The following is a 57,671-nucleotide window of genomic DNA, read 5'->3' as shown; positions in this document are numbered from 1 at the left end:
CTTTATCGAAAAAGAAATACTTTAGAACTGCAAAAAGAATAATAAAGTTAATTATAGTGGCTATAAGGGTACTAGGGTTTATTTCCATTAACATATATTATTTCCTCCCTTCTGGAGCCCTAAAACACTATTTTACTCCAACGAATATTAAAAGGATTGAAACTAATAAACCATAAATAGCAGTTGCTTCTGCGAAAGCTGATCCAAGCATTAATGCAGTAGTGATCTTACCACTTGCTTCTGGTTGTCTTGATATTCCTTCTACAGCTTTAGCTGTTGCATTTCCTATTCCAATAGCAGCTCCTATACCTACTAATACAGCTATAGCTGCTCCTAATGCTCTCATTGATATTTCCATAATAAAATCCTCCTTTATAATAAAACAAAATAATAATTATATAATTGATAAATTAATATAATACTTAATTAAAATTTAATGTTCTGCATGCCCTGAATGTTCTGCTATCATTTTAATATTAATCATGGTTAACATTACAAAAATTACTGTTTGAATACCACCATCAAAAATATCAAAATACGCATGTAAAGGTACAGGTATTCCTATTTGCGCTATAAAACCTATATGATGCAGTGCTTCATAACATAATTCTACTAAGAATGTAGCTGCAAGTATATTACCAAATAATCTTAGTGCTAATGATACAGGAAGCATTATTCTTTCTAGTATATTTATTGGTGTAATTATAGCAAGGGGGAATGTATATCCTCCAAAATAACTTTTTAAACCATACTTTCGAATTGTATAAAACTGTACCATATAAAAAGTTATTAAAGCTAAAGCTACTGTTACACTAAAGTTTTTAGTAGGTACAGGTAGCCCTATTAATCCGGTAAAATTCATGAATAATAAGAATACTCCTAAACTTCCTATAAAAGGAATAATGTCTAAAAATTCTTCTCCCATATTTGCTGTAACTACATTTTTTAGCATAGTGTATATATATTCCACTACAGCTTGTTTTTTATTAGGTCTAAGCTTCATATTCCTTGTAGCCCATATAGCAATAAGAGCTATTAAAACAATAGTTATCCACTGCATTACCACTTCAGGAACTATTTCAATTTTTATAGGTCCAATAGCATAAGACCACATCGGTTCTAGTGGTTCCACCTAATCACTTCCTTTCCCTATTCTTATCGAATAGAATACAATAAAAATAAAATGTGATAAATATCCTATAAGATATGCCATTAGTTGTATTAAGTTATTTAAAAATGGCAATGCTATAATAATGATAGTAGCTATTCTTATAATATAACTAAATGCTAATAATGTTTTTTTATTGTTACTTAAAGAATATTCTAAAATTAATCCACTAGCTATTGTATTTAATAATGATATCATTAACCCTAGAAGAAATATAAGTGCCACTTTTAAATCAATCAGAAGAGATACTATAAGTACAAAAATGAATCCTGCTATTAAATCATATTTTACCAACTTAAATATTAACCTATTCATTTCTCTACTCATTTTATCCTCACCCCTAACTAACTCTTGTTATTATAGTACTCTGAAAACATTAATGAAAATCTTATTTTAATTCATTTAACTCATTTAATCTTTATATTTGATTGTTAAATGAATCTATATTCATTTTACTTAAGTAACTTCACTTTTTTTTCCATTCTCTGCACATACGTATATATTAAAGGAATATTATTCATTTTTCAGAATTTTTATAATATCTTTGAAATAGATTTTTGTCAATGATATCATTTTCATACGAATTTTCCACTTAATATTTTTTCATATTTTTCCTTTTAAATGATTTATTCAAGATTTCATAACTTTTTTTAATATCAAACTATCTATTATTATTTTTAAAAATGAATAAACATTTATTTGATTATTCATTTTTTTGTTTTTTATATTATTTTTTTCTAAATTTTTTTATAAATTTTCATAAATTGCATTTTTTTCTTCAAAGTAACTAATTTATAAGTTTCTAATAATATTATTTCTGGCTACATTGATTATTATATGAGTTCTTTATTAGTAAATCTACATTTTATTTAATATTTCCCTTCGTAATAATATTATTATCTATTAATATTATTATAATTCATTTAAATATAAAAACTCTTGATGGTATATCAAGAGTTTTTATATTTTTATTCAATTATTTTCTTTCAACTATAAGTGCTGTTCCCATTCCTCCACCTATACATAAAGTTGCTAAACCTTTTTTAGCATCTCTCTTTTGCATTTCGTGAAGTAATGTAACTAGTATTCTAGCACCAGATGCTCCAACTGGATGACCTAATGCTATAGCTCCTCCATTCACATTAACTTTGCTCATATCAAAGTTTAAATCTTTTGCTACAGCTAAACTTTGAGCTGCAAATGCTTCATTAGCTTCTATTAAATCTAAATCCTCTATTTTAATATTTGCTACTTCCAAAGCTTTTTTAGTCGCATGGAATGGACCATATCCCATTATTGATGGCTCTAATCCTCTTTGTCCATAAGAAACTATTTTGGCTAATGGAGTTATTCCTAATTCTTCAGCTTTCTCTGCACTCATTACTACAAATGCTGCTGCCCCATCATTTATTCCTGAAGCATTGGCAGCTGTTACAGTACCATCTTTTACAAATGCAGGTTTTAATTTAGCCATTCCTTCAAGTGTAGCACCAAACCTTGGGTATTCATCAGTATCAAATATTTTTGGCTCACCTTTTCTTTGAGGTATAACTACTGGAACTATCTCATCCTTAAATCTACCTTCTTTAATAGCAGCTTCAGCTTTTAACTGAGAATTTAAAGCAAATTTATCTTGTTCCTCTCTTGATAAATTCCATTCCTTGGCTATATTTTCAGCTGTTACCCCCATATGATAATTATTGAAAGCATCCCATAGAGCATCATTAATCATGGAATCTACCATTTTCCCATCACCCATTCTTTGACCCCATCTTGATGTTTTTAATAAATAAGGCGCCTGAGACATATTCTCCATTCCACCAGCAACAACTATATCTACATCTCCAGATTTTATCATTTGAGCAGCTAAGGCAACTGTCCTTAATCCTGAACCACACACCTTATTTATTGTCATAGCTGGAACTTCTACTGGTAAACCTGCTTTTACTGCAGCCTGTCTCGCTACATTTTGTCCAAGCCCAGCTTGAATTACATTTCCCATTACTACTTCTTCCACTAATTCGCCTTTTATACCTGCTTTAGCTACTGCTTCTTTTATTACTAATGAACCTAGATCTACTGCTGACACATCTTTTAAAGCTCCTCCAAATGAACCAATAGCAGTTCTTACTGCACTTGCAATTACAACTTCTCTCATATTCCAAATCCCCCTCTATACAATCATCAGAATTGTCGAATTTGTTAAACAATTAACACAATTTAATTATACCACTTTATTCCTTTTAATCAACCACAAAATTTTATCTTTTTATTTATCTTAAAAACTCTTCTATTTCCACTGTTCTTATATTAAAGTGTTTTTCTATTATATCTGCAATTCTTTTGGATGCTAGACCATCACCATATGGATTTGCTGCTTTACTCATCTTTGTATATGCATCTTTGTTATTTATTAAATTATTAGCTTCTAGAACTATCTTATCTATATCGGTTCCGACTAATTTTACTGTACCATATTCAACAGCTTCTGGTCTTTCTGTTACATCTCTAAGAACTAACACTGGTTTTCCTAGGTGTGGAGCTTCCTCTTGTAGTCCACCAGAATCCGTCATTACCATAAAACATTTATTCATTAAATTATGCGTTTCTTTAGTATCTAATGGAGGTAATAAATGTACTCTTTTTTTATTTCCTAATTTACTATAAACAACATCTTTTACTACTGGATTTAAATGAACTAGATATATAAGTTCAACATCTTCATTTTCATCTACTATTTTATTCAGAGCTTCGCAGATATTATCTATTCCTTCTCCCCAATTTTCTCTTCTATGTGCAGTTATCATTATTACTTTTTTATTTTCAAAATCTATTTTATTTAATATATCATTTTCAAATATATAGTCTTCTTTTACAGTATGAAGCATTGCATCTATAACTGTATTTCCTGTTATATAAATATCAGATTCATTCACCCCTTCTCTTAAAAGGTTTGATTTTGAACTTTTAGTAGGAGCAAAATGTAAATCAGCTAAAGCTCCTGTAAGCTTTCTATTCATTTCTTCTGGAAATGGAAAATACTTATCAAATGTTCTAAGCCCAGCTTCTACATGCCCAACTTTTATTTGTTGATAAAAAGCTGCAAGAGCTCCTGAAAATGTAGTAGTAGTATCACCATGAACTAAAATCATATCTGGCTTTTCTTGTAAAAATATTTCTTCTAACCCTTCTAAAACTCTATTAGTTATTCCTGTTAGAGTTTGCTTATTCTTCATTATATTTAAGTCAAAATCTGGTTCTATATCAAAATAATCTAAAACTTGATCTAACATTTCTCTATGTTGAGCTGTTACACAAACCTTTGAATCAATTCCTTCTCTTTTCTCTAACTCTTTCACTAAAGGAGCCATTTTTATCGCCTCAGGCCTAGTACCAAATATAGTTATTATTTTTTTCTTATCCATTTTAGGTTCCTCCTAATTAAAATTAAAAATTAATTCTTTCACTACTATATAATTACTATTTCTAAATATTTAGGGCTTTATTCTAATTAATTCTACATTCTTTATAAGTGGAATGTTTATCTAATTATACACTTTTAAATATAAATAAACAAATAATACTATGCTTTATAAGATAATCCATAATTCCGCAAATAGAGGGTAGCTTATATATAAGCTACCCTCTATTTATTAAATTATTTTGTTCCAAATAATCTATCTCCTGCATCACCAAGACCAGGAACTATGTATCCATGTTCATTTAACTTTTCATCTATTCCAGCAACATATATGTCTACATCAGGATGAGCTTTTTGAACAAGTTCAATACCTTCTGGAGAGCTTATTAAGCACATAAGTCTTAAATTTTTAGCGCCTCTTTTCTTTAACATCGTTATAGCATCTGCTGCTGATCCTCCTGTAGCTAACATTGGATCTACTACTATTACGTCTCTCTCTGCTATATCTTGAGGTAGCTTACAGAAGTATTCTACTGGTTGAAGAGTTTCTTCATCTCTATATAATCCTACATGACCAACTTTAGCCGCTGGTATAAGCTTAAGCATACCATCTACCATACCAAGTCCAGCCCTTAATATAGGTACTATAGCCATTTTCTTACCTGATAACATCTTACATTTTGTTTTACAAATTGGAGTTTCTATTTCTACCTCCTCAGTGCTTAAATCTCTAGTTACTTCATAGGCCATAAGCATTGAAACTTCTTCTACTAATTCCCTGAAATCCTTTGAACCAGTGTCCTTACTTCTTATGAAAGCTAATTTGTGTAATATTAATGGGTGATCTATTTGTGTTACTTTACTCATTTATATTCCTCCTACAGCATTTTAATTTTTTATTGTTCATAATATTTTTTCTCTATCTCTGTTATTTTATCAATTCTATTTTGATGCCTTCCACCTTGGAACTCAGTATTTAAGAATGTTTTTACTATATCTAATGCTAAACCTGGTCCAACTACCCTTTGACCAAGAGTTAATATATTAGCATCATTGTGTTCTCTTGTTGCATGAGCACTAAAAGTATCAGAACATAATGCTGCCCTAACTCCAGGTACCTTGTTTGCTGCGATACCTATACCTATACCTGTTCCACATATTAAAATTCCAAAATCGAACTCTTTTGCTACTACCGCTTCTGCCACCGGTAATGCATAATCAGGATAATCACATGATTCAGTAGAGTTAGTACCAAAATCTTTTACTTCATATCCTTCTGTAATTAGATAATTTTTTATTTCTTCTTTTAAATCAACTCCACCATGATCTGAGCCTATTGCTATCTTCATAAGAATGTACCTCCTAACTATTGTAATTGTAAATTTTATATAATAAAAAAGGAAAGGTGTCCCCCTTCCCTCCCTAATTATACTTCTAATATATCAAAACCTGCTGCTTTATTTAATCTATTCATTATAGCAAGGCCTACTCCCTTTTCATCAAAAGCCTGACATAATATAATATCAACATTTAAATCATCACATTCTCTAAGTGATTCAAATAAATTTCTTGCTACATCATATAGATTTTTTTCACTTCCTAAAGAAATCACTTTACCTTTATTGAAACAACTACACAATTCATCTGTAGATAGTATTGCAACCTCTTTTTGATTTTCTATATAATTTTGTACTATTTCATTAATTTTTTCAATAGTTTTTTGCTTATTTCCCTTGATTATTTTTAATTTAGCCTTTGGAGCATAATGTCTGTACTTCATACCAGGCGCTTTAGGCTTCAAATTTTCATCTGGCTTTCCTTGTATTGCTTTGTCTATTTCTATCTCTTTACAAACCTCTTGTAGCATTTCTAACGTTATTCCGCCTGGTCTTAAAACCATAGGTGGATTAACTGTGCAATCTACTATTGTAGATTCAACCCCAACATTACTTTTTTCTCCACCAATTATATAATCTATTCTTCCATTTAAATCCTCAATACAACGCTCAACTTCTGTTGGACTAGGCCTTCCTGATATATTGGCTGATGGTGCCGCAATCGGACATCCAGATAATTCTATAAGCTTTAATGCTATATTATTGTTTGGCATCCTTACACCTATTGTATCTAGATTTGCACTAGTTCTATTTGGAATTATTTCTTTCTTATTTAAAATTATAGTCAATGGACCTGGCCAAAATCTATCAATAAGTCTTTGTGCTATTTCAGGAACTTCTTTGACTAAACCACTTATATCTTTCGAAGAAACATGTACTATTAATGGATTATCTTGGGGTCTACCTTTCGCATTAAATATTTTTTCTACAGCCTCATCATTTAACGCATTAGCGCCCAATCCATATACTGTCTCTGTTGGAAATGCAACAACCCCTCCATTATATATAATGTCAGCTGCTTCTTTTAAATATTTAATATCTTTATCAATATTTTTTATAATAGCTACCTTTGTTTCCAAAAGTTCTACCTTCCTTCTCTTTATATTTCTATTTGTTCTCTTGCTATTTTTATATTTTCTATAGCTGAAGATGTATAGGATGCTCTAACACAACTTTTATATATCTCATCTAATAAGTTATATTTTTTCAAGGCACCCTTTCTTATAACTTGAAAATAGTAATTTTCCTCTGGATTTATTCTTTTTACTTTTATGTATTCTTCTGCTGCTTCTGGATATCTCTTAATAAAAGCTTTTGTTACAGGTTTTAAATATTTATTTCTAAATCTAACAGTAGCTATTAATATAATATCCATGTCTTCCTTTGTTTTATCTGTATGTACAACTGCTACCTTATCACATAAAATAACTGATTCTTTTGAAAATAATCCACTGTTAAATTTAAGTTTATTATTATTGCAGTAAAATATTAATCTATGATAATTCAATTTATTTATACATGATATTACTATCAATCCTTCTATAGTCACTAAGTAAATCCATAAAAATATTTGTTTAATTTGTGCTAAGAAAGCTACTAAAGGAAGTATTGTAAATAGCATGAACATTAATATAAAGAATTGTCTTTGATGATTCTTTTCTTTTTTTAATGCTTTGTTTATTTTCATTCTTCCCACCTACTTTAAAAGCCCCACATTATAAAATGTAAGGCTTTTTTATTAAATAGCGTCTGTATTACCCATTTGTTTCATTTTTTCAGCTTGATCAGCAGTAATTAACGCATTAATCACTTCTTCTATATCACCATTTAAATATGATTCTAACTTATAAAGTGTTAATCCAATTCTATGATCTGTAACTCTTCCTTGAGGATAGTTATAAGTTCTTATTCTCTCACTTCTATCCCCTGAACCTACTTGGCTCTTTCTATCTTCTGCTATACCAGCATTTCTTTCTGCTTCTGCAGCTTCATATAATCTAGATCTTAAAACCTTCATAGCTTTTTCTTTATTCTTTAATTGTGATTTTTCATCTTGACATGCAACAACAACTCCTGTTGGTAAGTGTGTAATTCTTACTGCTGAATCTGTTGTATTAACGCACTGTCCTCCATTACCAGAAGATCTATAAACATCTATTCTTAAATCTTTTTCGTTTATTTCTATTTCAACATCATCAACTTCTGGTAAAACTGCTACCGTTGCTGTAGATGTATGAATTCTACCACTTGATTCTGTATCAGGAACTCTTTGTACTCTATGTACACCACTTTCATATTTTAGTTTAGAATATGCTCCTGATCCCTTAATCATAAATACTACTTCTTTAAATCCGCCAATATCAGTTTCATTAGCACTCATTAATTCAACTGACCATCTTTGTGTTTCTGCATATCTTGTATACATTCTAAATAAATTCGCTGCAAATAGAGCGGCTTCATCTCCACCTGCACCACCTCTTATTTCCACAAAAACGTTCTTATCGTCATTTGGATCTTTAGGTAATAAAAGAATTTGGATATGCTTTTCTAACTCTTCTTCTCTTGCCGTTAAGTCTGAGATTTCTTCTGAAAGCATTTCTCTCATTTCTTTATCACTTTCTTCTGCTAACATTTCTTTGTTAGCTGCTAAATCATCTATAACTGTTCTATATTCTCTATATGCAGTAACTATAACTTCTAAATCAGCATGTTCCTTACATAGCTTTCTCCATTCATTTTGGTTAGCCATTATTGAAGGATCTGATATCTTAACAGATAATTCATCGTATTTATTTTCTATAAAAGCCAATTTATCTAATAACATAAATATCACTCCGTACTATATTTTTTAATATCTCCATATTATATCACAAGAGATAGAAATTTATCAATATTTAAAGTATCCCAGCACAACTCTGTCTAACCCTGCCAAGTCTTTTACCAATTTTATATTGTAAAATCCAGCTTCTCTCATTAAATTACTAACTTCTTTCCCTTGATCATAACCAATTTCAAAAGCTAGTATTCCTTCATTATTTAATGTAGTTTTACTTTCCTCTATTATTCTTTTATAAAATACTAATCCATCATCTCCGCCATCTAGTGCTGTATGAGGCTCATATTTTTTTACATCATCCATTAAATTGCTTATTTCATCTGCTTTTATATATGGTGGGTTTGAAGCTATTATATCATACTTCTTCCCCTTACTTATTGGCTCCTTTAGTAAATCACTTTTTATAAATTTGACTCTATCCTCTAATCCATGCTTAATAATATTTTTTTTAGTTATTTTTTCTGGGGCTTCATAAAAATCAATTTCTTCTACATTTATTTTTTTTCTATAATTTGCAAGAGATATTCCAATTGCACCACTTCCAGAACATAAATCACAAACATTTAGTTCATCTTCTTCATTTATTACTGATAGCAATTCCTCAACTAATATCTCTGTATCTCCTCTTGGAATTAAGACGCCTTCTTCTACATTAAAATCTAATCCCATAAATTCTGTTTCGCCTAAAATATATTTTATAGGCATTTTATTTTTTCTTTTTTCAACTAATTCAAAATATTCCTTCTCATCTTTTATAGAAACATTCTTATCTCTATTTGTTATTATATACAACTTATCTTTTGCTAAAACAGTACCTAATAATAATTGAGCATCTAAAATATAGGTATCTATATTCACTTCTTTTAACTCTTTAGAAGCTATATCTAGCAATTCACCTATTGTTTTTTCTTTAGGTTTAAGACCTTCTGCTTTCATAAGAGCTGCAATAGCTACTTCTATTTGATCGTCATCTGGCTCCTTTGTTGTAAGCTCTTGAAGCTTTAATCCTGGGTATGCTATTACCTTCGATAATTTATTATTGCTTTTTCCAAGCCATTTAATTAACTCATATGTTATTCCTGATACAACTGGAATTAATAGTATTCTAAGCAATAGCCTTTGGAAAAATCCACCCCAACCGGTAAAGCTGAAAATTATAATACTGACAAACATAATTAAAAATAGGAAGTTAGTTCCACATCTTGGATGAAACCTACTAAATTTTTTTACGTTTTCTACTGTTAATTCCTCTTCCGCTTCATAACAAAATATTGATTTATGCTCTGCTCCATGATACTGAAAAACTCTGTAAATATCATCCATCTTACTTATGGAGTACATATAGATAAGTAAAATCGCAATTCTAATTATCGCTTCTATTAAATTTAAAGCTATAGCTGGAATATTTAAATAACTAAACAATGATGCAATTGCTGTAGGTAAAGCTACAAATAAACCTATAGCAATAGTAAATGATAAAAGCATAGTTGCTCCCATTATTAAATCATTGCTTTTCTCTCCGAATTTATTTTTTAGCCAAAGCTCAAATTTTGATTCACTTTCCTCTTCATCTTCAAAAAACTCTGCTGAATAATTCAAAGTGTTAATTCCTGTAATAAGGGAATCAACAAGTACAAATATTCCTCTAATAAATGGAATATTTAAAAACTTATATTTTTTTGTTATAGGAACTATTTTTTTAAAATCTATTTTTATTTCCTTATTGGGAGTTCTAACAGCTGTAGCTTGCCCCTTGCTTCCTCTCATCATGACTCCTTCAATAACTGCTTGGCCTCCAACTTCACATTTCCTCAATTTTACCACTCTTTCTATTTATAAATTATTCTTATATTTGAAATAGCAGTGTCCACATAGAGATTCATACTCAACATTGTCAACATTATCTATAGCTATTTGTTCGCCTTCAAAAACAAATCTATCGTTGATTTTTCTTCCATTCAACACAGCTTTTCTTCCACACTTACATATTGTTTTCATTTCCTCTATACTATGAGCAAGTAACAATAATCTTATACTTCCTTCAAATCCTTGCATTTTAAAGTCAGTTCTTAAACCATAGCATATTACAGGTATATCTAAAACAACTGCTATCTCAAATAATTGGTCTATTTGCTTTGATTTTAAAAATTGAACTTCATCCACTAATATGCAATCTATTTTTTTATTTTTTTCTTTATATTCTTCAACCTTTTCTAATATATTATCTTCATCATAAATAACTAAATCTACTTTTCTTTCAACACCTAATCTTGAAACTAATCTTTCTCCACCCTTTTTATCCGTAAAAGGTTTAATTAATGCAACATTCATTCCTCTTTCTTCATAGTTATAAGCAACCTGCATTAGATGTGTTGATTTTCCTGAATTCATAGCCCCATATCTAAAATATAATTTACTCATAATACGTCTCCTTTTCATTAGATATACTAAGATTATAGCATCTTATATAATAACTAATCAAAGATATTTTTATTATGTAATTCCTTGACTCAATAAAGCACCTATGATATACTCAAATGGTTATTTAAGTAGTCGAAAGAGGTGAAAAATATGAGAGAAGGCATACATCCAAAATACAACCACGAAGCTGTAGTTAAGTGTGCATGTGGAAATACTTTTACAACTGGTTCAGTTAAAGATGAACTAAAAGTAGAAATATGCTCTAAATGCCACCCATTCTTCACTGGTAAACAAAAAATTATTGATGTTGGCGGAAGAGTTGACAAATTCAATAAGAGATTTAATCTTAACAAATAGAAATTCTGGGAAAGACATAGTCTTTCCCATTTTTTCTTTTATTTCTTAATTTTATCTTAGAATTTTACTTTTTTATGTTTTACATCAATTTTTATAATATAATATAATTGTAATTATATTTAAATAAATATTTTTATTTAAATCTGAATTAACTATTTATCTTTACAGAATTAATATATAATTCAACTCGTAACTTAATTATATTATGTTATTTAGAAAAGTGAGTGTTATTTAATCATGAAAAAAATTTTAATATTAACAACTTCTACAGGGGAAGGTCATAATCAAGCTGCAAACTCAATATCTAGTTCATTCGAAAACTCTGGATATGAAGTTATACGCCATGATTTTTTAAAAAATAATAGTAAAATATTAACCAAGCTATTTATTAGTGGTTATGAAATATCAGCATCTTTTTTCCCAAAAACTTATGGATTAGCATATAAACTTACTGATACAGGTTTTACAAATAAACTTTTATCTCTTGTTTTTTGCTTTACTAAAAGAAAAATATCTAAACTAATTAATTCAATTAGTCCTGATATAATATTAGTTACACATCCATTTGCAGTAAATATAATGGGATCGCTTAAAAGAAAAGGCTTAAACAAACCTGTAATAGTTATAGTAACTGATTTTAAGGCTCATTCAACATATATAGATAAAAATATAGATGCTTATATTACTGCAAGCGAAAATACAAAAGAGGATTTAGCCAAAAGAGGAATAGATTCTAGAAGAATATTTACTTTTGGAATTCCTGTTAAAGATGAATTTTTAGAAAATAAATCTGATATAAAGGCAACTAAAAACGATGACTATTTCAATATTTTGCTGATGAGTGGTAGCATGGGGCTGAAAAATATTTCTTATGTTTTGAAAGAATTATTAAATAACTCAAATAAACTTAGAATCACAGTTGTATGCGGAAAAAATGAGAAATTAAGGGAAGACCTACTCAAAGAATATAAATATTCAATTAAAGATAAAAAACTTCATATACTTGGTTTCTCAAGAGATGTTGATTCTTTAATGGAATATTCAGATTTAATAATAAGTAAACCTGGTGGTCTTACAGTTACTGAAGCAATAACTAAAAATTTACCGTTATTAATTCCATTTGCCATACCAGGGCAGGAAACTCAAAATGTAGAGTTTTTAACCTCCAATGGATATGCTTTATATGTAGATAATCTTTTAGAGTTAAATTTTGCAATAGATAATTTAATTTCTAATCCAAAGGAATTAGAAAAAATGCGTTACAAATTATCTAAGTTATCCTCTTGTTATTCAAAGGAAAAAATAGTAAATTTAGCTGATAAATTAATATTTAAATAAAAAATGTGTATAAGGTATTACCCTATACACATTTTTTCTTCAGATTATTTTTTCTCTATTTCACTTTTACTAAATATATTTATGAATTCCTTGTTATTTTTAGTTTTTGTAAGCATATTTATTAATTTTTCAGTCACATTTTCTATGTTTCCATCTCTATACATAACTCTTCTAATTGAATATGCAACTTCCTTCTCTTCATCTGATAAAATTAAATCTTCTTTTCTAGTTCCAGATTTGTATATATCAATTGCTGGGAATATTCTTCTTTCTTGAAGCTTTCTATCTAGATGAACTTCCATATTCCCAGTTCCCTTAAATTCTTCAAATATCATATCGTCCATTCTAGAACCAGTATCAATTAAGGCTGTTGCAAGTATAGTTAAACTTCCACCCTCTTCGATATTTCTAGCTGCCCCAAAGAATTTTTTAGGCATTATTAAAGCACCTGGATCTAATCCGCCAGATAATGTTCTCCCTGTTGGAGTAATCGTTAAATTATATGCTCTAGAAAGTCTAGTTAAACTATCTAGTAATATAACTACATCTTTTCCTTGTTCAACCATTCTTTTGGCTCTTTCTAATACCATTTGAGATACCTTTGCATGGTTTTGAGGTTCTTCATCAAAAGTTGAATATATAACATCACCATTTATTGATCTCTTCATATCCGTTACTTCTTCTGGCCTCTCATCTATAAGTAGAACTATAAGTTTAACTTCCGGATAATTTTTAGATATATTTTGGGCAACCTTTTTTAATAAAGTTGTTTTACCTGCCTTAGGAGGCGCAACTATTATCCCTCTTTGCCCCTTACCTATAGGACAAATTATATCCATTAATCTTGAAGATAAATCTCCTTCATTATTAGTTTCTAAATGTAATCTATCTTGAGGATATATAGGCGTTAATGTTTCAAAAGATTTTCTTCCAACTGCTCTTTCAGGATTTTCTCCATTTACTCTTTCAACATAAAGTAATGCTTTAAACTTTTCTCCTTCTTTAGCTTCTCTTACCTTTCCTTCAACTTCATCACCGGTCCTAAGATTAAATCTCCTTATTTGAGATGGTGATACATATACGTCATTTTCACCAGTTTGATAATTGTTACATCTCAAAAAGCCAAAGCTATTATTTTCTAATATTTCTAATACGCCTTTAGCAGTATTAGACTCATTTATCATAACTTTTAGTCGTTCTCTTTTTTCTTCCCTATTTTCCTCTTTAATTTCTTCTTTTTTTTCTTCTCTGATTTCCTTATTAAAATTATTATTCACTACATTTACTTCTTCAGCTTTTACTTTAGGTGTTATCTTTTCTTGTAATATAACTCCATTTTTTTCTATACTTTTTGGTGAATTTTCAATTATTGCATCAATAAGCTCATTCTTCTTTAATTTACTTATATTTTTTATATTAAGTTGCTTAGCTATTTCTTTTAATTCAGCTAATGTTTTTCTTTCATATATTTCTTTAGTCAAAACTGCACCTCCACGGATAATTTTATTTATAATTCAATTATGAATAAAAAATCAATATTTAAATTTAATAAATTCTAAATTGGGATATTTTCAGATATAAATATTAAAGATATGAATCTCTTGGATTTTATATATGTATTTATATTATGAATTAATATATTTAATTTATCAAGGATAATTTTATTAATTATAATATTACTATTATTTCCTTATTTATAATTTTAATACTTATTTTAATTAAAAAGGAGCTATCTATATCATTAAGATAGCTCCTTAAAATATTACTAACTAGCTTTTTCTTCACTCTTCTTTCTAAACATTACATATCCAACGCCTGATATTAATATAGCAAATACTAGCAGGTTTATAGGATTTTGTCCCCCAGTAGTTGGTAAATTACTTTGATTATTTGAACCTTCTTCTCCACTATTATTAGGGCCTTCTTCTCCACTATTGTTTCCACCTGAATTTTCTCCTGGATTTGTAGGTGTTTTTGTGTCATCTACTCCAGCAATTAATAAGTTGTCTATATTTGTATCTACGCCATTAGCCTTCCATTCTTTAACTATCTCGTCTCTCATAACTAAATTTGTATCTTTCATATTTTTAGCATTACTAAAATTATATCCATCTCCACCAGTTGCCATAAAGTCATTAACTACAACTGTATAATATTTATTCATATCTAATGAAGTTCCATCTGCTAATCTGATTGAAGTAATTCTTTCTCCTGCTTTAGCATCTTTATCATACCAAACTTTAATTCCTGAGAATTGTCCCCAGCCAAAGTTATCTGGCATAATTCCATGTTCTATTGCAGCTTTTACATCTGCCCCCTTCAATTCCATTGTTACTAAAGTATTATCAAAAGGTAGTATTGTATATAAATCTCCAATTGTTAATACTCCTGCTGACAATGGTGCTCTTACTCCTCCACCATTAGTTATAGCAATATCTACTCCTGCAATTTTTCTCATTGCCTCAGAAACAACTGTTCCAAGAGGTGTAAGTCCTTCATTTCTATCATGTGATAGATCTTTATCTAAATCCGCTACTTTTTCACTTAATATTGGTTTTAATTCAGCCTCATATTTACTAACTATTTTTGTTGATGTTTCATCTGGTATTATATTAGCACTTCTTTCATAAAGCTTATCTAAATTAGCTCCAAGTGAAACTAATTTTCCTGTATTGTCAAAATCAAATGTTAATACTGATAAAGCTCTACCATTGTTTCCAGCTTCAACTATTTTAACCCCATTAACTTCTACATTAGTAAATAGATGATCATGAGACGCTATAATTGCATCAACATTTTTAATTTTCTTTGCTAAATCTACAGCTTCTCCAACAGGCTTTCCATCTTTATCTGTTGTTGCTCCTAAGTGAGATAATACAACAACTGCATTAACTTTATCTTCATTCCTTAATTTATCAGCATATTTTTGAACTGATATTGAAGGATCTTCAAATGTCAAATCAGCAACATTTGCTGGAGTTGTCTTATAAGCTGTTTCAGGTGTTGTAACTCCTATTAAACCAACTTTAATTCCATCTACTTCAATAATTTTATATGGATCTGCCCATTCAACAGGTTTTCCTGTTTTTTTATCTATAATATTAGCAGCTAAGAAATCAAAATTACCTGCTTTTTCCCATGTAGGAATTAATTCTTTTCCCCAGTCAAATTCATGATTTCCAACTGCAGATGCAGGTATATTTATATCCTTTAAAAACTCATTTACTGGTGCACCTTTAGTAAGGTTTGATATTGCTGTGCCTTGATATAAATCCCCAGCTGCTAGTGGTATAGCTTCATAATTAGAGGAAGCATTTAGTGCAGTTCTCGCTTTTATTGCTGATGCTAATTTAGCGATTCCAACATTTTTGCCGCTTTCTTGAACGTTTCCATGTAAATCATTAAAGCTTACTAACTCAACTCTCTTCATATTCTTAGCCTTTAAGACATCATTCCAAGTTAAGCTTCTTACATTTGGAGTTCTTCCATCATCTGATACTGGTATGCTAAGTACTCCATCATTAACTAATTTAACAGCTTCTTTTCTTAAAGTTTCATCATAATTAACTCCTGTCAATTTCCAGTTGTTATCTATATTTCTACTTATTTTTCCACCCTTAATTTTTACAATATAGTCAGTTATTAAATCTCTCATATCTGATATTTGATCATTATTAGTGTCATAAACTTTTTCATGTGTTCCAGGCTCGAATACAGGATTAGTAGATGCATTAAGTACTGAATCATATCTGTAGTTATTTACTGATAAATAAACTACATCAGTATCTTCAACAACTTTTCCATCTTTTTCGAACTTCACATTTTCAATTCTACTTCCAGCAGGTTTAGAAATATTTATTTCATAGCTAATTCCATCAAACATATCATATTGATATAATCTTATATTAGGATTTAATGATACTGTTAAATCTCCAACATTAAATGTATTATATATTGATGCTGTCCATTCCATAAATCTCTTAAGTTGCTTTCCATTTGTTTTTATTGTGTAAAGCTTATTGTCATATTTATATATATTTGATACATCAGATTTTTTGATATCTCCTGATAACATATTTGATCCAGCATCAAATAATGCTGCAGCTGATACTTGGTATCCAGTGTTAGCATCTATTCCCTTTGACTCTAAATGCTTTTTGCTATTATATAATTGAACTTCATTTACGAAATCTGTTATCCCTTGATCTCTAACTAATGATTCTGGAATATCAGCTATTTCATTTTTATCAGCTAAGCTTGGGCCTTCTAATTTACCAATAACTATGCTTGCATCTGCCTTTGCTCTTTCATCATATGGTTTTAAAGCTGATACTAGACTTTCATTTTCTGCTACTCCTGTTGTTTTTAACAATGTTCCTTTCTTCTCTTTAACTACATATCCATCATTTGATTTTTCTAGTTTTAATTCTACTTTACCTAGACTTCCTGCGTTATTAGCTGGTTGAATTAAAATAGCATTTCCAGCAGTTTTTTCTGCAAATGCTTCGTGGCTATGTCCCATAACTATTACATCTACATCAGGATTAGCTTCAGCAATTTCCCTTGCTGAATCGCCTTTACCATATTCATTATTAAAACCCATATGTGATGTAACTACATATACATCTGCTCCATCTGCAGCTTTTATTTCTTGAATAACCTTTGCCACTTCTTCAGTTGGATTCTTAGGTGTATATCCCTCTAAATTTGGTCCATCCCACTTGTCAATATGGGGAGTAACAACACCAATTGTTGCAACTTTTACTCCATTAGGTAACTCTTTTATTGTATATGCATCAAAAACTCTTTCATCACCCTTATATAGATTAGCACATAAAACCTTTACATCACCTTTTATTTGATTAGTTATTTGGAATAGCTTGTCCATCCCAAAATTAAATTCATGATTACCTAAACTAAATGAATCATATCCTATTTCTTTTACTGCTAGCATCATAGGATTTTTTTCGTCATTTAGAAATAAGTGATTATAATTACCTTGAATATTGTCTCCATTATCAACAAGAACAGTATTTTCATTTTTATCTCTTTCTTGCTTAACTAATGTAGCTATTTGAGTTAATCCTCCATCTGATCTTGTTGCTCTTGCATATTCGTATGGAACAAACCTTCCATGCAAATCGGTAGTTGCAAGAATTTGGACCGTTTCTGTTGATACTTCCTCTGCCACTGCTTTTACTAGATTCATAGGCAAATTACCTACTATGAAAGTAAACGCCGCAACTGAAGCTAAGAATTTTTTTAGGTTTCCCTTTTTAATTCTCATTTTACCCCTCCTAATTGTTTATTTATGTTATTTTTAATAATAACCATAAAAATAGACATCCAAAGAAATTAGATATAAATTTTAATATATCTTGTTAGCACTTTAGATGTCATTAATAAAAGTAGTTTAAAGTTAATTTTTTAATAAAAGTTGGTGACCGTGCACTTTAACATAAAATACACTATATTATTTTTTAGTACTATTATTCCAATCATTTAAGAATTTTTCTATTCCTATATCTGTTAACGGATTTTTAGTCATTTGAACTAATACGCTATATGATATAGTTGCTATATGAGCTCCAGCTAATGCAGCATCTATCGCATGTATAGAATTTCTAATACTTGCTGATATAATTTCAGTTTTTATATCATGTATTCTAAAAACTGCTGCAATTTCTTCTATAAGCTCAATTCCCTTACTACCTATATCATCAACTCTTCCTATGAAAGAGCTTACATAAGTAGCTCCAGCTCTAGCAGCTAATAATGCTTGCGCTGTTGAAAAAACTAATGTTACATTTGTTTTTATTCCTTTAGATGATAATATTTTTACTGCCTTCAATCCATCTATAGTCATTGGAATTTTTATAACTATATTAGGATGTATCTTTGCTAATTCAATGCCCTCATTAACCATTTCATTATATTTCAGGCTAATTACTTCTGCACTTATTGGTCCATCAACTATGGTAGTAATTTCCTTTATTACTTCTTTGAAATCTCTTCCCTCTTTAGCTATTAGAGATGGATTTGTAGTAACTCCACAAATAACCCCCATATCATTTGCTGATATAATTTCCTCTACATTTGCAGTATCTATAAATATTTTCATAACTCAAGCCCTCCTATACGATTATCTAAGTATTTTATTAGAAATTCATTCAAAGAATGAATTTCTAACTTAATTTTTAATTTTAATTTTTAAGCACTATCTCTTACCAGCATCAAATGGTTCACCTGATGCTTTTGGTGCTTGTGATGATTTAGAGAATAAAACTAACGCTATTAAAGTTACCACATATGGGAATATCTTTAATAATACTCCTGGTATTGATGCTAATGATGGTATTGCTTGAGATACATTAGCTATTGTTGAAGCAAATCCAAAGAAGAACGTTGCTCCCAATATCCCAAGTGGTTTCCATTGTCCAAATATTAATGCTGCTAACGCTAGGAATCCAAGACCTGCAACATTTCCATTAAACTCTCCTGAGTATGTTACTAAAATTATAGCACCACCTAGAGCTGATAATCCCCCAGATATCATAACTCCTATATATCTCATTTTAAATACGCTTACTCCAGCTGCTGCTGCCGCTTGCGGATGTTCACCACAAGCTCTTAATCTTAGACCAAAGCTTGTTTTATATAGCAAAAATGCACTAGCTATTAAGATTATTATTACAAGCCATGTTGTTGCATAAGTTTTAGTGAAGAAAAGTGGTCCTATTACTGGAATATTTGATAATACAGGAATATCCTTTGGAATAAATCCATTTGTAACCCTTATATTACCACTACCTGTAATATTTCTTGCTAAAAATACTGTTAAAGCTCCTGCTATCATATTTATAGCAGTACCACTAATTACTTGGTTTGCATTTAAGTTTATACTTGCAAACGCATGTAGTAACGAGAATAAAACTCCAACTAAAGTTGCTACTAATAATCCTATCCATAAAGCTCCTGCTACCCCATTTGCTTGTAGCTTTGAAACTGTTAATGCTCCTGCAAATGAACCTATTATCATAAGTCCATCTAAACCTATATTTACAACTCCACTTCTTTCACAATAAAGTGCTCCTAATGCTGTTATTAAAAGAGGCACTGTATATGAAATTGCATATGGAAAAATTTGTTCTATTATACTCCACATTATTTTTCCACCACCCTTTCAGAAGAACTATTTTTACCTTTTGGATTATCCTTTTTTGACTTTTTGAATCTCTTTATTACTTTATCCATTACCATACTTGTTGCCGCAAAGTAAATTATTGTAGCCATTATAGTATCTGCAAGTTCTGGTGGTACCTTTACAGCTGCATTCATAAATCCTTTTCCTACGTATAGGACTCCAAAGAATAGTGCTGAGAAGAAAACTCCAACTGGATTACTTGCTCCAAGTAATGCTACTGCTATACCGTCAAAGCCTTGGCTTGGCATAACACCTATTTGCATTATGTTTGAGTTACCTGTATATTGTATAGCACCTGCAAGACCAGATAAAGCACCAGCTATCATCATAGAAATAACTATATTTCTGTTAACTGGCATACCTGCATATTCAGCTCCAAATCTATTAAATCCAACAGCCTTTAACTCATATCCTAAAACTGTTTTATTTAATATGAACCAAACTATGAAAACTGCTATCATTGCAAGGAAAATACCTAAATTTATATATGATCCTTCAAAAATATTTGATAACCAAGATGCTCTTAAAGTTGCTGAATCTGCTAACATCTTTGATTCAGTTTCTAAGAATTCACCTTTGAAATATTTTGGAATATTATAATACACTATCCAATAAGCTACCCAGTTCATCATTATTGATGATACAACTTCGTGAACGTTGAATTTAGCTTTTAAAACTCCAGGAACTGTAGCCCATATTGCGCCTCCTAAAATACCAGCTAATACAACAATAGGAACAAGGATCATTTTAGGTAAATCTAAAGATAGCCCTACTGCAATTGAGCAAAATCCTCCAAATAACATTTGGCCCGGTGCTCCAATGTTAAATAATCCTGTTTTAAATGCAAAGGCAACTGAAAGTCCTGTTAGCATTAATGGAGTTGCAGTGGCTATAGTGTTACCTATTCTTTCTAGGTTCTTTAAACCACCCTTGAATAAAAATTCATATCCTTCAAGAGGATTAAATCCCATAACAGCCATTAATATCGCGCCTGCTATAATTCCTAAAATAACAGCCATTATAGATTTTAAGCCTTGATTTTTTTCCATTAGCTTTCACCTCTCTTTATTCCTGCCATCATTAGTCCAACTTCATTTTCATCTGTTTCTGAGGCATTTACTATTCCTATAAGTTCGCCATTATTAACAATAGCAATTCTATCTGAAACATTTAGTATCTCATCTAATTCTAGAGATACTAAAAGTACAGCTTTCCCATTATCTCTTTGTTCAACAAGTCTTTTGTGTATGTATTCTATAGATCCTACATCTAATCCTCTAGTTGGTTGAACAGCTATTAATAAATCAGGATTTGACTGAACTTCACGTCCAATAATCCCCTTTTGTTGATTACCACCTGATAAAGATCTAGCTATTGATTTTCCACCTTCGCCAGCTCTAACATCAAATGTTTCAATAATATTATTTGCATATTCAGTTATCTTACTTCTATTTATAAGTCCATTTTTAGAAAACGGTTCATTTTTATAAACTTTAAGAACCATATTATCTTCCATAGTATAATCAAGAATAAGTCCTCTTTTATGTCTATCTTCTGGGATGTGCGCTATCCCCTCATCAATCCTATTTCTTATTGAAGTTTTAGTAATATCTTTTCCATTAAAGAATATACTTCCACTTTCTATACCTCTCATGCCAGTTATAGCTTCTACTAATTCTGTTTGTCCATTTCCTTCAACCCCAGCTATACCAACTATTTCACCTTTTCTTACATTTAATGAAAAGTCTTTTAACCCTAAAACCTTCTTATTATTTTTAACTGATAAATTCTCAAGCCTTAATACTTCATCTCCTGGCTTTGCTTCTACTTTATCAACTTTAAATGAAACTTGCCTTCCAACCATCATCTTAGCCATATCAGCTTCAGTAGTTGTTTTAACATCAACTGTTCCTATACACTTTCCTCTTCTTATAACTGTGCATCTATCTGCAGCTGCCTTAATTTCTTTTAGCTTATGTGTAATTAAAATTATTGATTTTCCTTCTTTTATAAGATTTTGCATTATTTTAATTAAATCATCAATTTCTTGAGGAGTTAAAACGGCTGTTGGTTCGTCAAATATAAGAACCTCAGCATTTCTGTATAACATTTTTAAAATCTCAACACGTTGTTGCATCCCAACAGATATATCTTCAATTTTTGAGTATGGATCAACATTTAAGCCGTAAGTTTTTGATAGTTCATCAATCCTTTTAGCAGCACTTTTTATATCTACTGTTAAAAAGTTTTTTGGTTCACAACCTAAAATTATATTTTCTGTTACAGTAAAATTTTCAACTAATTTAAAATGTTGATGAACCATTCCTATTCCTAAATCATTTGCCACATTTGGACTAGAAATTTTAACTTCTTTCCCTTTTACTTTTATTGCTCCAGCTTCTGGTTGATACATCCCAAAAAGCATTCCCATCAATGTAGATTTTCCTGCACCATTTTCACCTAAAAGAGCATGAATTTCTCCCTTTTTTAGTTGTAATGTTACATTATCATTTGCCACAATCCCTGGAAACTCTTTTCGAATGTTAAGCATTTCTACTACATACTCCATATAATTCACCGCTTTCCTCTTTTTATATTTATAAGGAAGCTTAAAGGATAAGCCTTTAAGCTTCCTTATATAAATTACTTAATTAAATCGCCTTTTTCACCAGCTACTTTAATTTTACCTTCTTTTATTTGATTGAATATTTCATCAGCTTTACCTGTAGTTTCTTTACTTAAATTTGGATTTTCTTTTGGAAGTCCAATTCCATCATTTTTTGCATCAAAAGTTAAAGTTTGTCCTCCAGGGAACTTGCCTTCTAATTCAGCTTTAACCATTTCATATGAAGCTGAATCTACTTTTTTCATAGCAGAAGTTAAAATGATTGATTTATTATCCTTGTATACACCATCAGCATATTGGTCAACGTCAACACCAACTATCCATGCTTCTTTACCAGCTGTTGCTCTTGTTTTAGCTTCATTTATAGCTCCAACACCAACTCCACCAGCTGCTGTAAATATTGCTTTAACTCCATTATCGAACATAGTTGCTGCTAATTGTTGTCCTGCTGCTACGTTATCAAATGAACCTTGATAAACAACGTTTTCTGCTTTGATATTCATTTTTGTATTCAAGTTCTCATTTGCATATTTAACACCTTGTTGGAATCCCCAGTTAAATTTTTGAACTGATGGTATTTCCATTCCGCCTATGAATCCTAATTCACCTTCTTTTAACTCAAGAGAAGCAGCTACCCCTGCCAAGAAACCAGCTTCATGTTCAGCAAAGAATATAGCAACTGCATTTTCTCCAACCTTTGCTACATTATCATTTCCTTGTTTTCCATTGTTAGGAGATCCATCAATGATTACAAATTTAGCATCTGGATACTTATCTTGAGCTTGGAATATAGCTGTTTCAAATTTGAATCCAGGAGTAACTATAAACTTATAATCTGTATCAAATAGGTTTCCTATTTCCTTCATATAATCTGCTTCTGTAGTTCCAGATGGTTTTAAGTAATTATCTTCAATTTTAAAATCTGCTTTTGCTTTTTCTATACCTTCCCAAGTACCTTGATTAAATGATTTGTCATCAATAGTACCTGCATCAGTAACCATACCTACTTTTAAATCTTTCTTTGTTTCGCCTTCGCCTTTTCCTTCATTCCCATTACTACCACAACCTACAAGTCCAGTAACCATAAGGGCAGCAAGTGTTAGTGCTATTAGCTTTTTTTTCATAATAATCCCTCCATAAAATAATATATAGCAATCTTTGATATACAAAGAAGTGCGTCATTAAATAATATTAACTATTGATACCGCTTACAAATTTGCTTAAATTTTTATTGATTAAACCTATCTTCTGAGCCATTTGAAATTAATTTAGGTGGTATCTTTATTCTTTTAATTTTATTTTTTTCATTAGACTCAAATATTTCTAAAAGCAACTTTATAGATGATTGTCCTAATTCCGTCGGAGAGTCTTCTATATAAGTTAAGTTAATACCTAATATATCTATAAGATCAATTTTATTAAATCCAACTAATGCTATATCATTAGGAATCCTCTTGCCTCTCTCAAATAAAGCTTTAATGACACCTAAAGTCATCCTATTACTACATGAAATTATTGCAGTAGGTGGATTCGGCATATCTAAAAATTCTTTAGTTAATTCATAGGACTTGTCTAAATTAAATTTTCCATCTTTTATATAATTGTCCATAATTGAAATATTATTTTCGATTAATGCCTTTTTATATCCATTAAGTCTATTTGCTGCTGAGCTTGAGCTTATTATCCCCGTTATTATTCCTATCTTATTATGGCCCTTATGTATTAATACATTTGTAGCATCATATCCGCCTTTTATATCATCAACAAATACTCCATTTAAGTCCATATAATTCAGGTCTGCAGAAACCAATACAATGGGTATATTTATGCTATTTATCATATCAGTAAATATATCTTGAAACTCAGTATCTCCAAATCCAGGAGTCATTATAACTCCTTTTAATCTGTGTTTCTTAACTTCATCTAGCGCTTTAATCTCACTTTTCACATCATTATTTGTGTTAAACAATATTATGTTTAAGCCTACATCTTCTGCGACTTTACTTATACCTTTTATTATCTCACCAAAATATGAATTTGTTATATCTGGAACTATTATTCCTATAGTGTTTGTCTCTCTTTTAGAAAGACTTCTTGCTATTGCACTGGGAACATAATTCATTTCTTCAATAACTTTTAGCACCTTCTCTTTTGTCTCTTCTTTTACATAAGATGAATTATTTAATACCCTAGAAATCGTTGCAGAAGATACGCCTGCTCTTTTTGCTATATCATCTATAGTTACTGCCATTTCATTTCTCCTTATGCATCTCTGATCAAACTTAATAAATTTCTCCTATATGCATATTATATATCTAATATATTGATTTGTACTAGTCCTAAATTCTAATAAATATAAATTTTGATATTTATTTCTAAAATAAGAAGTATAATAATGGATTTTTTTGCCTTTTAATTAAATTTTCTATAATATCAGATGATATTGTCGATTAACTATTTAAATATAATTAAAATTTAACTATCGCTGGTAAAATATTGTTAAGCGCTATTATTTAGTTAAAGAATATTTAATATCCCTTAACTTCTTCATTATTCATTATTTTGATTATGGAGCTTGTACCGAGTCTTGAAGCTCCTTTTTCTATGAATTCTTCCGCTTTTTCAATACTCTTAACTCCACCTGAGGCCTTAATTTTTATATCTTTTCCAACATACTTTTTAAATAATTCTATATCTTCAATAGTTGCTCCACCTGTACTAAAACCAGTAGACGTTTTTATAAATTCTGCTCCAGATTTTGCAACACACTCACATAATGTAATCTTTTCTTCTTCAGTTAAGAGACAAGTTTCTATTATTACTTTTAATATTTTATCTCCACACGCTTCTTTTATTTGTTTTATTTCGTTAGTTATATAGTTGTAGTTTTTTTCCTTTACCATTCCTATATTTATTACCATATCAATTTCATCAGCGCCCTTTTGTATAGCATCCCTTGTTTCAAAAACTTTTACCTCTGTTGTATTATATCCATTAGGGAATCCTATTACAGTACATATCTTTAATGATTCTCCAACATAATTTTTTGCTCTTTTCACGAAAGAAGGTGGAATACATACTGATGCAACTCCATATTTCATACCATCATCACATATGACTTTTATTTCGTCCCATGTAGATGTTTGTAAAAGTAATGTATGATCAACTGTTTTTAATATATCTTTTATGTCCATTTCTATCTCCTAACTCATTTATTTACTCAATTATTTTGTGTATTATATCTGATTTAGCTGGCTTTTCATCAGACATTGTATAAGCTGATAAAAGCATCTCTTCAGCTTTTTCAACTCTAGTCATGTCACTTGTATATATAGTAGCTAATATATCGCCCTTATTTACATAGCTTCCCATCTTTTTGGCTAATATTATTCCAGCACCATAATCTATTACATCATCCTTAGTTTCTCTTCCTGCTCCTGCTAACAATGAAGATATTCCTACTTTTTCTGCATTTAATTCATATACATATCCTTCTTCTTGAGCCTTTACTTCATGTGCTATCTCTGCAATAGTAAATAGATTCTTATCTTCTATTACTCTTGTATCTCCACCTTGGTTAGCTACAAGCTCTTTTAATTTTTCAAGAGCTTTTCCATTCTTAAGAACTTCCTCTAAAATAGCTCTTCCCTTATTTACATCAGCCTCTATATTAGATAATTTAAGCATTTGAGCACCAAGTCTTAAACATAACTCTCTTAAATCTGCTGGACCTCTATCACTTAAAACTTTTATTACTTCTTGAATTTCCAACGCATTTCCTATTGCATATCCTAAAGGTTCTCCATTTAAGGTTATAGCTGCTGATGTATTTCTATTTAATCCCTTTCCTATAGAAACCATAGCTTCTGCAAGTTTTTCAGCATCTTCTTTAGTTTTCATAAATGCTCCATCACCATATTTAACATCTAATAATATCGCATCTGAACCTGACGCAATTTTTTTGCTCATTATACTAGCAGCTATCAAAGGAATACTATCTATAGTAGCCGTAACATCTCTAAGCGCATATATTTTCTTATCAGCAGGTACTATGTTCTGTGTTTGTCCAGCTATTACAAGTCCTGATTTATTAACAAAATCTATAAAGTTGTCTTTTGATACATTTACATCAAAGCCTGGAATTGCTTCAAGCTTATCAAGCGTTCCTCCTGTATGTCCTAATCCTCTCCCTGATAATTTAGCAACCTTTCCTCCAGCTGCTGCAACCATAGGTACCAATATTAAAGACGTTTTATCTCCTACACCACCTGTACTATGCTTATCAACCTTTATTCCATTTATTTCGCTTAAATCAACAACGTCTCCTGATTTAATCATTGCCATTGTTAAATTTACTGTTTCTTCTTTACTAAATCCATTTAAATAAATTGCCATTAATAGTGCTGATGTTTGATAATCTGTAACTTCACCTTTCGTATAACCTTCTATAAAAAATTCTATTTCCTCTTTACTCAACTCTTTTTTATCTCTCTTCTTAGCAATAATATCAAAAGCTCTCATATTAAAACCTCCATTTACTCCTCGTATTTATTTAATTTAACCCAAGTTTCAAGTTCATCTTTATTCTTAGGTATATTTAACTCATCATTCACTATTTTTGATTTTATCTTATTAACAGTTTTCATAACCATTGGATCTAATTCTACTTCTGACCCTTCCCTAGTAATATCTATAATACCTTCTTTTAATCCTGATAAATGTACCCCATCATTCCAAGTGTTATCATTAATATATTTAATTTCATTAAATATAATTTGATTCATATATCTTATAGATGTAGAAACTATAACACTCGGATCAAAATAATTTTGATTTTCATCTACTCCAAATGCATATCCGCCACTTTCTTTAGCTGCTGAAAAGACACCAAGTCCTGATGCTCCTGCTAAGTGTTGTATATATTTAACCCCTTTGCTATACATCAATAACGAAGTTTCCTTAGCCTTAAGAGGATTTTTAAAATCGTTTACTATAGCTGTCATAACTTCCCCCTCTGGATTAATATATTTAAATCCAGCTTCAAATCCTATTGATCCCTCTCTTAAATATGGCACGTCCATTCCTAATATTATTCCTGCTTTACTCATATATCCCGTCTTCTCATACTCTTCTTTACTTAATATTCCGGAAATAACTCCATTCAAAAATGCCTGTTCTTCCCATCTTGTATAGATAGAACTTATATTTTTTGCTTCAAGCTTTGAATCTATTAAAGTAAACTTTTGATTAGGGTATTTTTTTGAAACCGCTTTCACATCACTTTCTTGTTCAGGACCAATAGCAATTATTAATTGATATTCTTCTGTTTCTGCAAATTCCATTATGCTTTTTTCATACTCTTCAGGATGTATTGGTTCTGCATAATCAAATTCTATACCTAACTCCTTCTGCGCTTTTAGTAAACCATCATATATTAAATCATTAAATGACTTATCTCCTAATCCGCTTCCAGTAAAGATAACTGCTATTTTTAAGTTTTTTTCTTCCTTTGCCTTTAAGCTATTATTCATATTAACACCTAAGGATGCTACAAAAACTATTGTTATAATTAATATTAATGTTCCCATCAATATTTTATTTAACTTTTTAATCATTTAATCTCCTTTATAGTGGATAATAACCTATAATATCTTTTATTCAATCTAATTATACATTAATAAACTCTTACTTTATATAAAGAATATTGATATTAAATATAATTATTTGGATATAATTTTATTATCAATTCATTATTACTTATCTTATATTTGTAAAATATTGATTTTCTATAATTTATTTGACATTTTGTTATAACATTATCAATACCTATCTTCTTCTGGTGAAATTCCTGTATACTTTTTATAATTTTTTGAGAAATATCCCGCATTAGAATAACCTACTTCTAAGGCAACTTGAGATATTTTCATATCTGTATTTTTTATTAACTCTTTAGCTTTGTTTATTCTATAAATAGTTAAATACGTACTAAAATTTTCTCCTACTTCTTCTTTAAAAAGCCTTGAAAAATATTCATGCGATAAATATATGTGCTTAGATACATCCATAAGAGAAATATGTTTTTTATAGTTATCTTCTATATACTTTAGAGCCTTTTCTATCGATCTCGAATATACTTTAGACTTAATAATATTCTGCTTATCTAATTTTTCTTCAGTTGTAATTCTCACCTTAGATTTTATTATTTCATTTATCTTGTGGAGTATTTCACTAAGTTCCTTAGGCCTAATATCTGATTTTATTAAATACTCGTAAACTCCACAACTTATAGCTTCTTTAGCATATGAAAACTCTGCAAAATTTGTTAGTATTATTATATACACTTCTGGTGCCACTTCTTTTATTCTTTTAGAAAGCTCTATCCCATCCATAACTGGCATCTTTATATCTGTTATAATGACATCTGGTGTACTCTTTAAGACAATATCATAAGCTTCCTTTCCATTGCTTACACTTCCAACTATATTGAAATCCTCTGAAATATTTTTTATAGTGTATCCAATCCAATCTCTTATTGGTCCCTCATCCTCTACAACTAATATATTTAACATAGTCCATCCTCCTTATTTAGGTAATTTAAATATAATCCTTGTCCCATTCCCTTCTTGACTTTTTATCTCGATCCCATAATCCTTTCCATAATTCAATTGTATTCTTTCATGAACGTTAATCAATCCCACTCTATTTATAGATTCTTTATTCTTAAAAACATTATTTATTTGAATGCTACTCATTCCTTTACCATTGTCACTTATTTCTATAATTATATATTTATCGTTTACATAACCCTTTATTTTTATCTCACCCTTATTATCTTCGTTCTCCATACTATAAAAAATAGCATTTTCAACAATTGGCTGCAATATTAATGCCGGAACCATTATGCTTTTTATATTTTCATCTATACTTATATCTACTTTAAATCCACCAGGATACCTAATTTGTTGAAGTTCTACATAAGTTTTAACTACTTCTATCTCATCTTCTAATGAAATAAGTTCACTAGCCCTAGGCAATATATTTCTTAATAACTTCGAAAATTTATATAACATTTCTTCTGCATCATCATTTTTATTCATAGAAACTAAAAATCTGACTCCACTCAAAGTATTATACAGAAAATGAGGATTAATTTGGGCTTGCAAGAAGCTTAACTCTGCTATACGCTTTTGTTTTTCCTTTTCCTTTATTTCCTCTATAGAATCATCCAACCATTTAACCATATTGTTAAATGATTCTTCTAACATGCCAATTTCATCATCTCTATCAACCTCAACTTTAACTTTTAAATTTCCTCTCATTACTTTTTCTATTGTATTTTTTATATTTATAACTGGTTTAGTAACCCAAATAGAAATTTTATAAATAACTATAAATGAGACAATGGTTACTAAAATTAAAGTTAACAAAAACTTTTGTGTTATTTGCTTTATCGGTTGTCTAACTATATGTAGTGGTATTTCTTCAATTATTGACCATCCATATCTATCTAATGTAGATACCATCTTCATAAACTCTACATTATCTCTTTCAAATATTGAGTACCATTCCTCTGTTTCTATGTAATTTCCATAATCTAATTTTTTATAATAATTTTCTCCTATTAGCCTTTTATCTTTGCTTGATATTATATTTCCTTTTATGTCTATAATATATATATTTCTACCATCCTTAATAATCTTATTATACCTATCATAAAGCATTTTCTCACTTACATCCATGATAAGAACTCCTAATGTTTCATCTGAAATCAAGTCCTTTATTACTCTTCCCATTCTAAATATACACTTATAAGGCCCTATCCCATCTTCATCTTCAAATGTACTGATAAGAACCGTACTCCCATCAGCTTCAATTATTTTATTATACCAAAGCTCATTTTTTATCGAATCCATCGTATATTTATTTTTAGAATACGTGCTAAAATTTAAACCGTTTTCAGAAATTACATAAAGCTCAGGCTTCATATTATACTTTCCGTATTTCCATACTTGTTCGTTTAATAAGCCTTCTACATATTTACTAGAATCCATAACATCATCTGTATTTTCTATTACTTCCTCTGCTTTAACAGATAGAGCGCTTACTAATTTATTATCCTCAACGATGTTATTTCCAATCTCCTCAATATTTGATACTAATATAGAAATATTATCTGAAACTTCTTCTAAAATTTCACTATTCATTTTCCCCATTTCAACTTGAACTATCTTATTTGTATCCTTTATTGACCACGTTCCTATAACTACAGAAACTGCTATTATAAATAAATTTAAAAGTAAACATAACTTTAAAGTTATACTCTTTGTTTTCATAAGCTTAAACCTCTTGTAATATATTTGCATCTTTTATACAAGTTATTTTACTAAATTTATCTCATATATGTCCATCTTTATTCTACTAAAAGTATTTAGATATATAAGTTATTATGAGGATTATTAATTAAAGCATGTATTTTGGAATAAATAAATTATTATTGAATTAATCATATAATTTATATTATTTAATTTATCAGCTTTCTCACTGAATAATAGCATATTTATATTTTATATTAATAATAAAAGCTGAGAGTGTAGCCTCTCAGCTTTTATTAATTACTTTTTATTTAATGCAGCATTAATCAATCCACTAAATAATGGATGTGGTCTATTTGGTCTTGATTTTAATTCCGGATGGAATTGTACTGAAACATACCATGGATGATTTTTAACTTCAACAATTTCTACTAGTCTTCCATCAGGGCTAGTTCCAGTAATAGCCATACCCGCTTCTTCTACAGCTTTTCTGAATTCATTATTAAATTCATACCTATGTCTATGTCTTTCATATATTAATTCATCATTATAAACTTCATAAGCTCTACTGTCCTTATCTAACTTACATGGATATAATCCTAATCTCATAGTTCCACCTAAATCTTCTATATCTTTTTGATCAGGCATTATATCAATTACAGGATATTTAGTCTCAGGATCAATTTCAGCACTATTTGCTCCTTCGTATCCTAATACATTTCTTGCAAATTCAATTACTGAACATTGCATTCCTAAACATATTCCAAGAAACGGCACATTATTTTCTCTTGCAAACTTTATCGATTCTATCTTTCCTTCAATCCCTCTGTCTCCAAAACCTCCTGGAACTAAAATACCATTACAGTCTCCTAAAATTTCACTACTATTATCTTTATTAACATCTTCAGCATTAACCCATTTAATTTCTACATTACAATCATTAGCTAAACCACCATGATTTAAAGCCTCAACTATTGAAATATATGCATCATGTAATTCTACGTATTTCCCCACTAAAGCTATCTTTACATTTTCCTTTAGATTCTTTACCTTTTGAACCATTTGAATCCATTCAGTATTATCTATATCTCTGCAACCTAATTCTAATTTTTCACAAACTAATCTATCTAAACCTTCTTTATGTAACATAAGTGGAACTTCATATAAGTGCTCTGCATCTAAGTTTTGTATAACACATTTAGCTTCTAAATTACAGAACAATCCTATCTTAGCTTTTATATCGTCTGATAATTCCTTCTGAGATCTGCAAACAATAATATCTGGCTGTATCCCTATACTCCTTAACTCCTTAACTGAATGTTGAGTTGGTTTTGTTTTTAATTCTCCAGCTTTTCCTAGGTAAGGAACTAACGTTACATGTATAAAACATACATTTTCTCTACCAACCTCATATTTAATTTGTCTTATCGCCTCAAGAAATGGTTGAGACTCTATATCTCCAACTGTTCCACCAATTTCTGTAATTACTACATCTACTTCTTTTTCTTTAGCTACTCTATAAACTCTATCTTTTATAGCATTTGTAATATGTGGTATTACTTGAACTGTACCACCTAAGTATTCTCCTCTTCTTTCTTTGGATATTACAGACCAATATATTCTACCTGTTGTAACATTATTATTTTGGCTTAAATTTTCATCTATAAACCTTTCATAATGCCCTAAGTCTAGGTCTGTTTCTGCTCCATCATCAGTTACAAATACTTCCCCATGCTGATATGGACTCATTGTACCTGGATCTACATTCAAATATGGATCGAATTTTTGTATAGAAACTTTAAGCCCTCTATTTTTTAATAATCTCCCTAATGATGCTGCTGTTATTCCTTTTCCTAAAGAAGATACTACTCCTCCCGTTACAAACACGTACTTAGTTTTCATACTTTTCCTCCAAAAAAATAAAATTTTTTAATTTATTTTCTTGACACTAAATCCCCTACTTGATATAATCATAATTACCTCACTATTTATGATGGGTTTATAATGCCTAAATTCAATAAATAGTATGATATCATAGAAGAATAAAAAATTCTAGTACTTTTTTATTTATTTATATTATTTTATTTAATCCCTCTTCAATTTTAAAATACATTTCTCTGAACTCTTTATTTATTAATAATTTTTCTTGAGCTTTATTGATGTTATAATTAATACTTTTGTCACTAATAATATCAAGCATTTCTTTTACTTTTTCTTTATCAAGACACTTGTAATTTTTTAATAATAAAAGAAATATATATTTATTTTCTTTCTTTTTTAATTTCTTATTGATTTCTCTTGCGTCGATTCCTAAGTGTGCACATAAAACATTTATAACTATAGTTGTTTTGTCTAAGTTATTTGCACAATTCACAATATCACCTCTATTCTCTATATTATTTCCATTATTTACTCTACATATTCATTTCTATCTAAAAAAAATAAAAACCTTAGTAAAAAAGTTTTAAATATACACTTAGTTACTAAGATTAATTATACAATATTAATTTGTCTTAACATTTACTGCTAATTTAGTTGTTATCGGAGGTTGACCTGCAAGTTCCATTGAATATTTAGCTACTATGTCTCCACCATTCTCATCTATATCTACTTCTAAATATTCAGTATGTATTTGTAAATCTAAAACTCCATATGGAGTATTATATAATGATATAGACGTTTCTCCCTTCTTAAAATCCATTTTCGCACTTGTACTACCTTCTCTTTCAAGCACTAATGCATCATTAAGCATAGTTAACGTAGTTGTCGTTCCATTCATTCCTGATATTTCTGTTTCTTCATATACAGCTTTAAATCCATCTTCTGTTACAAAAAATTCCCCTGGAGTAACAACTTCTATAACATCTTCTTTGTCTAAATCATTAAAACTCCTTAATGATATAACTGCTTTCTTTTTCATCTAATCCCCTCCACTTAATTTTATTTACTTTCAATACTTTTATAACTATTTATCTTTTATAATAAAAACTAAAATCAACTTGTCCAAAACGTATATCAAGATTTCAAACTTAATAAAATATTTTTATTAAGCAATATATTTCATCTACTATTTTATTTTTTTGCACTATAGTTTATTTATAAAATATAGTTTAGATTTATTAAAATAAATTATCAATATTTATATTTTAACTTTTATAGATTATTTATCCTTATCTTTAAATAAAACCTCAAATATTTTAGATTTAAATTTAATATTAGCTTTTTTATTCTTATTTTCATTTTCAGACCTTATATTATTTTCATCTTTAGCTTTTTCTTCAGAAAGCTTTTCTTCAATTTCTTTAGAGTCAACTGCATCTTTTGTTCCATCTACAAAACATAAAGGAGGAAACATTACACACCACCAATTTTGCCCCTTTGCTTCTCCTATTAAAATTCTATAAGCCTCATATTCTCCTTGAGGGAAAATCAAATCACCATAAACCTTATCAGGGAAATTTTCTCTTGAAAGCATACTTGTTACATCGTATGAATATCCATTTTCAATAACAGTATTTTTTGCAATTAATTCTATTTCTGATTTGTTACTAACTATAAATTCTCTTGCTTCACTTAGATCTTTACAATCCTTTAATTTATCTGAAACATACTCTATAACTTTATCTCTTACTTTTAATTTTAAATTTTGATCCTCTTCACTATCACTATTAGCTATAACATGAAATCTTATTATCTCATTGACAATATCATCATAAATCAATTCATGATTTTCTTCAACACCTTGTCCAATTACAACACCAGAACATCCTGTCATACTAAATATAATAAATATTAAACAAATAATAAAAACTCTTTTCTTCATAATTCAAAACCCCCTTATAGCTAAATTATTGCCACATTTCGGAGGTTTATACTTACAAATTAAATTGTTCTTGTTATAAATACATCAGAATACTTTTCCTTCATTTTTTCAAAACACCTTTGAGCCTTAAGCATATCATCAAAGAACGCAAAAACAGTAGGGCCACTACCACTCATCATAGTTCCCATAGCCCCATTATGCCTCATCTCCTCTTTAATACTTATAAGAATTTTATGCTTTCTCAAAGTAACATTTTCAAGTAGATTCTTCATATTATCGCAAACTATTTTCAGATTATCATTATTAATGGCATCTATTATTAAATTTGTATTAGGATGGTTTCTAGCCTTTTCCATATTAAATTCTTGATATACACTATTCGTAGATACCCCAAAAGGCGGCTTGACTAAGACTATTATCTTATCTTTAAACCCCTTTAATTCTGTAACTTCTTCACCTATTCCTTTACACAAAGCAGTTCCACCCTTTATACAATAAGGAACGTCTGCACCTAATTTCAATCCAAGAACCATTAGTTCCTCATCAGATACATTAATGTTAAAAAGAAAATTCATTATCTTCAAAACAGCAGCTGCATCAGTACTTCCACCTGCCAATCCTGCACATACTGGTATATTCTTTTTTATATTTATATTTACTCCACTATCTATATTATATTTTTCAATAAATAATTGTGCAGCCTTATAAGCTAAGTTTCTCTCATCTGTTGGAACATATGGTTTATTACATTTTATAGTTATTTCTTTTTTTTGCTTTTCTATAACTATTTCATCATACAAATCTATAGATTGCATAATCATTTCTAACAAATGATACCCATCTTCTCTCTTTCCTACTATATCTAAAGATATATTTACCTTAGCATAAGCTTTCATTCTCATACTTTTGTTTCCTTTCAACTATAATATAAATATTTTAAAATAAACTTCAGAGATAACTCTGAAGTTTATTTTAATTATATATTTTTTTAGTAATATAGTAAACTAGGAATACTTAAACTCTAACTCTAATTTGAAGCTTAGATATTAGATATATTTCTTTCTTCTCTGTAACTAGAAAATTTATTTATAATATTTACTAATGGTTTCATATCTTCAAAAAATACTATTACCGTATCCCCACTATTAGCCATATTAAGTGCTTTTTCAAATGCATCTTCTTCCCTTAATATAACCTCATATTTCTTTCTATCACTACTGCTTCGCATACCATCAACTATTAATTGGGCGATTTCCCCTTGCTTTCTTCCTCTCAAATCTTTATCTTCTTTTACTATACTATAATCTAAATATTTAGATGCTATTCTTCCTATTTCTTTAGCTGTCTCATTGCTTCTATCTCCTGGAATGCCTATTACTCCGTACAACATCCCATTATTGATTTCTTTCACAGCAGATAGAACTGAATTATATCCATCCACATTATGCCCATAGTCCAATATGACATTTATACCATTTACATCATAACAATTAAATCTACCTGAATTTTTATGTGAGTTTAATAGGTAAGTTGTAATTCCATTTTTTATCATACAGTAGTCTATTCCCATTCCCACTAAAGCTCCACATATTGCCAAAGTATTTTCAATGTTAAAGGATAATTTTCCATCTAAAGTTATTGGTACTTCTTTTATGCCACATATCACATATTTCTTTCCATTGTTAGAAACTACAATATCATCATTTTCTAAATAAACAGATATATTACTTATTTTGCTTTGTTTTAATAGTGGATTATTTGAATCCTTACTAAAGAATATTATATTAGCTTTTATTCTATTTAATATAGATTTACTCCAATAATCATCTGCATTTAATACAACATATCCATCCTCTTTAACTACTTCTCCAACTAATGATTTTACATAGCATAGTTCTTCCATGCTATTTATTCCATCAATGCCTAGGTGATCTTCTCTAATATTAGTAATTACTGCTACATCAGCTAAATCATAAGCTAAGCCTTTTTTAATTATCCCACCTCTTGCAGTTTCTAAAACAGCTACATCAACATCACGATTTAGTAAAACAGATTTGGCACTTTCAAACCCTGTATCATCACCACTATCAATACATTCATCATTTATATATATTCCGCTAGTACTTGTCATTCCCACACAGTACCCCATTTTGCTTAAAGTATGGCTTATTACCCTTGTTGTTGTTGTTTTTCCATTGGTACCTGTAATTGATACAACAGGTATATTGTGTGGCTTATCATTATATAGCATATTAACTATTTCTTTACCTATATCTCTCGAAATACCCTTACTTGGATTTAAATGCATTCTAAGCCCTGGGGCAGCATTTACCTCCATTATTATTCCGCTGTTATATATAGGTTTGGATATATCTTCTGCACATATATCTATTCCACATATATCTAAATTTAAAGTTTTAGCAGTTCTTATACATAGATTTATATTTTCTTCACATATTTCATCTGTATAATCTATAGCTTCTCCACCAGTTGATAAATTAGCATTTTTCCTTAAAAATATAGTTTCTCCAGAAGTTAAAATATCATCTAATTCTTTTCCTTGTTCATTTATACATTTAATTACTTCTTCATCAATCTTTATTTTTGTTAAATACTTTTCATGATCTTCCCCTCTTTCAGGGTTTTGATTCAATTTATCTATAAGTTCAATTACCGTATTGATTCCATTTCCTTCTACATAAGGAGGCATTCTGCGTGATGCAGCTACAACTTTATAATTAACTACACAAACTCTAAAATCATTTCCTTTATAATATTTTTCTATCATTAAATTTTTAAATTTATCTTTAAGTGTTTTATATACATTTAATAATTCTTTTTCATTTTTAATATTAAGAACTACACCCTTTCCCTGATTACCATATTGAGGTTTTAACACTACAGGATATCCTATTTCTTCTGCAGCCCTTAATAAATCTATTATATTTTTAACTCTTAAACCTTTTGCAACAGGAATGCCCTGGTTACTTAACAATTCTTTTGTTAACAGTTTATCACAAGAAATATCAACAGATACACAATTTGTATTAGCTCCTATAGAAGCTTCAATTATTCTTCCTTGTTTCCCATATCCTATTTGATGAAAATTTCCGCTCCCAAGACTGATAACAGGTAATCCTATTTTTTGAGCATAATCACATATCGATTTTGTACTAGGTCCCATTGATTCATCTCTCAAAATACATTTTAATAGCTCTATTCTTTCATCATAATTTATAGGTATTTTATTTATTAACGCATTTATTATATCAACTGCTAACTTTATACTTTCTATACCTACCTCTTCATATATATATTGACAAATTATATAATAATGATCGCCTTCTACCTCTCTTGCTTTACCATAGTGTACATCAATTCCTATTTTATTTTGTATCGCTATAGCCATATGCTCACATATATGAGCTAAGTATGTTCCTTCTATTAACCTTTTTACAAATCCTCTTTCTTCATCAATTCCACATCTATGTGTATTTAATTCTGGAATCATATTAATAATATTATCATTGAAATCTTCTATGTCTTTACTCGGTATTTCAGAATACCCTTCTAAATCAACATCTACTTTCATACATTTTTTATAGGAATAGATGTTTTTTCCCTTAAAGACCTTAGTCTCTATTATCTTCATCTTTATTATTTTCCTCCTCAAAAGGTAACTTCGTTAGTAGATTAAATCTATCTCCTTCTTTTAACACATGTAAATTTACGTTAAACATACTTAATACTTCATCATAAAATTGTTCGGATACATTGCTATGTGTTATATTTCTAGCATCCAAAAAATATACAGCACCAGTTCCAATAACTTGTGCTATTCCACTATCTCTCACTACTATAGCTGTATCCTCATCTATACCAATCCCTAGAACCTCTGGATTTTGCGCTATACCTGTTAGTAATCTTCCAATTCTACCTCTTTGCGCAAAATGTTGATCTATCATTATTCCCTTTACGAACCCAAGCCCAGGAGCCATTTTTAAAGTACATTTTCTTGGAGATTCATCATCATCTCCTTTAACCACCATAGTATCACTCATAACAGAAGCTCCTGCAGATGTGCCTACTATTATACAACCTCTGGAACTTGCCTCTTTTAATGAATCATAAATAGGTGTTCCCCCTACTAAACTTGTTATACGTAATTGATCTCCACCCGTAAAGAATATAAGTTGTGCTTCTTTTACAAGATTTATATTTTCTTCATTTAAAGAATCGGCTCTCTCTTTTATATTTAAACCTTTTATGTTGATAACGCCTAACTGCTTAAATACTTTTGTGTATTTTTCCAATGCCTCTGTTGGATATTCTGTTGCTATTGTAGCAATTAAAATATTGTCTTTTTCTTTATCTATGGAGTTACATACTTTTTTTAATATTTCTTTATCGCCTTCTTTATCTTCTGCTCCTCCGATTATTATTAAATCGCCTTTAATTTTTTCTGCCATTTTCTCACCTCTTATCTTATGCATTCCTTATTTTATCCACCCTAGCAAAATATTATTCACTATAAGATGCAATTACCAATTCCACTAAAAAAATAATGATTATAGAATAAATAGAAATCTATTCTATAATCATTATTAAATACTTTAATTATTAAGAATTAAAATATAGCTCTTCCCGGTATTATTAATTTATCGCCTTGTTTTATGTTTTCATTTCCATCTAATTCATTTAATTTATTTAATTCATCCATAGTTGTATTATATTTCTTTGCTAAGTCCCATAAAGTATCACCTTCACCAACAACATATATAGTTATTGATGATTTTTTTTCTTTAATTTCAGCTGGTCCTTCAACAACATCTATTACACATTCTTTATTTACTTTATGACAAACCTTTATAGTAAGTCCAACATTAGCTCTTATAGAAATCGAGTTTCCTTCTATGCTAGCATCCAAAGTTTCTAGAGATATCTTTATTAATGCATTCATTCCTTTTTTACTACCTTTTATATCTGCAGCAGTAATAAATGGAACTTCTCCTGTTACCATACCATAATTTAATTCTTCACCTACAAGTCTATAAATAACAGATACTTTAACTACCCCTTCAACTTTAACTTTGTCATCTTCAACCATTTTGTCTGTAACAATAGGATGACCAGTTACACATATTATCTGTTCTAATCTATCTTCTTCATTTTTTAACTCTATATTATCTTTAGCCATAGCCTCTGTGTTTGTTATTGAATGTATAGCTCCGAACTCTTTATCATCTTTTTCAAGATCAATATTCATAGTTGGACAGTATGCATCCTTTAACATTTCAATCTTATCTTTTGAATAAACTTTAACTCTTCCTTTAACCAAGAACTCTATGTCTACTACTCTATTTTCTCCTAAGTCATCTAAATTAATTGCACATTGTTGATCTTTAATATTTAAGTTTAATGAACTAATCATATCACTTGATATACCAGGCATTTCTTCTTCTTTTGATAGATAAACATCATCTTGTAAAGTTATAAGTTCTTTATTTTCTTTACCTTTATATAATACCTCAATTCTACAATAGCAACCAACATATACCTTGTCTTCTACAATCTTAATTTCTTTTTTATGAACATTCATAGCACATTTTAAAACTTCTTCAATTTCAGGTTTATCCATAGTTACTTTAAGCATAGATTTACCTATTAAATCAACTTCTTTTTCTCCCTTTACACCGTTAATAACTTCATCCTTTTTCTTAATTTGTATATCTTCTTTACCTTCAATATCCTTTACGTATTCAAATTCACCATTTTTATATACTTCCCATCTTAGGGTCAATATACCATCAATACCTACCTTTCTTTCATTCATCCAATCAGCTTCAATATGTTCTATCTCGCACTCAACGTCGCATAATATATTATGTTCATCACTATTAAGATCAAGATAGTTGGCAAATTTATCAGTAAAAACAACTGAATGTATTTTATTTGATGGTGAATCTGTTATAGTTTCATCCTTTGGTAAATAAAATACTATATAATTTAATTGCCCTTCTACCATAATCTTGTCTCCAAGAATCTCCTTATTAGTTATGGTAGCTTTTGCATCTACTCCCAATACTTCTTTCATATCAGGATATTGTGAATCTCTTATTAGATATTCTCCCTTTAGTACATGATTAGTTAAATTTTCTCTAAGTAATTGTTCATAGTGAACGACTTCTTTTATTACATCTATTTGTGACATATAATCCCTCCCATACAATACCTAGTATTATATATATTTATGACTATATATATTTATTCATGCTTAACTAAAATATTGCTAAAATAAAAAAATCAAATTTCAACATTTTAATTACTCTTATTTACATTATAGGATTGTTTATCTAAATATATGTCGAATTATAATAATTACCTAAGATTTTTTTCTGTTTTTTTAAATAATATGTTGACATATAATAAAATATGTCGTATTATAAAAGAGTTTATTGACCATATAACCTCTCATAAATTCTCAATACCCTTTTATACCATAGTTGAAAGATGGAAACCCACCATCTTTCTTTTTTTTTATAAAAATAAAAAAATATAGAGCTTCCATTAAAAGAAGCTCTATTCTCTATAAAGCAAAATATAATTGTACTGTCTTAGTTAATACATCTGAATAGCTGTATGTTACTGTTCTTTGAATATCATTTTCTAGTCTTACTACAAAAATGCTTGGGTGAGCACTTTCTATTACTCCGTTGTTTACTAGGATTTTTTTTCTCCCACCGTTTGCCTTCAGAGTTACTTTATCTCCTATATGGTCTTCTATATCCCTCTTTATAGCGGCGATAGTCTTTACTTTTTCCACATAAACACCTTCTTTCTAAATAATATTATACACCCAAACCCACTTTTTGTCAAGCAAAATTTATATTTTATCACCTTTGATGCAAGTTGTCAATGTAAACTTTTACCTTTTTAGTGATCTTTTATACATTTATTAGTATATCTATCTTTTGTTTTTTTATACATTTTATTTGTATAATTAATAAATAAGTCATATTTTAGTCTAAAAATAAAAACCCACTGCGTTTTCAGTAGATTTTTAATAAATAAATATTTATATATATGGCGATCTTGGGTATCCTTCTCTATATTTCCCTCTTGTTTGTAAACCCCCAATTCCTTTTGTTCCTGTAATTGTATTATCTATAACATCTGTTATCGATACAACCTTATCAATTCTTGTATATGCTATTTTTTCACACACAAATACAGGATCTAGGCAATGGATTAATACCCTATTAGGCGAACTTGCAAAATTAGCCCCTGCATCTAACATACATTCATAACAGCTTTGACATGCTCCTGCAAAAATTACTAATTCATCATAGCTAGAATTATAATTTCTTAAAGCTTTTACTGCCTCTATATAATATCTTGAATTTCTATAATTATCTAGATTCAAATAATCGTCTGTTACTCTTAGAACACTATCATGTCCAGTTAAAACAACTATATCTGGTTTAATTTCTTTAACTAAGTCAACAATTAACTCTGGTTGTTTCCTTTCAGGAATTGCTCTACCTACAGCCTCTAAAGACAACTGCTTATAAACCTTAAGGCACATTTCAAGATACTCACTATCACCATCTATGTGAAGTATTTTTCCCGGCCTACCAAATATCAACTCTTTATTTTGCTGTGCTTTAGAGGACTTACTCCCCCTTGTTAAGTTATTAATCATATTAATAGCTTCTGTATCACCTCTCATTGATACAGCCTTCTTTATAGCTTCATCTACCCTGGTATTTAATATCTTTTCTTTTGCTCCTACATATTGTCCATCCACTTCTTCTAAATCTTCTTTTTTGGAATCAGCTATAATTCTTATACTAATACCTTTTAATACATAAACAGGATTACCATCTTCATCTTCTTTAATATCTATTATTTTGAATGTAATATCCTTATCATATGATTTCCTAACTACTAAATCACCTATCTCCATTTTTCCCTCTTAGTTTATTACTTTATATTATCCTATGTCGAATTTTATTTATTTGTACATAAAAAAAGTGCACATGGCACTTTTTTTAATCTAACTTGTACTCTTTTTTAAATTCTTCTAAAAACTTAAGCATAGCTTCTTGTTCATTTATTATAGATTCAATTTTGTTTCCAAAAGTATTTTGCCCCCAGTTAACTTCATTATAATAATATCTATTAGCTAGTCTCCAATATCTTTGTGGAAATTGTAAATACGCATATAATACCTTGTATTCACTATCTAAAAGTGGTGAAACTTCATTATATGATTCTATAATTGCATTTGCAAAATTTATATCCCAATCAACTCTTTTTAGAACTTTTATCATAAAATTAGAAATATCAAAAGTCCTTATTTCTCTTTTACAGTAATCAAAATCAATTACATTACAATTATTGTTTTCATCTAAAATTATATTATGATATGTGAAGTCATGATGGCAAAAACTTTTATCATTTTCTGCTATTTCACATAAATTCATATATTCTGATTCCTCTAATGTTTTTAAAGCTTTTTTACCTATCTCTTTATAGAATTCCATTGATTTTAAATATAGTAAATCAAAATTATTTTTATTATTTTTCTTTCTTACCATATCTCTCATTTTATCAAAGGACTTTATTCTTTTATTCATAAGGTGAGTCCATCTACCCAAGTCACTCTTTAGCTTAGAATTTTCTGGAGGATCATATCCTTTTGATGCCTCATGCAAGCTAGCAAGAGTTTTTGCTGCTAATTTCACCTCGTCTATGTTATGAAAATCGCATTCTCTACCCTCTATCCATTCAGATAGTGTATAAAGATCTTCATTAACTAGGGCATATGGTTCCCCATCTATGTTTAAAAAATATCTATCAACACCCTTAAAACCATTATTTATTAAATGTTCCTTAGCGCCGTAAACAAATAATAGCTTTTGAGGACCATAATTAATCTTCTTTAAACATCTTTCACCCTTATTAGTCTTTAAATAATATACTCCTTTATTTGCTTTTAAAACCTCAATTTTCACGTCAAATTGTCTTTCTATTTCAAATTCTCTCATCATAACGCTCACCCCCTTTATATTTATATGACTATATGTATTCTTTTATTAACATTTTATTCCTATATTTAATATAATAAATTAAAAACAATGTGAAAGGATTAAATCATGAAGATAGGCATAGATGGCAGAGCTGCAAAATGGTATAGAGGGACTGGAATTGGCACATATACTTATCAACTTATAAATAGTATAAATAAGGTTGATAAACTTAATGACTACTTAGTTTTTCTACCTGAAAATTCAGCTCTAGATTTAAGTGACAATTTCAAAGTTGAATCAGTAAAGGCCACTTCGAATTCTAATTTTTGGGATGAAGTTAGAGTTCCTAACATTTTAAATGATACTAATATAGATATCTACCACGTCCCTCAAAATGGTGTTGGTCTTTCTCAAAACATAAATTGTCATAAAACTATTACTTTGCATGATATAATCCCATTGAGAATGCCAGAAACAGTTAGTGATCGTTATTTATATATATTTAATAATGAACTTCCTAAAATCATAAATGATTGTGATGGTATATTAACCGTTTCTGAATTTTCAAAGCAAGATATATCAAAAGAATTTAATTTTCCTGAGGATAAAATTTTTGTTACACATCTTGCTGCTGAGGATATATATAGACCTTTGAATAAGTGTCAATGCAAAAAAATTATTGAAGAAGAATATGATATAAAAGATGATTTTATTCTTTATGTAGGTGGTTTTAGTCCTAGAAAAAATATAGTGGGCTTAATAGAAGCATTTTCTCTTCTTTCTAGAACTAGAAAAAAAAATCTTAAGCTAGTTATAACAGGTAAAAAAGGAATTTCATATGACATATATAAAAAGAGAACTGTAGATCTTAATATAGAAGATGATGTTATTTTTACCGATTTTATCCCTCTTGAAAAATTACCCATTTTTTATAATGCATCTGAATTATTAGCCTATCCTTCATTCTATGAGGGATTTGGTTTACCTCCATTAGAAGCAATGGCTTGTGGCACCCCAGTTATAGCATCTAACGTGACTTCTCTTCCAGAAATCTGTTATGACTCAGCTTTGCTAATTAATCCTTACGATATAGATGCTCTAAAATCTGGGATAGAAAAAGTTTTATACGATACTGATCTTAAGACAAGGATGATTAATCAAGGACTAATAAACAGTTCCAAGTATTCATGGAATATAACTGCCAAATCAACACTTAAGGCTTATGAAAGAATCACTAACTCTTAATATATCCAAATTAAAAGGACATCAAACCACAAAAATATGATGTCCTTTTATTTATTAATAAAAATATTCACTCATTTCAGTTATAAAATTTTCAATAAAATCTTGTCTATGATTTTCATTACCAATTTTATCTTTTAATCTATTAAAGAAAACTTCATAATCCCATTTCTTTTGTTTATAGTAATAATCTCTTGATATTGTTATAAAATCTTTTGGGAAACTAATAATTGCATATATAAGTTTAATTTCTTGTTTACTTAATTTTTCTATGGAATTATACGAATCTAAAATTAATTTGAACTTATTTAAATCATAGCAACTATTTTTTATTACTTTTATTGAGTAATTTGCTATATCTACTGCTCTAGTATCTATCTTACAGTAATCAAAATCTATTATTTTAACATTATCTCCATCAATAATAAAATTATGGTGTGCTAAATCATTATGACATAGAACCCTTTTATTAAAATCCTCTAGCATTGAATTATATTCACACATAGCCAGAAGTTCTATAGATTTTTGTATTTGATTAATATTACTATCAACATGTTCTAAGAATACTTTATCAAATTCATTTTTATACCTAAACCTTAAAACATACTCCTTAATATTAATTAAATCTTCTTTTGCCTTACTAAATTGGTACGGTAAATATTCTCCTAAATTCCCTTTAACTATTTCTGTACTTAATTTATTAAATATTCCTTTTGATGCATTATGCATATTAGCTATACTTTTAGCACACATTTCAACTTCAACAGGGTTAGTAAATGTTGCTTCTCTTCCTTCTATCATGTTTAATAAAACATAATTATTAGAAGCAAATTTATAAGTTATTTCCCCCTCTTTACTTTCATAATAACTAAGTACACTATCATATTCCTTTGATATATAATTTAAAGCTTCACTGATAAATCTTATTCTTTCTTCGCTTGAGTCAGTAAGCTTTAAAATCTTCTTGCCTTCATTTGTTAATAAAACAAATACTTTTCTCAGAGGTATTATATCCTCAATTTCTAGATTTAATTTTTCAAAAAACTCCTCATTCAAATCATATTGGCATAATATATCTCTATCTACATATCTAAATTTATTCATACTCGAAAATCCCCCATTAAATTATTAAGCATTTACTATCCATATTTTTAGCTTTATATAACAACTCTAAGATTCCATCTTCATTTGTATCTATCTTTTTCAGGATATACCTCTCTAACACTTTAAATTCTTCGTTTGGATATGAACATAAAGCCCTTAAATATTGCTTACTATCGCTTTCCAAATTAGCAATTTCAATATAATAATCTATCACTTCCTCTATGCTAAACTCCATATCCTTCCTTTTAATTTTCTTTATATATGAATATATATCATGTTCCTTAAGATTGTATGTTAAATATTTTATTGTCCCTATAAATATTTTATTATTATCTTCTACAACTAAATTATTTTCATCAACCCTACTTAAGCAAACTTCATAATTTTTCATACTCCTATATATTAATTTTCTGTAATTGTTAGAGTATACATGGCTTAATGCTTTTCTTCCCCTATTCAATAACATTTCTCCATTTCTTATTAAATAGAAATCAATTGAATTTAAGTTACTTTTATTCTCAATTGATTTTATATACTTACCTATTAAAATTATTTGAGAGTTATAATTATCAATTTCTCTGCCTATTGCTGCTCCAATCCTAGGTAATAAATTTTCCTTATATTCACCCATTCTATTATGGAATAAAACTATATTCTCAATTTGATTAAATATATTTTTTATCTTTTGTTCTTTTGTTCTATTTATCTTTCCATTTAATATATAAATATCTCTTTCTTCTAAATATGATTTTAGCTCTAACTTTTGCATCTCATCACCTCTATCAAATAAAGTTATCTACAAACTTTTCTCTTTCATTTCTATCTTTTAAATATTTATTTATCTTATTTAATAAAAACTCTTCTCCCCAAGGCTGCTGTTCCCAATAATATTGTAATCCTATTTGCCAAAACCCTTGTGGAAATCTAATGAACCCTTTTATAATTTTTAACTCTTCTTCATATAAAGAGTGTGTTTTTGAATAACTATTTAATACAAGCTGAGCTTTATCATTACTCCAATTACCATCTTTCATACACCTAATTAACAATGATGCTAAATCATGTATATGAGTGTCTAATAAACAATAATCAAAGTCTATAATATTTAATTCACCATTCGTATCTATTAATACGTTATGATTTGCATAGTCATGATGACAAAAGCCACGCTTAAATACCTCTTTTTCCATAATTTCTGTATATCTATTCATCTTTAATTCTTCTATAGCTCTCTTACCTCTTTCTAATTCTTCATCTATAGCTCTTAAATATACTTCATCAAATTCAGATTTATATGCCTTTTGATAAATTCTTTTCTTAAAATCTAATATTTCATCACATCTAGTTTCAAATACATTTATCCAAGAAAACCAACCTATCCTCGGTCTCATAATATTACTTGTTGTAAATCCCTCACTACATTTATGTAGCTCCCCTAGCTTCTGTGCTGCTAGCTTCAATTCCTCCGAATTCCTATAATCACATTTTTTACAATCGATCCATCTATTTAGATATGCATAACTACTTCCAAGCTTTACATAACCCAAATTTTCATTGGTATTTATTATTTCCGGTATATTATTAAATCCACGTTTTTTTAAATGATTTATTGCTGAAAAAATAAAATAAAAATGAGGAAATTGATATTTAATTACTTTAATACCATACTCCTCATCATCTGTTTTAATTCTATAGCTATTTTTAACTTTTTCTATACTTATTATTTTTAATGGATAATTAGATTCAATTTCTTTTTTTATATATGAAATATCCATAAAATTCTCCTTAATAATTACTCAATGCCATTATATGAAAGTCTATATTTTATTGTGTTTACTATCACATAATTAAATTATTATTAATATTCTGTTATATAAAAAAAAATTAATAATATCTATAAATATATAAGATAATTTAGGAGGATTAGTATGAAAATATCTATAGATGCTAGAGGAATTACCTTATACAATGGTAGTGGTATTGGTACTTATACTGAAAATCTTGTTAGAGAATTGCTTAATATAGATAAAGAAAATGAGTATTCATTATTTTGGACAGGAAAAAATTATGATAGCTATAAAAGAAAAAATAGCCAAATCATCTTCACATCAAGAAGGCATGGTGGATTTTATGAAAATTATTATTTTCCAAACTTTATTAAAAATAATAAAATAGATCTTCATCATATTCCTCAAAACGGAATTGGTCTTTGCGAAAATTATGAAAATAATTGTATAGTCACAATACATGACCTAATTCCATATATTTTACCTGAAACTACTGGTCGAGGATATTTAGAAAGATTTTTAAAAAATATGCCTTCTATAATTGATAACTCTAAAGGAATACTTACAGTCTCTGAATATTCTAAAAAGGATATTTTAAAATTCTTCAATCATATTCCTGAAGAAAAGGTATTCGTTACGCCTTTAGCAGCAAATTCAAATTTCAAACCACTTGATAAAGCTTATTGTAAAAACTACATTAAGGAAAAATTTAACTTCAACAAGCCCTATATACTATACATAGGTGGATTCAGTTTACGTAAAAATGCTAGAGAACTTATTTTAGCTTTTGATAAGATATATAAAGATTTGAATGAGCCCCACATATTACTTTTAGCTGGTTCACTTAAAGATGAAGGAAAGAAGCTTGTTGAACTTGCAAATTCACTACCATCTAATGAAAATATAATATTTACAGGATTTATTGACGATTGTCTTCTTCCAACTTTATATAATGGAGCTGAAGCTTTTGTTTACCCTTCTTTCTATGAAGGGTTTGGTCTTCCTCCTTTAGAAGCAATGAGTTGTATGACTCCAGTTATAACCTCTAATATAACATCAATTCCTGAGGTTACTGGTGATTCATGTATATTAATAGATCCTTCTAGCAGAACAGAGCTAGAAGAATCTCTATTAAATTTATTAAATGATAATAATTTAAAAGAGGAATTATCAAAAAAAGGGTATAAAAGAAGTCTCCAATTTTCTTGGAGACAAACTGCTATTAAAACATTGGAAGCTTATAGGGAAATCGCTAAGCTCTAATTATATAAGTTGTATATTATTTCATTAAATTTATCATAATTTTTTATTTCTGGAGCCCTTTCAACTATATTACTTAATATTAGGAAAGGGCTGCTTCCTTCTAATTTCTCACATTCTTTACTTATGTACTTCGTTCTTAAAGAGTATAAAGAACTAGGTACAAAGTTACACTCAAACATTTCCTTTGATAATAACTCCTTGTTAGTTGACGCATATGAAATGAAACTCTTTATTACTTCCTTATTATCTTCAATATTTAAAGCTACTAAGTTTTCACCACCTATATCATAAAATTTATTTTCACCTATATTAAAACTTGGTGGATTTTTACACTCCCAAACTCCATCTATAGCTTGGTTAATTAATTCTGAATAAAAATCTATAGATGAAATTCTACAAAGATAATTATTGTCATTTATAAAAGATTCATTATATATTGAATTTATGATATCGTTAATCTCATTATTTTCGTAGTTTTTCTCTTCATAATCAACCAATTGTGCAGATAACAAAAGTCTTATATTTTCTTTATCTTGGCTAGAAAATATATTTATATCTCCATTACTCTTAGTATAAATATCTTTACCAATATCGATTAAATTTCCCCAGGTATTAATGTCCTCAACCTTATATCCAAACTTTTTTAGAATATCACTTCTTAGATATAAAGCTATTGGATTAGATGTAAAAGGGATTGCATAATAATTATCATTTATTTTTACTTCTTCTAGTCTAGTATTATTAAAATTTTTATTATATGTATCAATTATTTCTTTATTCTCATTGGTGAAATTTATTCTATCTCTTATTATATTTAACTCATTAAAATCTAAATGAACTATATTAGGTAATTCATTTGGAGAGGTATTTATTATTTTATATAGATAATCTTCTTTTTTTACACTTACGATTTTGATGCTAACCTTTTTATTATTTTCCTCAAACTCTTTTGCAATAGAAGTAAAATATGAATAATATTTATCTTCAACCCATATGCTTATATTTCCTTTTATTGTATGATCATTTGTGTTAATTACTAGCTTATTTACCATCAATACAGTAAATATAATTATTATTAGATATATCAACAGCCTTCTTTTAATTTTCATCCTAATCACATCCTAATATATAATTAATAATACAGCATAACTCTAGCTTCAATAGTCTCAAATAACTTTGCTTTTTAATAATTATTATACTATAATAATTAAATATATAAAATATTAGATAGGAGATTGTTATGCATATAGATAGTTTAAATTATTTTTTTCAAGTTGCTAACTCAAAAAGTATTTCTACTGTAGCCAAAAATGCACATATATCACAATCTGCACTAAGCCAACAAATATTAAAATTAGAAAACAATCTAAATGTAAAATTATTAAATAGAAGTAATAAAGGTGTTAGCCTGACTCCTGAAGGAGAAATTTTATTCAAGTATTGTGAATCTATACTTAGTGCTTATAATAAAATGCAAGAGGAACTATTGAATTCTATCAATAAAAAGAAGTACATATCAATTGAAGCTGTAGAATCAATTAGCCTAACTATTTTACCTGTTATCATATCAAAATTAAAAAAGGTATATAGTTCCTATACAATAAATCTTAATACTATAGAATGTTGTACAAATACGAACTTACTAAATAATATATGTGATATCTATATATGCTATAAAAAACCTGAAGAGCATGAAGGAATTGTTACAAAACAAATAGGATCCGATGAAATCGTTTTTATATCTGACGCTAATTTTCCAATAAACACTATAACAAAAGATCAGCTATTTGATTTGCCTATAATATTTACTTCAGATGAAACTTGCTTAAAACAATCATTATCTTCAGCTTTAAATTGCACTGAAAAAAATCTAGATAATTTAAATATACTATATAGTACTAATTCATATTTTTCAGCATTAAACGGAGTCTTATCTAGTAAAGCCGTTACTTTTGTTCCAATGAGCATATATAATAATTACTGCTCAACAACTAACATAAAAAGAATACAAATTGAGAATTTTTCTATTTCACTTCCTTTATACATAAATTATTTAAATTCATTTTATAAAATAAATTCTGAATTTATAAAATCACTAAAAAATATGTTAAAGGGCTACTTAATTTAGTAACCCTTTAATATGTTCTAAGTAATAGCCATTCTGCTATTTCCTTCAATATATTTTTATATTCATTATTAGGAAGCTTATCAATTCCTTTAAAACATTTTTTCATGTATTTTTCAGCCAACTCTTTAGCCATTTTTATTCCATCGTTTTCCTTTACTAAGTTCACTATATTACTTATTTCATCTTCAGTATAAAAGTCTTTTCCTAAAATATCATTAAATACTGCTTTATTATTTTTATATGCATAAATTAACGGAATAGTATATATTCCTTGCTTTAAATCATTTGCTGCAGACTTTTTAATACTCTTATCATTTCCTTCATAATCTAAGATATCATCTATTATCTGAAAAGCCATACCTAAATTATGTCCTATTTTTCCAAGTTCCTTACTAATCTTATCATCAGCATTACATTCTGCTGCTCCTAAATATAATGAAATAGAAAATAATTCTGCAGTTTTTCCTGAAATTCTACTTAAATAATCTTTTACAGATAAATTCATAGAAAATCTAGAATTCAGTTGATTTACTTCCCCCATACAAATTTTTGACATTGCTCTTGAATCTACTTTTATAGCTTGTAGCGAATTATTGGTAGCTAAAATTTTAAAGCATACGCAGAAAAGATAATCACCTATATATACAGCATAATCCTTTCCATATTTAGATTGGATAGTTTCTTGCCCTCTTCTAAGTTTTGAATCATCTATTACATCATCATGTACCAATGTCGCCATATGTAACATTTCAATCACCGCTGCAGTTGGAATAGATTTCTCTATATCATTGTCACCAAATTTTGATCCTATTAAAACAAAAGCAGGCCTTAATAACTTACCACCTGATTCTATCAATTCTATTATAGAGTTTTCAATTCTCTTGTCCTTGCATCTAACATTCTTTTTCATTAAGTCTAATACACCAACAAGCTCTTGTTTTATTTGAGGATAATTATTCCAAATATTGTCCATTAAAATCCACCTTCTTAGTGATAGTCTAAATCATAGACTTAGTATTTTCACCTTGTCAATATAGTTTTACATATAATCTATATAGCTAATAATATTATTACTAACTAATTAACCTATTTAAACAAAACATCAAATCTAAGTTCTATAGTGCTTAATTTCTTATATAAATTTCTAAATTCTAGTCTTACTTAAATATCATCAATTTCCTATAGATTTTTTTATAAAAAATATTATTTATATCTTCTATATTTTTTATTTTTAAACTTAAATTTAAAATATATTTTTAAATTCACCTTATATAATTTCATTTACTACTATCTAAACATTGGTAACTTCTTTAAGTGTGCCACAATATAATTTGCAGCTATTCCAATAAAAATACCTGTAACTATACCCACAGTAGATAATATAGGCAAATATAGCATAACTCCTATATTTTTAACTATTAGAGACGCAATTATTAATTGCCCAACATTATGAAATATTGCTCCTGACGAACTTACACCTATAATACTAACTTTATCCTTAAATAAGTCCTTTACGATACTCATTGCACCAAAGCTTAAGATTCCTCCAGCCGCACTATACATAAATGATGATAAGTTTCCTCCAAACATAGTTCCTAAGGTAAGTCTCAAAAATAATACTAAAAAAGCATCTTTTTTACTATCTAAGGTATATAAAGCAATAACAGTAATTAAGTTGGCCAATCCTAATTTAGCACCTGGTGTTACAAAAGGTACAGGGATCATTCGCTCAATAATATGTAAAACTAAGGCCTGAGCTACTAATAATCCTATATATACAATTCTATTAGTTTTTTTCATAGCTCCTCCTTAATGTGATAGTATAATATCATCATCTATCTTCCCTTTTATTTCTACCATAACCTTATGCGGAAGACATACTAAACTTTGTCCTGGTTTTTCTATATATTCAGGATTCATACAAACTTTATCAGGACAGTCTGCCTCAATTATACCTATTTTATTATCCCTTATCTTTATAACATTAATCCCATCTTTAGTTTTTACTTCAATTGTTTCTTCACCCTTATGTTCAGATAAAGGTATTGTCTTGTATATTCTTCCTGAAACTGTTATTTCTGCATATGTATTATTGTAACCCTTACCTACCGATGCACCTAAAATAATTTCTGGAAGAAAGGATAATAACATTAGTACTGCTATTATAACAAAATCTAACTTCTTAAACATAACCTGATCATCTCCATTATAATACAATTGGATGAATTTGTAATATAGTTCTATATGTTATAAGGTAGAGTAAAAACTCTACCTTATAAAATTATTATTAAATATTATAATACTTTACTCTATTGATTTCTATACATTTTTGTACATTGGTTTTTTCTTACCATGCCAGAAATTATCTGCAAGCCTTGTAATCCACGGCATTATATAATAATCTAAGCCAAATGTTCTACCTGCACCACCCATTAATGCAATTGAACCAAAGAAGTACCATAAAATATCCCAACCAGCCATAGCACATAAAATAAAGTTTAATACCATACCTGCTGAAACTGCACTAAATATGAATGTAAATAATCCTGCTATTAAACATAATCCCATTCCTATTTCTATTAATACAACTATTCTTTGGAACCATACAGCAACTTCTGGGTTTGGCATCATTATTTGCATTATTGCTGAGTACCACCCTGGAACTTCCTTAAGAATTGGTGTTGCAAATTCTGTTGCTGTTTCTGTACTTGCTGATGCACCTGAAGTAGCTTGTTGTAACCATTCAAATGGCATTTTAATATTTCCAGCTTTAGTCCAACTATCAGAACCTATAGTTATATTCTTAAAGAAATCACCTATACTATCAGCTTTCCACATAGATTCCCATGTGCTTTCACCTAATAATTTCTTTAATCCTTCAATTAACCATAAACATCCTATATATAATCTTAGAGGAACTAACCATAATCTATTTGCCTTAGATGATAAATGACCTCTCATTATTGATCTTCTATCTTCCATAGCAAAGAATTCATGTTGTAAATAGCTATATATTGCATGGACATCATTTACACCAAATAAATAATGGATATTAACTAAATGTTTCATTATCATAGCAAAGAATCCTGATAACTTAAGTCCCATTAAGTTTGCAACGCAATATCTACCACCAATTGAAACCATAAATCCATGATATTTTCCTTGGAACTTTTGCATTTCTTTATTTTCAATTGAAGCAACTATATTTTTAACAACTGTGTCTGCTGTTTGAACTGCAGCTTCAACTATTTGAGGAGTTCCCTTTCCAGCTTCTTCTTCAAAATAAGCCATATCTCCAACTACAAATACGTCTTTCTTTCCAACAGCTTGCATGAATTCATTTGTTTGTAATCTTCCAGCTCTAGCTGTATCTAATCCATATTCTTTAGCATCTTGATTTGCTTGTATTCCACAAGTCCATATTAAAGTTCTTGTATTGATTTCTTCACCACTCTTAAGCACTATCTTATTCTCAGTAACTTCAACTATTGGCGAATTCTTTAATATTTCCATTCCATGCTTAACCATGTATTTTTCTGCTTTATCAGCTTGTTTTCTATCTAACATATTTAAGATAGTTCCCATAGCTTCAACTACTTTTAAAGTAACTTCACTTTCATCAACATTATACTCTCTTGCTAATCTAGTCTTCCACTCTAAAAGTTCTCCAGCCATTTCTATTCCTGTAAATCCAGATCCAGCTACTATAAATGTAAGCATTTCTTTTCTCTTAGCAGCATTTCTTTCTAGACTTGCTTTAGCAAACATGTCTTGTATATGCTTTCTTATCTTTAACGCATCTTCAAATGACCATAAAGTAAATCCATTTTCTTTTACTCCTGGAACTCCAAAGAATGCAGGTTCACTACCTGTACCGATTACTAAGTAATCATATGAGTATTCTCCGTATGTAGTCTTTACAACTTTATTATCAGTATCAACTTTTTCTATAAAATCTGTAACTACATTAACCTTTGATTTACCAAAAATCTTGCATAATTCCACTTGAACTGATTCAGGGTGAACTCTTCCCCCTGCAACTTCATGTAATTCTGTCATTAAAGTATGATATGGATTTCTATCTATTAATGTAATTTCCACATCATTGTTTTTCTTATATTTCTTCGCTAGCTTCTTAGCAGTATGTACACCACCATATCCAGCGCCAAGAACAAGTATCTTATTTTTTGACATGTTGCACCCATCCCTTCATTTAAATAATTATAAAATAGCATATTTAATTCTATACACTATTTTATAATATGTCCATATATCCATAATTATTTTTTGTTGTTTTTTTAACAATTTTTTTACCCTTAATTTAGGTATTTTTTTATATATCCCCTTTAAATACAAGGCTTTTACCTAATTGTTATTTTTTTAACACCATCACTTATACTTATACATCATAAGCAAATCGAATACCAAAACAATATATTTTTGTGTATAATTATCTAGTAATTGAAGAGATTCAATGGAAAAATTAAATAAGTTTGAGGGGGATTTTTTTATGAAATCAAGAAGAGTTATAAGCTTATTAGCAGTTGCTGCATTAGCTACTACTGTATTTGTAGGATGCGGAAATAAAGAAGAAGCTAAGGAATCTGGATTAAAAGACGGAAATTATTCAGCTAAAGGCGAAAAAGATGAAAGAGGATATCAAGCATCTATCGAAATAGAAGTTAAAGATGGAAAAATCGCTACAGTTAAATATGATGAAGTTGGCGAAAAAGGTAGTAAGTTAGACGATGCTGAATACAACACAAACATGAAAGCAAAAAGCGGTACTAACCCTGAAGAAGCTTTCCCAAAATTACAAGATGCTTTAGTTGAAAAGCAAGATGTTGCTTCTATAGATGTAGTTACTGGAGCTACTAAAACTACAGATTCTTTCAAAACTTTAGCAGAAAAAGCTTTATCAGATGCTAAATAATATTTTTAATATTAGACTTTAGGTTTTTTACCTAAAGTCTTTTGTTATTTTTGAGATTTTTAATTATAATAGATAATGACATATTATTTAGGAGGAATATCTATGAAGAAAAAATATTTAAATTATTTCACCATATCCATCTTGTTAATTTTTTCTCTTACAATTTTATCCGGTTGTTCAAAAGATAACAAAGTTGCTGAACCCCTCACTAGAACTGAACTTCTAATGGGAACAGTAGTTAGCGTAACCCTTTACGATAGCAATGATGAAAGCATATTAGATAATGTATTTAAAAAAGTCAAGGAACTAGAATCTACTTTAAGTATTAATGAAAATGGTACATTAGTTGATAAAATAAATGAATCTGCAGGAATTGAACCAGTAAAAGTAGATTATGATACATATACAGTCATAAAAAAAGGATTAGAATATGCTAAACTTTCAAATGGTCTATTTGACATTTCAGTTGGTCCAATAGTTAAACTTTGGAATATTGGTCTACCTGAAGCAAAAGTGCCAACTCAAGAAGAAATAGATTCCAAAATTCCATTGGTAGGGTATTCCGATGTTGAACTTAATGAAGAAGAAAGTACTGTATTTCTAAAAAAACACGGAATGATGATAGACCTTGGTGGCGTAGCAAAAGGATATACTGCGGATGTTATTTCAGATATGCTTACTGAAGAAGGCGTTAAAAGCGCTATAATAGATTTAGGTGGCAATATATTCGCTCACGGAACAAAAGTTGATGGCAGCACTTGGAGAATAGGAATACAAAATCCATTTTCTGATCGTGGAGATATAATTGGTACAATCACTGTAAAGAATAAATCAATAGTAACTTCTGGAATATATGAGAGATATATCGAAAAAGATGGAATCAAATATCATCATATATTAAGTCCCAAAACTGGATATCCTTATGAAAATGAAATTGTTGGAATAACAATAATAAGTGATAAGTCTTCAGATGGAGATGCCTTATCAACTTCTGTTTTTGCTATGGGTGTTGAAGAAGGTATGAAATTTGTTAATACTCAAGAAGGTATAGATGCTATTTTTGTTACTAAAGATAATCAAATTTACATAACAGATGGAATTAGAGATATATTTAAATTAACAAATACAGATTTCAAATTATCAAACTAGTAAAAAAGGGGCTGTTGCAAAAGCAACTAGCCGAATAAATGGGAAAAGGTGGATTCAATAGAATCCACCTTTTTTGCATAAACTTAAATCATGAAACTATTCAGTTTATACAATACTAATCAACAATTAG

Annotated in this window: 52 protein-coding genes (1 of these 52 running past the window's edge); 7 read left to right on the top strand and 45 right to left on the bottom strand. The window is 28.9% G+C overall.

From position 1 onward, the window contains the following. The 13 genes from NSA50_RS11970 to NSA50_RS11910 form a co-directional block, all read right to left on the bottom strand. Nucleotides 1–88, bottom strand: the beginning of a protein-coding gene (locus tag NSA50_RS11970; protein WP_195262796.1) for a F0F1 ATP synthase subunit B. It extends 395 nt beyond the left edge of the window; only the first 88 of its 483 coding nucleotides appear in the window; its start codon is at nt 86–88; the stop codon falls past the left edge of the window. 39 nt (nt 89–127) lie between these two features. Continuing rightward, on the bottom strand, nt 128–358 hold the full coding sequence (gene atpE / locus NSA50_RS11965) for an ATP synthase F0 subunit C (protein WP_008676605.1): 231 nt from the start codon (nt 356–358) through the stop codon (nt 128–130). A gap of 75 nt (nt 359–433) precedes the next feature. After that, nucleotides 434–1,132 (bottom strand): F0F1 ATP synthase subunit A, encoded by a 699-nt coding sequence (locus tag NSA50_RS11960; RefSeq protein ID WP_195262762.1) that lies wholly within the window; start codon nt 1,130–1,132, stop codon nt 434–436. After that, entirely contained in the window at nt 1,133–1,495 is a 363-nt protein-coding gene (locus NSA50_RS11955) for an ATP synthase subunit I (RefSeq protein ID WP_195262763.1), read from the bottom strand. Between the two features lie 649 nt (nt 1,496–2,144). After that, nucleotides 2,145–3,326 carry an acetyl-CoA C-acetyltransferase gene (locus NSA50_RS11950; protein ID WP_257445351.1) on the bottom strand — a complete coding sequence of 394 codons (1,182 nt, stop codon included), beginning with the start codon at nt 3,324–3,326 and terminating at the stop codon, nt 2,145–2,147. A gap of 115 nt (nt 3,327–3,441) precedes the next feature. Continuing rightward, nucleotides 3,442–4,593 (bottom strand): non-hydrolyzing UDP-N-acetylglucosamine 2-epimerase, encoded by a 1,152-nt coding sequence (gene wecB / locus NSA50_RS11945; RefSeq protein WP_257445349.1) that lies wholly within the window; start codon nt 4,591–4,593, stop codon nt 3,442–3,444. 233 nt (nt 4,594–4,826) lie between these two features. Beyond that, nucleotides 4,827–5,456 carry a uracil phosphoribosyltransferase gene (gene upp, locus NSA50_RS11940; protein ID WP_195262766.1) on the bottom strand — a complete coding sequence of 210 codons (630 nt, stop codon included), beginning with the start codon at nt 5,454–5,456 and terminating at the stop codon, nt 4,827–4,829. Nucleotides 5,457–5,485: 29 nt separating this feature from the next. Next, nucleotides 5,486–5,938, bottom strand: a complete 453-nt coding sequence (gene rpiB, locus NSA50_RS11935) for a ribose 5-phosphate isomerase B (RefSeq protein WP_195262767.1) — start codon at nt 5,936–5,938, stop codon at nt 5,486–5,488. Between the two features lie 77 nt (nt 5,939–6,015). After that, nucleotides 6,016–7,065 (bottom strand): L-threonylcarbamoyladenylate synthase, encoded by a 1,050-nt coding sequence (locus tag NSA50_RS11930; RefSeq protein ID WP_195262768.1) that lies wholly within the window; start codon nt 7,063–7,065, stop codon nt 6,016–6,018. 20 nt (nt 7,066–7,085) lie between these two features. After that, nucleotides 7,086–7,673, bottom strand: coding sequence for a hypothetical protein (locus tag NSA50_RS11925; protein ID WP_195262769.1), 588 nt, complete (start codon nt 7,671–7,673; stop codon nt 7,086–7,088). A gap of 51 nt (nt 7,674–7,724) precedes the next feature. After that, nucleotides 7,725–8,810, bottom strand: a complete 1,086-nt coding sequence (prfA, locus tag NSA50_RS11920; RefSeq protein WP_195262770.1) for a peptide chain release factor 1 — start codon at nt 8,808–8,810, stop codon at nt 7,725–7,727. 63 nt (nt 8,811–8,873) lie between these two features. Beyond that, the gene (gene prmC, locus NSA50_RS11915) at nt 8,874–10,637 is read right to left on the bottom strand and encodes a peptide chain release factor N(5)-glutamine methyltransferase (RefSeq protein ID WP_257445345.1); all 1,764 of its coding nucleotides are present in this window, start codon (nt 10,635–10,637) and stop codon (nt 8,874–8,876) included. 18 nt (nt 10,638–10,655) lie between these two features. After that, entirely contained in the window at nt 10,656–11,243 is a 588-nt protein-coding gene (locus tag NSA50_RS11910; protein ID WP_195262772.1) for a thymidine kinase, read from the bottom strand. A 150-nt stretch (nt 11,244–11,393) separates the two neighbouring features. Between NSA50_RS11910 and rpmE the strand changes: the two genes are divergently transcribed. Together rpmE and NSA50_RS11900 are read left to right on the top strand one after the other, a co-directional pair. Next, nucleotides 11,394–11,600, top strand: a complete 207-nt coding sequence (rpmE, locus tag NSA50_RS11905; protein ID WP_008676589.1) for a 50S ribosomal protein L31 — start codon at nt 11,394–11,396, stop codon at nt 11,598–11,600. A gap of 237 nt (nt 11,601–11,837) precedes the next feature. Next, nucleotides 11,838–12,938 carry an MGDG synthase family glycosyltransferase gene (locus NSA50_RS11900; protein ID WP_195262773.1) on the top strand — a complete coding sequence of 367 codons (1,101 nt, stop codon included), beginning with the start codon at nt 11,838–11,840 and terminating at the stop codon, nt 12,936–12,938. Nucleotides 12,939–12,982: 44 nt separating this feature from the next. On the opposite strand, the gene rho is transcribed toward NSA50_RS11900, so the two are convergent. From rho to NSA50_RS11780, 24 genes are all read right to left on the bottom strand, one after another. Then, the gene (gene rho, locus NSA50_RS11895) at nt 12,983–14,419 is read right to left on the bottom strand and encodes a transcription termination factor Rho (protein WP_257445340.1); all 1,437 of its coding nucleotides are present in this window, start codon (nt 14,417–14,419) and stop codon (nt 12,983–12,985) included. 284 nt (nt 14,420–14,703) lie between these two features. Further along, complete coding sequence (locus NSA50_RS11890; protein ID WP_257445338.1) at nt 14,704–18,225, bottom strand: 5'-nucleotidase C-terminal domain-containing protein; 3,522 nt, start codon at nt 18,223–18,225, stop codon at nt 14,704–14,706. 186 nt (nt 18,226–18,411) lie between these two features. After that, a complete protein-coding gene (gene fsa / locus NSA50_RS11885; RefSeq protein WP_257445336.1) occupies nt 18,412–19,059 on the bottom strand; it encodes a fructose-6-phosphate aldolase in 648 nt (215 codons plus the stop codon). A gap of 96 nt (nt 19,060–19,155) precedes the next feature. After that, nucleotides 19,156–20,103 carry an ABC transporter permease gene (locus NSA50_RS11880; RefSeq protein ID WP_257445334.1) on the bottom strand — a complete coding sequence of 316 codons (948 nt, stop codon included), beginning with the start codon at nt 20,101–20,103 and terminating at the stop codon, nt 19,156–19,158. After that, nucleotides 20,103–21,191, bottom strand: a complete 1,089-nt coding sequence (locus NSA50_RS11875; RefSeq protein WP_257445332.1) for an ABC transporter permease — start codon at nt 21,189–21,191, stop codon at nt 20,103–20,105. The genes NSA50_RS11880 and NSA50_RS11875 overlap by 1 nt, the downstream gene beginning before the upstream one ends. After that, nucleotides 21,191–22,711 carry an ABC transporter ATP-binding protein gene (locus NSA50_RS11870; RefSeq protein ID WP_195265897.1) on the bottom strand — a complete coding sequence of 507 codons (1,521 nt, stop codon included), beginning with the start codon at nt 22,709–22,711 and terminating at the stop codon, nt 21,191–21,193. Before NSA50_RS11870 ends, NSA50_RS11875 begins: the two co-directional genes overlap by 1 nt. A 74-nt stretch (nt 22,712–22,785) precedes the next feature. Then, entirely contained in the window at nt 22,786–23,892 is a 1,107-nt protein-coding gene (locus NSA50_RS11865; protein ID WP_195265886.1) for a BMP family lipoprotein, read from the bottom strand. Between the two features lie 104 nt (nt 23,893–23,996). Next, nucleotides 23,997–25,019: a LacI family DNA-binding transcriptional regulator gene (locus tag NSA50_RS11860; protein WP_257445329.1), complete on the bottom strand. Its 1,023-nt coding sequence runs from the start codon at nt 25,017–25,019 to the stop codon at nt 23,997–23,999. 277 nt (nt 25,020–25,296) lie between these two features. Continuing rightward, on the bottom strand, nt 25,297–25,962 hold the full coding sequence (gene deoC, locus NSA50_RS11855; RefSeq protein WP_195431182.1) for a deoxyribose-phosphate aldolase: 666 nt from the start codon (nt 25,960–25,962) through the stop codon (nt 25,297–25,299). Between the two features lie 22 nt (nt 25,963–25,984). Beyond that, nucleotides 25,985–27,289, bottom strand: coding sequence for a pyrimidine-nucleoside phosphorylase (locus NSA50_RS11850; protein WP_257445327.1), 1,305 nt, complete (start codon nt 27,287–27,289; stop codon nt 25,985–25,987). 14 nt (nt 27,290–27,303) lie between these two features. Next, nucleotides 27,304–28,383, bottom strand: coding sequence for a BMP family lipoprotein (locus NSA50_RS11845; protein ID WP_195265877.1), 1,080 nt, complete (start codon nt 28,381–28,383; stop codon nt 27,304–27,306). Between the two features lie 204 nt (nt 28,384–28,587). Next, nucleotides 28,588–29,337 carry a response regulator transcription factor gene (locus tag NSA50_RS11840; RefSeq protein WP_195265868.1) on the bottom strand — a complete coding sequence of 250 codons (750 nt, stop codon included), beginning with the start codon at nt 29,335–29,337 and terminating at the stop codon, nt 28,588–28,590. Between the two features lie 12 nt (nt 29,338–29,349). Continuing rightward, complete coding sequence (locus NSA50_RS11835) at nt 29,350–31,101, bottom strand: sensor histidine kinase (protein ID WP_195265866.1); 1,752 nt, start codon at nt 31,099–31,101, stop codon at nt 29,350–29,352. Between the two features lie 279 nt (nt 31,102–31,380). Then, nucleotides 31,381–32,982 carry a CTP synthase gene (locus NSA50_RS11830; RefSeq protein WP_195265862.1) on the bottom strand — a complete coding sequence of 534 codons (1,602 nt, stop codon included), beginning with the start codon at nt 32,980–32,982 and terminating at the stop codon, nt 31,381–31,383. Between the two features lie 169 nt (nt 32,983–33,151). Then, nucleotides 33,152–33,454, bottom strand: coding sequence for a hypothetical protein (locus tag NSA50_RS11825; protein WP_195265860.1), 303 nt, complete (start codon nt 33,452–33,454; stop codon nt 33,152–33,154). 129 nt (nt 33,455–33,583) lie between these two features. Next, nucleotides 33,584–34,000, bottom strand: coding sequence for a YwiB family protein (locus tag NSA50_RS11820; RefSeq protein ID WP_195265858.1), 417 nt, complete (start codon nt 33,998–34,000; stop codon nt 33,584–33,586). A 240-nt stretch (nt 34,001–34,240) separates the two neighbouring features. Beyond that, nucleotides 34,241–34,903 (bottom strand): stage II sporulation protein R, encoded by a 663-nt coding sequence (gene spoIIR / locus NSA50_RS11815; RefSeq protein ID WP_195265856.1) that lies wholly within the window; start codon nt 34,901–34,903, stop codon nt 34,241–34,243. Nucleotides 34,904–34,962: 59 nt separating this feature from the next. Further along, entirely contained in the window at nt 34,963–35,805 is an 843-nt protein-coding gene (gene ispE / locus NSA50_RS11810) for a 4-(cytidine 5'-diphospho)-2-C-methyl-D-erythritol kinase (RefSeq protein WP_195265854.1), read from the bottom strand. A gap of 137 nt (nt 35,806–35,942) precedes the next feature. Next, nucleotides 35,943–38,555, bottom strand: coding sequence for a cyanophycin synthetase (gene cphA / locus NSA50_RS11805; RefSeq protein WP_257445322.1), 2,613 nt, complete (start codon nt 38,553–38,555; stop codon nt 35,943–35,945). Beyond that, nucleotides 38,536–39,372: a cyanophycinase gene (locus NSA50_RS11800; RefSeq protein WP_195265895.1), complete on the bottom strand. Its 837-nt coding sequence runs from the start codon at nt 39,370–39,372 to the stop codon at nt 38,536–38,538. Before NSA50_RS11800 ends, cphA begins: the two co-directional genes overlap by 20 nt. Before the next feature lie 158 nt (nt 39,373–39,530). After that, nucleotides 39,531–41,114, bottom strand: coding sequence for a DUF3794 and LysM peptidoglycan-binding domain-containing protein (locus NSA50_RS11795; protein WP_195265849.1), 1,584 nt, complete (start codon nt 41,112–41,114; stop codon nt 39,531–39,533). 375 nt (nt 41,115–41,489) lie between these two features. Further along, nucleotides 41,490–41,726: a Veg family protein gene (locus NSA50_RS11790; protein ID WP_008676552.1), complete on the bottom strand. Its 237-nt coding sequence runs from the start codon at nt 41,724–41,726 to the stop codon at nt 41,490–41,492. A 252-nt stretch (nt 41,727–41,978) separates the two neighbouring features. After that, nucleotides 41,979–42,869 (bottom strand): sporulation peptidase YabG, encoded by an 891-nt coding sequence (gene yabG, locus NSA50_RS11785; RefSeq protein ID WP_195265847.1) that lies wholly within the window; start codon nt 42,867–42,869, stop codon nt 41,979–41,981. 85 nt (nt 42,870–42,954) lie between these two features. Further along, nucleotides 42,955–43,956 carry a CotS family spore coat protein gene (locus tag NSA50_RS11780; RefSeq protein ID WP_257445316.1) on the bottom strand — a complete coding sequence of 334 codons (1,002 nt, stop codon included), beginning with the start codon at nt 43,954–43,956 and terminating at the stop codon, nt 42,955–42,957. Between the two features lie 105 nt (nt 43,957–44,061). Here NSA50_RS11780 and NSA50_RS11775 point away from each other — a divergent pair, with 105 nt between their 5' ends. After that, nucleotides 44,062–45,180, top strand: coding sequence for a glycosyltransferase family 4 protein (locus tag NSA50_RS11775; protein WP_195265842.1), 1,119 nt, complete (start codon nt 44,062–44,064; stop codon nt 45,178–45,180). 54 nt (nt 45,181–45,234) lie between these two features. Here NSA50_RS11775 and NSA50_RS11770 read toward each other — a convergent pair whose 3' ends face one another. The 3 genes from NSA50_RS11770 to NSA50_RS11760 are packed head-to-tail and all read right to left on the bottom strand — an operon-like array spanning nt 45,235 to nt 48,056. Then, nucleotides 45,235–46,281: a CotS family spore coat protein gene (locus tag NSA50_RS11770; RefSeq protein ID WP_195265832.1), complete on the bottom strand. Its 1,047-nt coding sequence runs from the start codon at nt 46,279–46,281 to the stop codon at nt 45,235–45,237. A 16-nt stretch (nt 46,282–46,297) separates the two neighbouring features. Beyond that, a complete protein-coding gene (locus tag NSA50_RS11765) occupies nt 46,298–47,050 on the bottom strand; it encodes a hypothetical protein (protein WP_195265830.1) in 753 nt (250 codons plus the stop codon). Between the two features lie 13 nt (nt 47,051–47,063). Further along, nucleotides 47,064–48,056 carry a CotS family spore coat protein gene (locus tag NSA50_RS11760; RefSeq protein WP_257445312.1) on the bottom strand — a complete coding sequence of 331 codons (993 nt, stop codon included), beginning with the start codon at nt 48,054–48,056 and terminating at the stop codon, nt 47,064–47,066. Nucleotides 48,057–48,209: 153 nt separating this feature from the next. Between NSA50_RS11760 and NSA50_RS11755 the strand changes: the two genes are divergently transcribed. Then, nucleotides 48,210–49,331: a glycosyltransferase family 4 protein gene (locus tag NSA50_RS11755; RefSeq protein WP_195265826.1), complete on the top strand. Its 1,122-nt coding sequence runs from the start codon at nt 48,210–48,212 to the stop codon at nt 49,329–49,331. On the opposite strand, the gene NSA50_RS11750 is transcribed toward NSA50_RS11755, so the two are convergent. Then, nucleotides 49,328–50,440: an ABC transporter substrate-binding protein gene (locus NSA50_RS11750; RefSeq protein WP_257445309.1), complete on the bottom strand. Its 1,113-nt coding sequence runs from the start codon at nt 50,438–50,440 to the stop codon at nt 49,328–49,330. The genes NSA50_RS11755 and NSA50_RS11750 overlap by 4 nt on opposite strands. Nucleotides 50,441–50,571: 131 nt before the next feature. Between NSA50_RS11750 and NSA50_RS11745 the strand changes: the two genes are divergently transcribed. Then, nucleotides 50,572–51,459, top strand: a complete 888-nt coding sequence (locus NSA50_RS11745; RefSeq protein WP_257445307.1) for a LysR family transcriptional regulator — start codon at nt 50,572–50,574, stop codon at nt 51,457–51,459. 7 nt (nt 51,460–51,466) lie between these two features. Here NSA50_RS11745 and NSA50_RS11740 read toward each other — a convergent pair whose 3' ends face one another. The 4 genes from NSA50_RS11740 to NSA50_RS11725 form a co-directional block, all read right to left on the bottom strand. After that, a complete protein-coding gene (locus NSA50_RS11740; RefSeq protein ID WP_257445306.1) occupies nt 51,467–52,432 on the bottom strand; it encodes a polyprenyl synthetase family protein in 966 nt (321 codons plus the stop codon). 314 nt (nt 52,433–52,746) lie between these two features. After that, nucleotides 52,747–53,259 carry a Gx transporter family protein gene (locus tag NSA50_RS11735; protein ID WP_195431173.1) on the bottom strand — a complete coding sequence of 171 codons (513 nt, stop codon included), beginning with the start codon at nt 53,257–53,259 and terminating at the stop codon, nt 52,747–52,749. Between the two features lie 9 nt (nt 53,260–53,268). Then, the gene (locus tag NSA50_RS11730; RefSeq protein ID WP_195265816.1) at nt 53,269–53,649 is read right to left on the bottom strand and encodes a NusG domain II-containing protein; all 381 of its coding nucleotides are present in this window, start codon (nt 53,647–53,649) and stop codon (nt 53,269–53,271) included. Between the two features lie 129 nt (nt 53,650–53,778). After that, on the bottom strand, nt 53,779–55,653 hold the full coding sequence (locus NSA50_RS11725; RefSeq protein ID WP_257445303.1) for an FAD-dependent oxidoreductase: 1,875 nt from the start codon (nt 55,651–55,653) through the stop codon (nt 53,779–53,781). Nucleotides 55,654–55,969: 316 nt separating this feature from the next. On the opposite strand from NSA50_RS11725, the gene NSA50_RS11720 reads away from it, so the two are divergent. Beyond that, complete coding sequence (locus NSA50_RS11720; protein WP_195265812.1) at nt 55,970–56,392, top strand: FMN-binding protein; 423 nt, start codon at nt 55,970–55,972, stop codon at nt 56,390–56,392. A gap of 102 nt (nt 56,393–56,494) precedes the next feature. Further along, entirely contained in the window at nt 56,495–57,541 is a 1,047-nt protein-coding gene (locus NSA50_RS11715) for an FAD:protein FMN transferase (protein WP_257445300.1), read from the top strand. Nucleotides 57,542–57,671: the final 130 nt, after the last annotated feature.

This window comes from Clostridium mucosae (assembly GCF_024622765.1).
GTDB lineage: Bacteria > Bacillota > Clostridia > Clostridiales > Clostridiaceae > Clostridium.
The sequence above is the reverse complement of the archived record's forward strand: the minus strand, read 5'-3'. Positions and strand labels throughout refer to the sequence as shown.

What these genes read in the sequence shown, in the direction of transcription:
- spoIIR (WP_195265856.1), bottom strand. Translation starts at nt 34,903, where the DNA reads ATGAAGAAAAGAGTTTTTATTATTTGTTTAATATTTATTATATTTAGT.
- NSA50_RS11880 (WP_257445334.1), bottom strand. Translation starts at nt 20,103, where the DNA reads ATGTGGAGTATAATAGAACAAATTTTTCCATATGCAATTTCATATACA.
- NSA50_RS11760 (WP_257445312.1), bottom strand. Translation starts at nt 48,056, where the DNA reads ATGGATATTTCATATATAAAAAAAGAAATTGAATCTAATTATCCATTA.
- NSA50_RS11955 (WP_195262763.1), bottom strand. Translation starts at nt 1,495, where the DNA reads ATGAGTAGAGAAATGAATAGGTTAATATTTAAGTTGGTAAAATATGAT.
- NSA50_RS11860 (WP_257445329.1), bottom strand. Translation starts at nt 25,019, where the DNA reads ATGGCAGTAACTATAGATGATATAGCAAAAAGAGCAGGCGTATCTTCT.
- fsa (WP_257445336.1), bottom strand. Translation starts at nt 19,059, where the DNA reads ATGAAAATATTTATAGATACTGCAAATGTAGAGGAAATTATATCAGCA.
- NSA50_RS11750 (WP_257445309.1), bottom strand. Translation starts at nt 50,440, where the DNA reads ATGAAAATTAAAAGAAGGCTGTTGATATATCTAATAATAATTATATTT.
- upp (WP_195262766.1), bottom strand. Translation starts at nt 5,456, where the DNA reads ATGAGTAAAGTAACACAAATAGATCACCCATTAATATTACACAAATTA.
- wecB (WP_257445349.1), bottom strand. Translation starts at nt 4,593, where the DNA reads ATGGATAAGAAAAAAATAATAACTATATTTGGTACTAGGCCTGAGGCG.
- NSA50_RS11745 (WP_257445307.1), top strand. Translation starts at nt 50,572, where the DNA reads ATGCATATAGATAGTTTAAATTATTTTTTTCAAGTTGCTAACTCAAAA.
- NSA50_RS11870 (WP_195265897.1), bottom strand. Translation starts at nt 22,711, where the DNA reads ATGGAGTATGTAGTAGAAATGCTTAACATTCGAAAAGAGTTTCCAGGG.
- yabG (WP_195265847.1), bottom strand. Translation starts at nt 42,869, where the DNA reads ATGGAGATAGGTGATTTAGTAGTTAGGAAATCATATGATAAGGATATT.
- NSA50_RS11740 (WP_257445306.1), bottom strand. Translation starts at nt 52,432, where the DNA reads ATGGACAATATTTGGAATAATTATCCTCAAATAAAACAAGAGCTTGTT.
- NSA50_RS11720 (WP_195265812.1), top strand. Translation starts at nt 55,970, where the DNA reads ATGAAATCAAGAAGAGTTATAAGCTTATTAGCAGTTGCTGCATTAGCT.
- NSA50_RS11735 (WP_195431173.1), bottom strand. Translation starts at nt 53,259, where the DNA reads ATGAAAAAAACTAATAGAATTGTATATATAGGATTATTAGTAGCTCAG.
- NSA50_RS11755 (WP_195265826.1), top strand. Translation starts at nt 48,210, where the DNA reads ATGAAAATATCTATAGATGCTAGAGGAATTACCTTATACAATGGTAGT.
- NSA50_RS11830 (WP_195265862.1), bottom strand. Translation starts at nt 32,982, where the DNA reads ATGAAAACTAAGTACGTGTTTGTAACGGGAGGAGTAGTATCTTCTTTA.
- NSA50_RS11900 (WP_195262773.1), top strand. Translation starts at nt 11,838, where the DNA reads ATGAAAAAAATTTTAATATTAACAACTTCTACAGGGGAAGGTCATAAT.
- NSA50_RS11875 (WP_257445332.1), bottom strand. Translation starts at nt 21,191, where the DNA reads ATGGAAAAAAATCAAGGCTTAAAATCTATAATGGCTGTTATTTTAGGA.
- NSA50_RS11865 (WP_195265886.1), bottom strand. Translation starts at nt 23,892, where the DNA reads ATGAAAAAAAAGCTAATAGCACTAACACTTGCTGCCCTTATGGTTACT.
- NSA50_RS11950 (WP_257445351.1), bottom strand. Translation starts at nt 3,326, where the DNA reads ATGAGAGAAGTTGTAATTGCAAGTGCAGTAAGAACTGCTATTGGTTCA.
- prfA (WP_195262770.1), bottom strand. Translation starts at nt 8,810, where the DNA reads ATGTTATTAGATAAATTGGCTTTTATAGAAAATAAATACGATGAATTA.
- NSA50_RS11835 (WP_195265866.1), bottom strand. Translation starts at nt 31,101, where the DNA reads ATGAAAACAAAGAGTATAACTTTAAAGTTATGTTTACTTTTAAATTTA.
- atpE (WP_008676605.1), bottom strand. Translation starts at nt 358, where the DNA reads ATGGAAATATCAATGAGAGCATTAGGAGCAGCTATAGCTGTATTAGTA.
- ispE (WP_195265854.1), bottom strand. Translation starts at nt 35,805, where the DNA reads ATGAGAATGAAAGCTTATGCTAAGGTAAATATATCTTTAGATATAGTA.
- NSA50_RS11780 (WP_257445316.1), bottom strand. Translation starts at nt 43,956, where the DNA reads ATGATGAGAGAATTTGAAATAGAAAGACAATTTGACGTGAAAATTGAG.
- NSA50_RS11890 (WP_257445338.1), bottom strand. Translation starts at nt 18,225, where the DNA reads ATGAGAATTAAAAAGGGAAACCTAAAAAAATTCTTAGCTTCAGTTGCG.
- NSA50_RS11730 (WP_195265816.1), bottom strand. Translation starts at nt 53,649, where the DNA reads ATGTTTAAGAAGTTAGATTTTGTTATAATAGCAGTACTAATGTTATTA.
- NSA50_RS11715 (WP_257445300.1), top strand. Translation starts at nt 56,495, where the DNA reads ATGAAGAAAAAATATTTAAATTATTTCACCATATCCATCTTGTTAATT.
- NSA50_RS11820 (WP_195265858.1), bottom strand. Translation starts at nt 34,000, where the DNA reads ATGAAAAAGAAAGCAGTTATATCATTAAGGAGTTTTAATGATTTAGAC.
- rpiB (WP_195262767.1), bottom strand. Translation starts at nt 5,938, where the DNA reads ATGAAGATAGCAATAGGCTCAGATCATGGTGGAGTTGATTTAAAAGAA.
- NSA50_RS11795 (WP_195265849.1), bottom strand. Translation starts at nt 41,114, where the DNA reads ATGTCACAAATAGATGTAATAAAAGAAGTCGTTCACTATGAACAATTA.
- NSA50_RS11910 (WP_195262772.1), bottom strand. Translation starts at nt 11,243, where the DNA reads ATGAGTAAATTATATTTTAGATATGGGGCTATGAATTCAGGAAAATCA.
- NSA50_RS11770 (WP_195265832.1), bottom strand. Translation starts at nt 46,281, where the DNA reads ATGAATAAATTTAGATATGTAGATAGAGATATATTATGCCAATATGAT.
- NSA50_RS11765 (WP_195265830.1), bottom strand. Translation starts at nt 47,050, where the DNA reads ATGCAAAAGTTAGAGCTAAAATCATATTTAGAAGAAAGAGATATTTAT.
- deoC (WP_195431182.1), bottom strand. Translation starts at nt 25,962, where the DNA reads ATGGACATAAAAGATATATTAAAAACAGTTGATCATACATTACTTTTA.
- NSA50_RS11775 (WP_195265842.1), top strand. Translation starts at nt 44,062, where the DNA reads ATGAAGATAGGCATAGATGGCAGAGCTGCAAAATGGTATAGAGGGACT.
- NSA50_RS11725 (WP_257445303.1), bottom strand. Translation starts at nt 55,653, where the DNA reads ATGTCAAAAAATAAGATACTTGTTCTTGGCGCTGGATATGGTGGTGTA.
- cphA (WP_257445322.1), bottom strand. Translation starts at nt 38,555, where the DNA reads ATGAAGATAATAGAGACTAAGGTCTTTAAGGGAAAAAACATCTATTCC.
- NSA50_RS11800 (WP_195265895.1), bottom strand. Translation starts at nt 39,372, where the DNA reads ATGGCAGAAAAAATTAAAGGCGATTTAATAATAATCGGAGGAGCAGAA.
- NSA50_RS11850 (WP_257445327.1), bottom strand. Translation starts at nt 27,289, where the DNA reads ATGAGAGCTTTTGATATTATTGCTAAGAAGAGAGATAAAAAAGAGTTG.
- rpmE (WP_008676589.1), top strand. Translation starts at nt 11,394, where the DNA reads ATGAGAGAAGGCATACATCCAAAATACAACCACGAAGCTGTAGTTAAG.
- NSA50_RS11845 (WP_195265877.1), bottom strand. Translation starts at nt 28,383, where the DNA reads ATGATTAAAAAGTTAAATAAAATATTGATGGGAACATTAATATTAATT.
- NSA50_RS11840 (WP_195265868.1), bottom strand. Translation starts at nt 29,337, where the DNA reads ATGTTAAATATATTAGTTGTAGAGGATGAGGGACCAATAAGAGATTGG.
- NSA50_RS11925 (WP_195262769.1), bottom strand. Translation starts at nt 7,673, where the DNA reads ATGAAAATAAACAAAGCATTAAAAAAAGAAAAGAATCATCAAAGACAA.